Here is a 57671-nt window from a genome sequence, read left to right as displayed (position 1 = left end):
TTCCTTTATTACCAGTTTGCTCTCCACTGCCAAGGGCGATCGCCGCGGGGCCAGTACCATTACGCAGCAATTGGCAAAAAACCTGTTCGAAACCCGTAAACGTAAATCGCAGGGTTTTATCAAACACGTGCCATTCATCCGCACTATTGTATTCAAATGTAAAGAGTGGCTTACCGCCTTTAAAATAGAGCATGTTTACACCAAGCAGCAGATCCTTACTTTGTATCTTAATACAGTCCCGTTCGGCAATAACTCTTACGGCATTAAAACGGCTTCGTTAAAATACTTTAACAAACAGCCCGACCAGGTTAATCCTGCCGAATCAGCTTTGCTGATTGGGATGCTGAAGGCTACATCAAATTACAACCCCATCCGCAACCCCGAACGTGCTACCGAACGCCGTAATACGGTTTTAAGCCAGATGGAGAAATATGGCTACATCACCAAAGATCAATACAATACAAGTACCCAATCGCCTATCAAGCTTGATCTGAGCTATGTGGAGCAGGATTCGCATGGTGATTCATATATCCGCCGCGCGGTTGAAAAATGGCTGGATAAATGGTGTAAAGAAAATGGCTATGATCTTTATGAGGATGGCTTAAAAATTTATACTACCATTGATTCGCGCCTGCAACAATATGCCGAAGAAGCCGTTGCCGAAAAGATGAAGATGCTGCAAAAGCGTTTCAATAATCTTTGGGGGAATAAAAACCCCTGGCGTGATTCTAAAGGTGTCGAGATCAAGGATTTTATTCTGAAAAACGAACAACGGCTCCCTATTTATAACCTGCTGAATAAAAAGTACGGCGGCGATACGGTGAAGATTAATGAGTATTTTAAAACTAAAAAACGGATGACCGTTTTTACCTGGAAGGGCGAACAGGACACCACCTTTTCAACTATCGACTCTATTAAATACTATGCCAAGATATTAAATACCGGTATGATGACCCTGGAACCATCTACAGGTAAAATAAAGGTATGGATAGGCGGTGTCGACCATCGCTTTTTTAATTATGATCACGTTAACCAATCGCGCAGGCAGGCTGGCTCAACATTTAAGCCATTTGCCTACTTAACCGCTCTTGATAACGGCTTTACTCCCTGCGATAAATTTACCGATCAGCCGGTAACTATCAAATACAAGGATAACGGGAAAGACGAAATATGGCAGCCAAACAATGCCGATTTTCATTTCTCGTACCAGGAAATGTCATTACGCTGGGCCATGGGCAAATCTGTAAACTCCATTACCGCACAGCTTACCGAAAAGGTTGGCTGGGATAAAATTGTGCAGTATGCCCACAAATGCGGCATCGAAAGCCCGTTAAAATCGGTTCCATCGGTATCATTGGGTTCAAATGACGTTTCGGTTTATGAAATGGTAAGGGCCTACAGCACATTCCTTAACAAGGGTCAAAAGATCGATCCGTTGTTGGTTACCAAAATCACAGATCAGGATGGAAATGTGCTGGATGAATTTGAATTAAAAACAGAAAAAGTGTTGAGCGAAGAAACAGCCTGGCTAATGCTTTACATGTTCCGTGGTGGTATGGAAGAGCCGGGCGGCACTTCACAGGCCTTATGGGAATACCCTGGTTTGTGGAAAAAAGACAATAACCAGATAGGCGGCAAAACCGGCACATCATCTGATTATGTTGACGGCTGGTATATGGGTATCACAAAAGACCTGGTCACAGGTATTTGGGTTGGCGCTGATGACCGCAGTGTACACTTTACAACATCAGAAACAGGTGAAGGCTCACATACCGCGCTCCCTATTTTTGGGCGCTTTATGGAAAAGGTTTATGCCGACCCTAAATCGGGCTATACTTACGGTCCGTTCCCAAAACCATGGAGCAAAATCACCAAGAGCTATCAGTGCCCATCGCCGCATATTGTTGCCGATACCACAGAAACAGATAGCACAAGCAACCCTATTGATACCACTAACGTAATACCTCCACCAACTACTACTACACCAGAAAACCCTGAAACGACTCCTGTTAATCAAAAATAATGGGCCCCGGGGAAATGGTAGCGTATGTATAAGTTTTTTAATATTAATTGCATACTACAATAGCCTGCAATTAATATTTAAATTAGCCGTAATCTATTTAGTTAAATTATGAATAAAACCTACTCATTTTTAAATACAGCTAAAAAGTTCACCTTAATATTTATATGCCTGTTTAGTTTGCTGCTTATCAGTAACAGTGCAAAGGCGCAATATTTCGGTCAAAATAAAGTGAGGTATAAAAACCTAAAATTTAAAGTTTATAAAACCCCACATTTCGAAATCTACTATTATATAAAAAATGATAGCATGATCAAACGCTTTGCCCAAGAAAGCGAATTGTGGTATACCTTGCATCAGCAGGTTTTTAAGGATACGTTTAAAACTGCCAACCCTATAATTTTATATGCAAATCATCCCGATTTTCAGCAAACCACAGCTATTGATGGCGAAATTGGCGTAGGTACCGGTGGTATTACAGAAGGACTAAAAAACCGCGTGGTGATGCCGGTGATGGAAACCAACCAAATGACCCGTCACGTTATCGGGCACGAATTGGTTCACGCGTTTCAATACCATGCCTTGTTGGGAAGAGAAAATGAAACCTTTGAAAACATCAACAATATCCCCCTATGGATGATTGAGGGTATGGCGGAATACCTGTCGTTAGGTAAAAAAGATTCATACACGGCCATGTGGATGCGTGATGCCTACCTGAACCATGATATCCCTTCGGTACGCGACCTTACCGAAAGCAATAAGTATTTTCCTTATCGTTATGGCGAGGCTTTCTGGTCGTTTTTAGGGTCCACCTATGGCGATACCGTTATTGTACCTTTCTTTAAAAACACAGCACGGTACGGCCTGGCTTATGGTATCAGGCGCACTTTTGGATATGATGATAAAACGCTTTCCCGTCTGTGGAAAAACTCGATAGAAACAACATATAAGCCCTTTTTAAAAGATACCACACAAAAACCCGTAGGAATTAAACTGGTAGACAAAGAGAATGGCGGCGACCTGGTGGTTGCTCCCGCCGTAAGCCCCGATGGTAAATATGTGGCATTTTTATCGGCCAAAAGCTTGTTTAGCATTGATCTTTACCTTGCCGATGCCAAAACAGGTAAGATTTTACGAAAACTAACGAGCAAGGTATCAAACACACATATAGACGAATTTAACTTTATCGAATCGGCCGGTGCCTGGTCTCCTGATGGTAAGCGGTTTGCATTTAGCGTATTTAGCAAAGGCCGTAACCGGATGGAAGTAATTGATGTAAGCAGCGGGCGTACGCTTGATGATGTATCAATGGAAAAGGCTGAACAGTTTAGCAACCTTTCCTGGTCGCCAAATGGTAAGGATATAGTGTTTACAGGCCTTTCTGAAGGGCAGAGCGACCTGTACTCCTATAATTTCGATACCAAAAAAATCACCCAGCTCACCAATGATAAATACACCGATTACCAGCCTGCTTATTCCAGGGACGGTAAAAAAGTCATTTTCGCGAGTGACAGATCAACTTACGATCAATCATTAGAGCAGGCTATCACTTTTAACCTGGCCGAGCTTGACCTTGCCAGCGGAAAAGTAACCGATCTTAAAATATTTAACGGGGCTAATAATTTAAACCCACAGTATTCAGCAGATGGCACCCAAATCTATTTCCTGTCAAACAGGGATGGTTTCCGTAACCTGTATCGTTACACTATCAGCAGCGGCCAGGTTGAACAAATGACTAACCTGTTCACCGGCATCTGCGGCATCACAGAATTTTCGCCGGCGTTAAGTATATCCGCTAATGATGATGTGGTTTACTCCTATTACCGGGCCCAGAAATATGCGCTGTATAACGCTAAAGCTTCCGAATTTAAACCGGTTATTTTACAGGCGCAGGCTGTAGATTTTAGCGCAGCCATGCTGCCGCCGCCACAAGCTGTAGGTGTCGACCTGATTAATTCAAACCTGAACAATTTCCTGGCTTATAAGAAAATCCCTGCCGACTCGGTAAGGGAGATCCCCTATCGCCCTAAGTTTAAGCTTGATTATTTGGCGGGAAGCGGCGTTGGGGTTGGTGTAAGTAGTTTTTATGGCACAAGCCTGTCCAGTGGCATCCAGGGCGTATTCAGCGATATTTTGGGTCGTAACCAGATTTTTGCCGCAGCATCTGTAAACGGGCAGATTTATGATTCAGGAGCGGCTGTAACTTATGTAAATCAAACAGGCCGCTGGAACCTGGGTACAGGCATTTCTCACATCCCTTACCTGTTCGGTTTACAAACCCAAACTTTCCCTAAGCAAAATGTAGGTGGTAAAAACGTTACTGTACTATCACAAAATACCGATATCATCCGCAATTTTGAGGATGCGGCCAAGGTTTTCACCTCCTATCCTATTAACAAAACAACCCGTTTTGAAGTAAGCGGCGGCGCTTCATATAACTCCTATCGCGTTGATCGCTATAGCGATACTTATAAAATAGATACAATTACGGATGCACAAAATAACAAGTCCTTACAGTATACTTACATCAACTCTGATAAAAAGAAAGTACCAAACAGCGAAGAGAGCGCCCTGTTAAATTATAATTTAAAGTCATATGCACTTTTCCAGCTATCAACCGCATTGGTAGGCGATAACTCCTTTTTTGGAGTGACAGCGCCTTTAAATGGTTTCAGGTACAGGCTGGAGGCCGGGTATAATTTTGGTACCTACCGTTTCTTTTCACCAACTATCGACCTAAGGAAATATGTACGTGTAGAACCGGTAACATTTGCAGCCCGCTTTTTTGGATATGGCCGATTTGGCGATTCAAACGGTATATACCCGCTATTTATAGGTTATCCGTTTTACATAAGGGGGTACGAGGGGCAAACATTTTACAGCAACAATAAAAAGGCTACCAACGGATTCAATATCGATCAGTTATCGGGAAGCAGGATGGCTGTATTTAATTTCGAGACACGATTGCCATTTACCGGACCAGAAAAGCTGGCCCAGATTAAGTCAAAATTCCTGTTTACCGATCTGAACTTGTTTTTTGATGCAGGTTTAGCCTGGAATGCAGGCGATCATATTTATTTCCGTAAAAACCCACCTATATTAGGTCAAACTCCGGTGCTTGATGAAAACGGTAACCAAACAGTTGACGGCAGCGGCAACCCGGTATTTAATACAACTTATGGCCGCGTGCCTGCTTTAAGCGCGGGTATATCATTAAGGATAAACGTATTTGGGGCATTTGTATTAGAGCCATACCTGGCTGTTCCGTTTAACCGTACCGATGTAGCTAAGCCTGTATTTGGGTTAGGCTTTACGCCGGGATGGTAAAAACACATCAGAAATCAATATATTTGAGCGGCTCAATGCCGCTTTTTTAATTTTTAGTTAAATTATTAAAAACAGTTAAGTATTTGATTGTTATACATATAACATATAATCATCTGTCATGAAAAAACTATCGCTGCTTGTTGTGTCGTTTCTATATTCCGCTGTGCTGTTTGCGCAAGGTCCGATAGCTTCTATAAATCCCAGGGCTATAGGTCCGCTTAAAGTTATTGCCGGTGATGACATGCTGCCGGGCAATGATATTGTTAAAAATATCGCCTTGTCCAAAGATCTGTCCACGTTTTACGATTTGATGAGTAAAGCCAGCCTGCAAAGTACGCTTCAAAGCCGGGGGCCTATTACCATATTTGTACCCGTTAATAGTGCTTTTCTGAATTTACCTGATGGCAAGGTCGACTCCCTGATGAAGCCTGCACACGTTTGGGAGCTTACCAGCATCATTAGCTATCATGCTATTCCTGGACGGTTAAAAGCAAAAGATATTGCTAAGGAGATAAGCAAAAATAAGGGAACAGCTACATTCACCACCCTTGCCGGCGATAAACTAACCGCTAAAATTGATGCTAACCGTAATATTGTTTTAGTTGACGAGAATGGCGGTGAAAGTATCATTAACCGTTTTGATATTGAACAAAACAACGGCATGCTTCATGTAATAAATAAAGTATTATTACCCAAGGCCAGGGTTATATAATTGGACCCGCGGATGACAATCCACCCGAAATATTATTTCGTATTTTAAGTATAATAGGTTGTAAGGATAAGTTAAATTTTACGACTGATCCATATAATTCAAACAACAAAACTTAAAATGAATAAGGAATGAGAAAATTAATTTTTGCAATAGCTATAATAAGTATTATAACAGCTTTTGGCTGCCAAAACAGCAATGGGCAGGCAAAACGTAAACTAAGCAAACCAGCGGCGGAGTGGAAAAAAACACTTACGCCAAACCAATATTACATTATGGTTGAGAGTGGCACCGAGCCACCTTATAAAAACGATTACTGGAACAACCATGAAAAGGGTGTTTATGTAAGCGCTGCCACAGGCGAAGTATTATTCAGCTCTGAGGATAAATTTGATAGCGGTACAGGGTGGCCAAGCTTTGTAAAAGCAGTGGACCCCAAAAAAGTTGCCGTAGTTAGCGATAATAGTTACGGCATGAGCCGGGACGAGGTTATCGAAAAAAGTACAGGCTTGCACCTTGGTCACGTATTTGACGACGGTCCTGCCAACCGTGGCGGCAAAAGATATTGCATGAACTCGGGCGCTTTAAAATTTATTAAAAAGCAATAGTTCTCCTGTTAGCATTTACCGATGGGCGTAATTGTGGCCTTACACGAACCCCGCTCTCGAACTTTAAACCAATGGTCAGATCTACCCAGTCAGGGTTAACAGGTCTGATCATTTTTTCTTTTTGAGGCCTTGTAAAAGTACTTACTGTTTTAAAGCGCTCCATGGCCTGCTCCTCGGTATTTATTTCTTCAAAATACACTAAGCGATTAAGCTGCTGTGCGCTGTCAAAAAACAAAGTTGGCATATCGCTGTAAAACTGAAGTGTTTTTACCAGGTCAGAGCATAAGCCTACATGTAGATTTTTCCTGTTTCTGTCGGTGATGATATATACAAAACGTTTCATTTTTTGATAAAAATTTTGGTGAATGAATAAATATTACTAACTTTATGAGCATAAAATTACTAATAAATTTAGCAAATGCAAATTTTATGTCAATAATTTCACAAAATATTAAGTTCCTTCGCAAAAAGAAGGGAATTACCCAACAGCAATTTGCTGACGAAATGGGTATAAAACGTTCATTAGTAGGTGCTTATGAAGAAGAGCGTGCAGAGCCCAAATATGAGTTACTAAAAGCATTAGCAATATACTTTGACATTAGCATTGATGATTTTATTAACGAAACTATCAACGAAAAATGGGCTCCCAAGCCTAAAGGCAACCCTGCTAACCTGCGCGTACTGAGTATTTCTGTTGATAAAGAGGATAATGAAAATATTGAAATGGTACCGCTTAAAGCCAGCGCCGGCTATTTAAACGGTTACGCCGATCCGGAATATGTTGCCAAACTGCCCAAGTTTTATTTGCCCATGTTTAAACAGGGCACTTACCGGGCCTTTGAAATAAAAGGCGATTCGATGCTGCCTATTATATCAGGCGATATCATTATAGCCGAATACCTGGAAAACTGGGCAGATGTTAAACCAGGCGAAACCTACGTGGTAATATCAAAAGACGACGGTGTTGTATACAAGCGTATTGGTAACAAATTTAAAGACCATAAAAAATTAAAGCTAATATCAGATAACCCGGTTTACGAGCCTTACGAAATAAACGGCGAGGACGTATTGGAGATATGGAAAGCAAAAGGCTATATATCAACCCAGTTACCGCAGCCAACACCCGAGCCTACCATGGAAAGCCTGACCAATATGATGGCCCAGATGCAGCGTTCGATATCAAACTTACAGCAAAGCAACAATTAAGTTACATCAGCTTTTTTAAACCTTTACGATATATCTTTATCATACAATTAAAACGTAAATTAAATTTAAAAGGGCTATGAAAAAATTTCTGTTGATGTGCTGTTTCCTGATGGGGATTGCAGCAGTAAGCCATGCACAAGGTGGTGGTATGAGAAAGAGCCCCGAAGACAGGGCTAAAGATCTGCAAACACAATTAAAGCTAACTGACGATCAAACCGCAAAAGTAACGGCTGTTTATAAAGAGCAGGCAACTAAAATGGATAGTGTAAGAACTGCCGCCAATGGCGACAGGGAAGCCATGAGAAGCGCCATGATGCCAATGAGAAAAGCTACCAACGATAAAATTAAAGCCATTTTAACACCTGAACAGGCTACTGCCTTTGATAAAGTTCAAAAAGATATGATGGACAGGATGAGACAGGGCGGCGGCGGAGGAGGCGGCTCCCAAAATTAATCTGACAAAAGAAGCGGCGATGAGCCGCTTTTTTTATTTTTACACAAAAAATATACATTGACTTTAGCCAGCAAATACCTTCAAAACAAACTTGATGAACGGCGATCATCAGGGATGTACAGAACACTAAAGCCCGAAAATAGCCTTATTGATTTTTGCTCGAATGATTATTTAGGTTTTGCCCGGTCGGTAGTTTTAAAAGAACGGATTGAAGCAGAAGTTAAAAAACACCCCTTAAGTTTAAACGGATCCACAGGCTCAAGGCTGCTCTCGGGTAACCTTCAATATGCCGAAAGTCTTGAACAGGAAATAGCAACATTTCATGGCTGCAACGCAGGTTTATTATTCAACTCCGGCTACGATGCCAACCTCGGCCTGCTGTCGTCCCTGGCACAACACGGCGATACCATTATTCTTGACGATTTGATACATGCCTCTGCCATTGACGGAGCGCGCTTAAGCTATGCCAACAGGTATAGTTTCAGGCATAACGACACCGAAAGCCTGGAGGCCAAATTAAAGCTATCTAAAGGCAACTGTTATGTGATTGTAGAAAGTATTTATTCCATGAACGGCGATTCATCACCCTTAAAGGAGATCCTTGATATTACAGAAAAATACAATGCTCATTTAATTGTTGACGAAGCACATGCAGTTGGCTTATATAAAAAAGGTTTGGTGAATGCGCTGGGTCTGCAAAACAGGGTATTTGCCTCGGTAGTCACCTTTGGTAAAGCTTTGGGCTGCCACGGAGCCATTGTTTTGGGCAGTAACCTGCTCAGGGAATACCTTGTAAATTTCGCCAGGCCATTTATTTATAGCACCGCCCCTTCCTTCCATAATTTAGCATCGATAAAAATGGCTTATCAGCTGTTAAATTCTGCAGATGAGGAGATCCTCAGCCTAAAAAAAAATATCAGCATATTTAAAAAGCACATTGAACAATCAGGAGCTGCCCCCCTGCTTCAAAGTGACAGTGCCATTCAATGCATTATTTTAAAAAGCAATGATAAAGCACGTGAAATGGCGAATGCTTTACAATCGGCCGGTTTAGACGTAAGGCCTATCTTGAGCCCCACAGTAGCCGCGGGAACCGAGCGAATAAGGATATGCCTGCATAGCTTTAATACATTAAATGAATTAAATTTGCTTACCAATACTATAAACAACTTAATTAATGCCCGTTAAACAACCTATATTTATTACCGGCATTGGCACCGGGATAGGTAAAACCATCGTATCGGCAGTTATAACCGAAAAACTAATGGCCGACTACTGGAAGCCCATTCAATCGGGCGATCTGGACAACAGCGACACGTTAAAAGTTAAAAGCCTTATATCTAATAAAACTACCAGGTTTCATCCCGAAGCTTACCGTTTAACCCAGCCATTTTCGCCCCATAAATCGGCAGCTATAGATAAAATTACCATTGATATCCAAAACATCATTTTGCCCGAAACCGATAACCAATTGGTAATAGAAGGAGCCGGCGGGTTAATGGTTCCGCTGAATAATAATTTTTTAATGATCGACCTTATCAGGCAGCTCAACGCCAGAGTGATTGTAGTATCGCAAAACTACCTTGGCAGTATCAACCATACCTTGCTGTCATTACATGCCCTTAAAGTGTATAACATCCCGGTTATGGGTATAGTATTTAACGGCCCGAAGGATATTTATTCAAAAAGTTATATCCTTAATTACTCCGGCCTTACCGAGCTTGGGCAGTTACCGGTGTACGATCCCATCAATAAAAAATCGATCATTAAAGCAACGGCGCTTATCAATTTTTAACCCTGATTTATACTTGGCAAAGCAAATAATTTAGCCCAACTTAGCATTTATATAACCCGGTAAACGATGAAAAATATAACTGTTATTGGCTCCGGAACAATGGGTAACGGCATTGCCCACGTTTTTGCGCAACATGGTTTCGAGGTATCATTGGTTGATATTAACGCCCCTGCATTAGATAAAGCTATACAAACCATAACCAATAACCTCGATCGTCAATTAAAAAAAGGCAGTATTAACGAACAGGACAAAGCGAATACCTTAAGCAGGATAAAAACTTATACCGACATAGGAGAAGGTGCAGCCACTGCCAACCTGGTGATTGAAGCTGCAACCGAAAACCGCGAAATAAAACTTAAGTTATTTAAACAACTCAGCGATATTTGTGCCGATGAGGTGATCCTGGCCTCCAACACATCATCCATATCCATAACAGAAATTGCCGCCGTAACCAAAAATCCCGGCAATGTAATAGGTATGCACTTTATGAACCCTGTGCCGGTTATGAAACTGGTAGAGGTGATAAGGGGATATGCCACAACTGATGAGGTTACACAAACCATTATGCAATTGGCCAAAACACTGGATAAAGATCCGGTTGAGGTAAACGATTACCCTGGTTTTGTGGCCAATCGCATATTAATGCCGATGATTAACGAAGCCATTTATACCCTGTACGAGGGTGTAGCCGGTGTAGAAGAAATTGATACCGTAATGAAATTAGGCATGGCCCACCCGATGGGTCCGCTGCAATTAGCCGATTTTATTGGATTGGATGTTTGCCTGGCTATATTAAAAGTTTTGTATGATGGCTTCGGCAACCAAAAGTACGCCCCCTGCCCTTTGCTGGTAAATATGGTTATGGCCGGCCACCGGGGAATAAAAAGCGGCAGCGGTTTTTACAAGTATACAGCAGGCAGCAAAGATTATGTAGTTGCCGATAAATTCACCTAAACTTCATTAAACCAATAATTATTGCGATTGTCAAAAATGCTGTAAGTAATTTAATTATTAAACATTTTACAGATGAAAACAATTGCAAAATCAGGATTAGTGCTGGCCCTTACTGCTTCACTTTTTACATCATGCGCAGCTGATTACTATGTTGCCGATCGCCCTGCCGAACCTGTATACGTACGTCCGGTTGCTCCCTACCCCGGCGCTTACTGGGTACCCGGTGAATGGGCCTGGCGCAGCGGAAGATACGTTTACATAAATGGTTATTATGCAAGGCCCCGTGCAGGTCGTGTTTACGTACAAGGCTACTGGCATCCCGTTCGCCGGGGCTATGCATGGCATAGAGGTCATTGGAGGTAAGCCCCCCGGAAAGCTTTTTGGTATGCAAATTTCAGATGTGCAGCTATAGTATACAAAGAAGCCCGGCTCAAATGTCCCGGGCTTCTTTGTATATCGTTCTCCATTTAAACGTTACATCCGTTCCGGCACATCAATACCAAGCAGCGCCATCGCCTTGCTGATCACTTTGGCTGATGATGCCGATAGCTGCAAACGGAACTGCTTCAATACTTCATCCTCGGCCTGCAATATTGATTTTTCGTGGTAGAATTTATTGTACGCTTTAGCCAGCTCATAAACATAATTGGCAATAACTGCCGGGCTATAACCATTGGCAGCCTCTTTTATTACAGTTGGAAATTGGCTTAGCAAAACAATCAAATCGCGTTCAACGCCAGACAATTCTGTTATTTCGATATTTTTATTGGGCTGATATTCAACCCTGCTCAGTACCGACTTAATACGTGCATGAGTGTATTGGATGAATGGCCCTGTATGTCCCTGGAAATCTACCGATTCATTAGGATCAAACAGCAGCCTCTTTTTAGGGTCAACCTTCAGCAGGAAATATTTAAGCGCCCCCATGCCAATAGTATGGTATAAAGCCAGCTTATCCTCTTCTGTAAAAGCGTCAACCTTACCCATGGCCTCGGTTTGCTGTTTTGCAGTAGTTTCCATTTCTGCCATCAGGTCATCGGCATCTACTACCGTTCCCTCACGCGATTTCATTTTACCTGATGGAAGATCAACCATTCCGTATGATAAATGGAACAAGCCACCGGCACCGGCCTTACCCAGCTTATTCAGGATCAAAAACAACACTTTAAAATGATAATCCTGCTCGTTACCAACCACATAGATGGATCTATCCATGTGGAAGTCGTTGTACTTCAATTGAGCAGTACCCAAATCCTGGGTAATATAAACCGATGTACCATCGGAACGTAGAACCAGTTTCTCGTCCAGCCCGTCAGCAGTAAGGTCGATCCAGACAGAACCATCCGGTTTTTTAAAGAAAACCTCTTTTTGCAGACCTTCTTCAATAATATCCTTACCTAATAAATAGGTATTTGATTCGTAATAGTATTTGTCAAAATCAACACCAAGTTGTTTATACGTTTCAGTAAATCCTGCATAAACCCATTCGTTCATGGTTTTCCACAGGTTTATTACTTCGGCATCGCCTGCTTCCCATTTCTGGAGCATTTGCTGTGCTTCTTTTATAAACGGCGCGTTCTTCTTTGCTTCTTCTTCGGTTTGGCCTTCGGCTTTTAGCTCCTCTATCTGGGTTTTATAAGCTTTATCGAACAATACATAATACTTACCCACCAAATGATCACCTTTTAAACCAGATGACTCCGGGGTTTCGCCATTGCCAAACTTTTGCCAGGCCAGCATAGATTTACAGATGTGGATCCCCCTATCATTCACCAGGTTTACTTTAACAACATCGTAACCGGCGGCAGCTAATATTTGCGCTACCGAAAAACCTAAAAGATTATTGCGGATATGCCCCAAATGCAGTGGTTTATTGGTATTAGGCGATGAATACTCCACCATTACCTTTTGTCCGTTTGGTTTTGCTAATGCGAAATCATCCGGCAAAATCTTATTATAAAGTTGGTCTATCCAGTACTCGTCGCTTATGGAAATATTCAGAAAACCTTTAATCACATTGAAAGCAGATACTTCCTTCAATTCATTTTTAAGATACTCTCCTATTTCGGCGCCGGTTTGCTCGGGCCCTTTACGCGAGAATTTGGTGAACGGAAAAGTAACTATGGTGATTTGCCCCTCAAATTCTTTACGGGTTTCCTGTAAGCCTATTGCTGCCGGTGCCACATCTGTTTGGTATAGATGTTTAATTGCTTTAACGGCCGCATCAATAATAAAATCCATGCGGCAAAATTAATTAAATTGGGGATACTGGCTGTAATAAATTTAAGTGTAGTATAAAGACTTATAAAGCAGCAAGCTTTTTCTTTTTCCATTTAACAAATGCGGATAAATCTTTAAGCTCTAAAAGGCCTTGCTCCTCAAGATCACCGTGAGGCAATTCCTTAATTTCGATATAATCAATATCCATCGCGAATACCTTTTCACCCAACGCTATATCCAAAACTTTGTAAACTGCAGCTTTTAGCCATTTACTATTTTTCACTAATTCATAATTAGGTAAACATATTCTAAATCCTAAAGACTTTGGCTTGTTTTTATTATCTAACGGTAAAAACCACATCTCAAAAGGTTTGAGTTCTACGTCTTCAAAAACAGTGTTATTGCCTAAATCCCGTGCCGGCATAAAGGCTATGAACGACCACCCCTGTAGGTCAGGGGCGGCTTCAATTAACTCCTCTACTTTGTCAAAATAATCAACTTCACCATCAGCGGTTATAACAAGCTCCTGGCTTTCGCCATATAATCCGCCAATATCAAAATATAGCTTGTCGCAGTACTGATGTAATTGCTCCAATATACTGTCAAGCAATTCTTCCTGGTCATTCTCATTAAGGTTGGGATTGTTTATTTGAGCTAATTTATCCTGATTTTGTTTAAACCAGTTCCAAAATTGTGAGGTTGCTTGCGACATAGATATGCTTATACCCAAACCTAATAAATATTATTGCAAATTTAAATCATGGGCATTCAATTTTGCTATGCCACGCTATTTTCTTAGTTAATTTCTGATAGATTTGTGTTTGATTATCCTCGTTTATGACACTTAAGAATCAAGATTTTAAAATAGATGTAACATCAGAAATTGGCACACTGCGTACCCTGCTTATCCACAGTCCGGATAGCGGTTTGGGAAAAGTTGTACCTTCAAAAGCACAGGACTGGCTGTTTGAAGATATTGTACACCTGGATACCATGCGCCGCAACGAGTACGATTATTACGTAAAGCTATTACTCTATTTTTTAGATCCGGGTAAGATAAAGGGTAAACTACAACAGATTGAAAACGATTACGACCGCCTGTTTTTTAAACCCGATAATAAAAACTTCCACGCATCAAGCAAAGTCATCGAAATTCAGGCCCTGCTGGCCGATATTTTACAGCAGCCGGATATCCGCAAAAAACTGGTGGCATCTGTTTGCGCCATCGAGAGCTGCAACTACCGCCTGCAACAACAACTGATAGATACCGACCCTGTAGAGCTGGCCAAAATATTCATATCAGGATCATTAATTAACGAAGAGATGATCTTCGCCCCTATTCCAAACCTTATTTTTTCACGGGATTTGGGTATAGCGGTAAACAGTTTCATGTTGCTAAACAAGCCGGCCAAAAAAGCCCGCTTCCGCGAAACCTTACTGATGCGGTACATATTTTTCAATCACCCGCTCTTTGCCGATTATCAGAATAATATTTTAGAGATCCCGGAAACGGCCCAGCATTTTTTACGCCCCGGCGAAGATAGCCAGGGCAAAACTACTTTAGAGGGCGGGGATGTGATGATGGTTAGTCCGCAGCATTTGTTAATAGGCTGCAGTGAGCGCACCTCTGTCAGCGGGGCCAATGAAGCCATTAAGTTGTTGTTTGACAATGATGTGGTAAAAAAGGTAACTATTGTAAAAATTCCGCATAAGCGCGATTATATGCACATTGATACGGTGTTTACACAGGTTAAGCGCAACACCTGGGTGTTGCTGCGTTCCCTGGCCGTTGCCGAGGCGCCTTTGGAAGAACAAGAACCTATGTCATGGTTCGCCGATAAAAAATCAAAGGAAAAGCCAGAGATAGTCCAGTTTAGGAAAGGTAAAAAACCAAAAACAATTGCCTGCCTCGAAGATCTGCTATCAGACATCAGCGAAAAAGACCTGCAAAGCAGTGGAAAAACACAGTTTATCTATTCGGGTAATAACACCTTCCCTTTTGATGCCCGCGAACAATGGACCGACTCCTGCAACCTGCTGGCATTAAAAGAAGGTGTAGTTTTAGGCTATGACCGTAACGACAAAACTGTTGAAGCCTTTAAACAAAGCGGCTTTGAGGTAATACGGGTGAACGACCTGCTCCAAAAATTTGAATCCGGAGAGCTTGATCCACAAACTTTAACCGATACATTAATTTTAATGCCATCGGCAGAACTTTCAAGGGCCCGTGGTGGTTTCCATTGTATGAGTATGCCACTTTTAAGAGATAGGGTTGTCTGAACCGGAATTAAACGAATTTTATGAATGACCGGAATTTTAGCTGCATTTGAATTCGAAAAAAATTCTTAATTCGCTCAATTTCGGTTCAGAAAAACAAATGACTGATATGAATCAATCTACCAACAACATATTAATGATTCGCCCGGTAAACTTCGGGTTTAATGAAGAAACTGCCGAAAGCAATGCATTTCAGCAACGCAACACCGACCAGCAGGCTGTGCAGGATAAAGCTCTTGCCGAATTTGATCACTTTGTAAAAACATTGGAACATAACGGCGTAAGCGTTACCGTAGTGAACGATACGCCGCAGCCTTATACTCCCGATTCTATTTTCCCAAACAACTGGGTATCATTCCATAATGACGGCACCGTTTTCCTGTACCCCATGCAGGCAGAAAACCGAAGACTGGAACGGCGGGAAGATATTATAGCCACCCTTGAAGACAAATTTAAAGTTGCCCATGTAATAGATCTTAGTCGCTTTGAGGCAGATCACCGTTTTTTGGAAGGCACGGGCAGCATGGTGCTGGATAGGGAAAATAAAATCGCCTACGCCTGCTTGTCGCCGCGTACTGATAAACAGGTATTGGATTTGTTTTGTGAGCAGGCCGGCTACAAGGCCATCAGCTTTGACGCGGCCGACAAGCATGGTAAAGCCATTTACCATACCAATGTATTGATGTGCGTGGGCAGCCAATTTGCTGTAATATGTGCCGATAGTATTCCAAACCCGCATGAACGTATTACGGTTTTAGAATCACTCAAGTCATCCCAAAAAGAAGTGATTACTATCAGCTTTGAACAAATGAACCAGTTTGCGGGTAATATGCTGGAAGTGAAAAACAATAAAGGCGAAACGCTGATTGTAATGTCGAAAAACGCTTTTGATGCATTGGATGGAGATCAAAAATCTACACTGGAAAAATATGGCAGGTTGGTTTATGCTGATATCAACACTATTGAAACCAATGGAGGCGGCAGTGCCAGGTGCATGATGGCCGAGGTGCATTTGCCTGTTGGTTCAAATTGATTTTTAATTATTTTCATCATTAAATACACATAATGAAAGCTTTACTATTGAGTATAATTCTTTTCATTTGTTTAAATTCTGATGGACTTTGCCAAATAGCTACAGATGCTGCCAAGGTCAAATTAGATTATTCCCTAAGACTTAAATTAAAAGAAATTGATCAGTATGTGCACAGGGTGGATTCAATTAAACTTTTAATGGTTAATGATATGGTTGGTGAAATGACAAACGGCGGAACTATAGAAGAGTATGTCTTTTATGCTGATTCTTTAAGTAAAACAGTTATAAAACGGATATCTAAGATGATTAATGTGCCACATCCCGAAACATCAACTATGTATTACAGAAATAATCAAGTGATATATCTCAAAACCATATTTGACCAATTTAGCGCAAAGCCAAAATTTACGGAAAGCTATTATGACAGAGCCAAAATGATATACGCAAGTAAAAGACATCCCATATAAAAGCAGACAGTTATCTGCGTAGTAAACAAATTACATTCAAACTATAAATTTTATCCCAACAAATAGCGGTTTATTCCGTTTAAAAATCACATTTTTGCCCCAAATTTTTTAAGGATGCAGAGTTACCAGGAATTTCTTGATTTAAGTGTAGGTTTCCCCCAGGATGGTTTTGAGATCATCGACGATGAACTATACTTTCAGGACCTTAATTTGATGGAGATGATTGAAACGTACGGTACCCCCCTGCGCTTCACCTATCTGCCCATGATATCTAAAAAGATACAGCAGGCAAAGCTGTTATTCCAGCAGGCTATTATTAAAAATAATTACCGCGGCAGCTATAAATACTGTTATTGTACTAAAAGCTCGCACTTTAAACATATTGTTGAAGAGGCTCTTAAAAACGAGATCCACCTGGAAACATCATCAGCTTTTGATATGCCGATGATTGATGCTCTTGAAAAAAAGGGATCCGTGAACAAGGATGTAACGGTAATTTGCAATGGCTTTAAAACCTTCCAGTACAAAACCTATATTATTGATATGCTGCATGATGGCTTTAAAAACATCATCCCGGTATTGGATAATAAGGAAGAGTTTAACCTTTATGATGATGAAATTGAGATGGACACCCCTTGTAACCTGGGCATCCGTATAGCTGCTGAAGAGCAGCCCGACTCTCAATTTTACACTTCGCGTTTGGGGGTACGGATGGAGGATGTCATCGATTTTTATCATAATAAAATAGAGGACAACCCCAACTTCCAGGTGAAGTTGTTGCACTTCTTTATCAATTCAGGGATCTCTGATACGCCATATTACTGGAACGAGCTGGAAAAGTATGTAACACTTTATTGTAAATTTAAAAAAGTAAACCCGGCACTTGATACGCTTGATATTGGCGGCGGTATGCCGTTTAAAGATTCATTGGTTTTCGATTTTGATTATGAGTACATGATCAACGAAATTGTGAGCCGGATTAAAGAGATCTGTGCAGAGCACGATACCATGGAACCGGATATCATTACCGAGTTTGGTAAGTATACAGTTGCAGAAGCTTCKGGCATTTTATACAAAGTACTGGGCCGTAAACAACAAAACGACCGTGAGCGCTGGCTGATGCTTGATGGATCATTCATCACCAACCTGCCCGATGTTTGGGCTTTGAACCAGAAATATATCCTGTTGCCGGTTAACAACTGGGACAGCGAATATGAGCGCGTAAACCTTGGCGGCATTACTTGCGATGGCCAGGATTATTACAACCAGGAAGCGCACATGAACAGCGTATTTATGCCTAAAACCCGTAAGGTACAATACCTGGGCTTTTTCAACACAGGCGCTTACCAGGAAGTATTAAGTGGCTACGGTGGCATACACCACTGCCTGCTGCCATCACCCAAGCATGTGATCATCCGCCGCAACCGCGACGAAACATTCAACTTCGAGGTTTTCGGCGAGGAACAGAACAGCAAGCAGGTGTTAAAGATTCTGGGTTACACAACTTAAGCTGTTGCGGATGGCGGGTTGCCAGTGAAAATTATAGAATTATAGCGATGGGTTTGTACTCATCGCTTTTTTATTGCTTTTTTTCGTCTGAACCGGGATTAAACAGATTCATCGGATATTTTGGATTGAGTTTCAGATCAGAACATCAAAAAATCATCTGCACATCTGTAATCTGCATATTTGCACATCTAATAATCTCACTTCCCCGAAGCCACACCCCAGTAACAGCTGTTGCGGATTTGTTTCAACAATTCGGGGGTAATGCTTGATACAGCATGCTCCGGCCTGTTTTGGTTATTGATGACGTACATAGTACCCTCAGCATTATTATATACATATGAAAGAAGCATTTTGTCTTCACCCTCTTCTATTCTCTTTACGTCAACACGTATAGCATTAGTACTGTTACTGGTATCGGGCTTTAAAGCTGGATCTGATGCTTTCACCCAATTAACGGTATAATTTATATCCCTTGATGATAAACTGCCTGCATTATCTTTAAAGCTTTTACTTTCCTGTATTACCTGTAGCAGGCATTTTACGCAGGGATCGGGAACAGTTGCTGTACCATAGTTTTTTTGTGGATTATTAAACACGCTATCTTTTTTACCCGCTACCTGTATTGCAGTTTTTGAAATATCTTTTGAAACAGGCTGAGGTTTAGTTTTAGGCTGACCACMGGCGGTTATAATTGAGCCCGCTATCAACATAAAAAACCAGGCATTTAACTTAATTCGACTCATAATTGGTTTTACAATGGTAGATTAATTTATATACAACTTTTCAGCCTTTTTGTGTTAATTAATCATAAATACAGCTGTGGTAATTTGTACAAAAACCTGTCTGTTTAAATTTAAACATGGTTTATTGCAATTTTCGGACAGTTTAAAGCCTGTTTTGTCTAAAAAATCCTTAAAATTGTCCGATTTAATTTCCCCCTGCCGTAAATAAATCCGACAGGAGATTGTTAACATAACAATTTGGCAAAAATCAGGTTATAAACTGGTGTATTTAATTTCAAAATACCTGTTACAAGGTATCATAATAAGATGACTAATAACGAAAAAGTTTCGGGCACAACGGTTGATGTAGTTTTAATAGGCGCGGGCATTATGAGCGCCACACTGGGTGTAATGCTTAAAGAACTGCAACCAAATTTAACCATCGAAATTTTTGAACGCCTGGATGTCATCGCAGCAGAAAGTTCGGCCCCGATGAATAATGCAGGTACCGGGCACTCCGCCTTCTGCGAGCTGAATTATACGCCCGAACTCCCTGATGGTACAGTAGAAATTAAAAAGGCTATCAAAATTGCCGAGCAATTTGAGATCACCAAAGAATTCTGGACTTACCTCATCGATAAAAAATATATAGCATCGCCACAAAGCTTCATTCGCAAAGTACCGCACATGAGCTTTGTTTGGGGGCGCGATAATGTAAATTATCTTAAAAAACGCCAGCAAGCCCTTGTTAAACATCACTTTTTTAAGGGGATGGAATACTCTGAGGATAAGGCGCAGATAAAAAAATGGATTCCTTTGGTAATGGACGGCCGTGATGAGCATGAAGAGGTATCTGCTACTTTTATGGATATTGGTACCGATGTAAACTTTGGCAGCTTAACCAGTGGCTTAATAAATAACCTTAAACAAAAACCTGGCGTAAGTCTGCATCTAAACCACGATGTAAGCAACCTGAAACGCAATAAAGATGGTAGCTGGCTGGTTACCGTAAAAGATAAAACCAGCGGCCAAAAAAGAAAGCTGAACGCCAAATTTGTATTTGTTGGTGCGGGTGGCGGCGCTTTGCCCCTGCTGCAAAAATCGGGCATCCAGGAGAGCAAGGGTTTTGGCGGTTTCCCGGTAAGCGGGCAATGGCTGGTGTGTAATAACCCCGATGTTATTAAACGTCATGAAGCCAAGGTTTATGGCAAGGCATCGGTAGGTTCGCCGCCAATGTCGGTACCGCACCTGGATACCCGGATGATAGATGGCAAACGTGAGTTGCTATTCGGTCCGTATGCAGGTTTCTCTACCCGTTTTTTAAAAAAAGGTTCGCTACTTGATTTGTTCTGCACTATTAAACTAAATAATATACTCCCATTGCTTGCCGTAGGGCGCGATAACTGGCCTTTAACCAAATACTTAATTAGCCAGGTAATGCAATCGCCGGCCGACAGGCTTAAAGCCCTGCAGGAATACCTGCCAACTGCCAAAGCCGAAGACTGGACGTTGGACATAGCCGGCCAGCGCGTACAGGTAATTAAAAAAGACGCCAAACATACCGGCGTACTGGAATTTGGTACCGAAGTAGTAACATCGGCAGATGGCAGCATTTCGGCATTGTTGGGCGCTTCACCGGGCGCGTCAACATCTGTGCCTATTATGGTACACCTGATTGAGCGTTGTTTTAAAACACATGTAAAAACAGTCGCATGGCAGGAAAAACTGAAGCTGATGATCCCATCGTACGGGCTATCATTAGCCAATGATGAAGCGTTGAGTGTAGCCACGCGTAAACGGACGAGTAAGGTTTTAGGGTTGGATTAATCGGTGGATCAGTTATCATAAGCCAGCGTAAAACTTACTGGTATCGAGTAAACTATATCTGTTTTGACACCATACCTATATCCGGGCAGCCAATTTGGAGAGGTCTTCAAAGCATTTAATGCTTCGGCATCTAAGCTTGGCCAGAGGTTTCGTATAATTTCAATATTCGCTAATGAACCGTCCTTGTGAATAACAAAACGCAATATTACCCTGCCCTGTATCCTCTTTTCACGGGCATCCGGAGTATAGTGTAGCGTTTTGCCAAAATAGGCAGACAACTTTTCAACCCCGCCAGGAAATTCAGGTAAACTTAAAATTTCGGTAAAAGCGTATATTTTACCCGTAGTACTAATGCTTTTACCTTGCTTTAAGCTCCCCTTACTATATTTACAGGTATAATTAATTGTATCGTTGAGCTGTCCATGCCATTCGCCATCTTCAAAACCATTTTTCACTTCCCCCTCGGCAAATGGGTTTCTATAGTCGTTTTGGTACTCAATCCATTTTCCGCTGCCATTTTCGGCCAAAATTTTCCCGGTTGAATCCTGGCATTGCTTTAAAACAATCCTGTTTAAAGAATCCATAAAGTTATTATAACTCTTCATTTGAGTTTCGGTCTTGATCTGCCGAAAGATACCTTCGTAATTACTTCTATCAACCTCGGGAATAGTCTTTATGGTATTGAGTGCGCCATTAGGAAAATACGTAAGTATATCTCCTTTTTTTACACCTTTATCAAAGGTACAGATCCTTCTTTTGTGTCCATTTTTAAAAAATTCTACGCTTGTCCCCTCTAAACTTAAATCGTAACTTTTCCATTTTGACTTGCCGGTAAACTTTATTTTTCCATTTAAATAATAATCATATACGGTATAGAGGCTGTCTTCTACAAAATTTGGCGATATAATTGCCCTTATCAAAGTAGCATCATCTTTACCATCAGCCGGAACAGCATTTTCGGAATCATTTGAACTATTTACTCCTGATACGTTTTTCATATAATACAACGTGGTATCAGGCTTTGCTAAACCCGGATTAACGAAAGCAACTGAAATTATTAAAGCAAGTAAAATTTTCTTCATATTCAAATTAAAAAAAGCGCCGATATTAAATACCAGCGCCCTAAATATAAAAATATTGATGAAATAATTACTGAAATGACACAGCCGGCATATTACTATTCACGGCGGTTTCCTTAACCTTAAAATCGGCAGGGTGGCCCAGTACAACTGTTTTTATAATAAATGGCACCTTCACTCCTCCGTTTATACCTTCATAATCGCCCCATTCAATAATTGAATTTACCGGGCCATCCACCACCTGCTTAACTTTCAACCCGGTTTTTTGATCATAAAAATTCCTGATCACGGCGCCATCGGCGATATTTATGTCAATTTCATAAGCCATCTCATTATTTACAACCTTAAGGGTTGAATCAAGTACCATAGCATTGCCGTTATTTTGATAATCAAGTTCGGGGAATGGTTTACTTTTTTCTTTTACCAGTTTTTTGGCTACATCATCTAAAGGAACATCACGGTTTACCTGTTTTACGCTTATGTTATTATCATTCACCAAAATATGACTAAGCACCAGGTTACTGTATGATGGTACGGTGATTTGTTGAAAAAACATTCCCGGTGTGCGATATCTTGTAACCATTTGCACCTCAGAACCCTGTACACTTGCCGTTGATGATATTTGCAGGTCCTTTATATTTTTCAGTTTATCAGCACCGCCAATAGCATCAAGATAGTTTTTTATAACACTGGCCGCCGTTACTCCTTTTGGTATAGGTAAACCGCTAAACGAATTATTTTCGGTATTTACATCGGGCAACTTATGATCAGGATCAATGGTCGCAACAATTATCTTCGAAGTTGATTTATAAGGGAATGTCCATACTCCGCCGCGTTGCCATATTTCGGCAGGCAGCTTTACAATACCTGTTTTACCGTTTTCTTCTTTTATACTGATGGTAACCGGCAAGGCCATTTCTTCCAGGTTCTCAATGGTGATAAATGCTCCTTTAGAGGCATCCCCATCAGGATAATTAATGGCGCTTATGCCCTGGTCAAGCTTCCAGGTGGTAAAAAACCACTCGTTCCAAAACCAGCTCAGGTCTTCGCCTGCGGCATTATCCATGGTATGGAAAAAATCCCATGGTGTTGGATGCTTAAAGGCCCAGCGTTTAATATAGGTGCGAAAGGCATAATCAAATCGCTGTTCGCCCAGGATCTGTTCGCGCAAAATGGTTAAACCCAAAGCCGGTTTTTCATAGGCCGCCACACCTAAAAAATTCTCCTGTAAAACATCGGGGATATTCATAATCGGTTCTGCATCGGCGCTAAACAAACCAGAAGCTGCTTTTTGCTGATCTGTTACCTCATAATATTCGCCTTTATTAAAAACACGGGTATCCACGTTATTTAAAAAGGTATTAAAACCTTCGTCCATCCAAGCATATTTACGCTCATTTGAGCCTACTATCATCGGGAACCAGTTGTGCCCAAACTCGTGGTTAGTAACTTCCCATAAGCTCCCGGCTTTATTCTCCGATCCGCAGAAAACAATTCCAGGGTATTCCATACCGCCAACAGTACCGGCAACGTTAGTCGCCACGGGATAAGTATACTCAAACCACTGGTTTGAATATAGTTCAATGGCCGCTTTTACATATTCTGTTGAACGGCTCCAGGCATTGCTCCCTTTTGCCTCTGCAGGGTATACAGATTGCGCCAGCGCCTTTTTACCGCTGGGCAGATTAATACGGGCTGCATCCCATATAAATGCTTTTGAAGCTGCCCAGGCTATATCGCGGGCATTTTTGCAGGCAAAATGCCAGGTTAACGCCGGCTTTTTAGTATGATCGTTACCACGCAAAATATCAGTCTCATCCCTAATCATTACCGTTTTATCGCTATTGCGGGCAGCAGCAAGCCGGGTAATGGTTGATGGCGAATAAACCTCCGACGGATTAAGCAACTCGCCAGATCCTGTTATTATTAAACCGGCCGGCGCGGTAATGGTGTAATCAAAATTGCCATACTCCAGGTAAAACTCGCCTGCGCCAAGGTATGGCAAGGTATTCCATCCGCTTACGTCGTCATAAACCTCCATGCGCGGGTACCATTGCGCCAGCTGGTATATCCACCCGTTTTTGGTTTGCAGGCGGCCCATGCGGTCGGTACCATATTGTGGAATCTCAAAACCATATTCTATTTTTATCTGCAACTTGCCGCCGGTCGCTTTAAGTGAGTCTTTGAGTTTAATTTGCAGGCGCGTATCTGTCACCAGGTAATCGGCCTTTTCGGTTTTGCCGTTTTTGATAATATAGATAGCTTTTATTTCATCGCCCCGGGTGTAGCTTTTGTTAGCAAAGCGGCCACCGTTAAGACCACTCGCAGCTTCTGCCCTTGAATCCTCCCGGTAAATATTTTGATCGTCCTGCAGCCATAAAAATGTCAACGCATCCGGGCTGTTATTAGTATAGGTAATAACAGCAGTACCATCAATACGGTGCTTTGCCGTATCCAACGTAACATTGAGTTTATAATCGGCCCGGTTTTGCCAGTATTTTGAACCAGGCGCCCCGCCTGCGTTCCTGAATTCATTACCTTTTTGGGGATAAAATAAAGGGCTAAACACTTTATGCTGATCGTACTTTACACCCTGCTGATCGCCGTTTTGCGCATAGCTTAATACCGCATAAGTACACAAAAGCACAAATAGGATTGCTTTATTAAATTTCATAGGGGTTTTATTTATAGTGAAGGGCAAGTTATAAAAATATTTTCAAGTGCTTTTAACGTAATAGAGGAGTTACATAGTATAAAAAGCCTCACATAAATCCTCACTTTTGGAGTGGAGTTATGATTTGCAAGATTTAACAGTAATAAAGCCCTCTCCTTTGGAGAGAGTTGGGTGAGGCTATCTTTAGAAAGGATTTAGGAGAGGCAAAAATCAATGTACAAACCATTACCTATTTTTTATATTTTTGCGGATGATTGCGGGCAAACTTTATTTCAGCCCAACATTGCATCCCGACTAAATGGATATATCAGTTGTAGTACCGCTTTATGACGAAATAGAATCATTGCCCGAGCTTACCTCATGGATAAGCCGTGTGATGGATGATAACCGTTTTACTTACGAGATCATATTGATTGATGACGGCAGTAAGGATGGTTCCTGGGAAATGATCAGGAAGTTAAGCCTCAACAATCCCTTTATAAAAGGGATAAAATTCAGGCGTAATTATGGCAAATCGGCTGCTTTAAATAAGGGTTTTGAGGCTACCAGGGGCAATGTGGTGATCACTATGGATGCCGACCTGCAGGACAGCCCTGACGAGATTCCGGAGCTTTATCGCCGTATTGTTGAAGAAAAATACGACCTGGTATCTGGCTGGAAAGCAAAACGTTACGATCCGCTAAGCAAAACTATACCAACCCGGTTGTTTAACGCCGCCACCCGTAAAATGAGCGGAATTGATAACCTGCATGATTTTAACTGCGGTTTAAAAGCTTATCGCAGTGTGGTTGTTAAAAATATTGAAGTGTATGGCGAAATGCACCGATATATACCGGTATTGGCCAAATGGGCAGGTTTCACCAAAATTGGCGAACAGGTGGTTGAACACCGGGCCCGCAAATATGGCAAGACGAAGTTTGGCATGAGCCGCTTTGTTAACGGTTTCCTTGATCTGCTCTCCATATTTTTTGTAGGCAAGTTTGGCAAGCGCCCAATGCACTTTTTTGGCACCATGGGAACACTAAGCTTCTTTACGGGGCTTGCGATAGCTATTTGGATGATAAGTGATAAACTTTACCTGATAGCTCACGGCGAAAAGTATAGAGATGTAACCGACAGCCCAATGTTTTACATAGCGCTTGTAGCCATCATTTTAGGCTCCCAACTATTTTTAACCGGCTTTGTTGCCGAACTGGTTTCCCGTAATTCAAGCGAACGCAATCATTACCAGGTAGAGGAAGTTATTTAAACAGATATGAGACGTGAGATTTGAGATATGAGACAAAAAATAAGCAGTCTTGATCTCAAATCTCACATCTCATATCTCATATCTAAAAAAAAGGCATGTTTTTTTCCATCATCATTCCATTATATAACCGCCCGCAGGAGATTAAAGAGCTGCTGGATACCCTTGTACTGCAAACGTACCGGAATTTTGAGGTTTTGGTGATAGAAGATGGCTCTGTTAACGATGCCGAAGCTATTGTAAACAGCTTTGCCGATAAACTTGATGTTCGGTACTTTAAAAAAGCCAACGAGGGCCAGGGCTTTACCCGCAACTTTGGTTTTGAGCGGGCTAAGGGCGATTACTTTGTTATATTCGATTCGGATTGTTTAATCCCGGCTGATTACTTGCAGATAGTGAACAATTCTTTAGCCTCAAATTATTTAGATGCTTACGGTGGCCCGGATGGCGCACATGCTTCATTTACACCAACGCAAAAAGCTATCAGCTACTCCATGACCTCCCCTTTTACTACCGGCGGCATACGCGGTAATAAAAATGGGATCGGCCAGTTTCACCCGCGCAGCTTTAATATGGGGGTATCAAGACAGGTATGGGAAAAGGCCGGTGGTTTTATCATAACACGCCTCGGCGAGGATATTGAGTACAGCATCCGCATCCATTCTATGGGATTCAGGATCGGGCTGATACCGGATGCTATTGTTTTCCATAAAAGGCGGACCAATTTTATCCAGTTTTTTAAGCAACTGCATTTTTTTGGAAGAGCGCGCATCAACATTTATAAATTTTTCCCCAGGGAATTAAAGGCGGTGCATTTTTTTCCGGCAGCTTTTACGCTCTTCATTATTTTTACGTTAATTTTTAACCTGCTTGGCTGGCAAATAGCCGGGTTGGGGAACTTTATACTGGCAGTTATTATTTTGTTAATATTTTTTCACGCTTGGTGGAAAAACAAATCAGCAAAAATTGCATTTTTGAGCATTATTGCGGCCTTCACTCAACTTACAGCCTACGGGATAGGATTTATGCAGGATTTTTGGAAGCGGGTAATTTTAAACAGATCATAACCACCTATGTACCACACTTTTTCTGTTGCGGAAACCATTAAAACTGCATGGAATGTATTAAAGAAAAATTTTGCCCTTTTGGTAGTATACTCGGTTATTTCGTTGTTTATTAATGAGGGTGTAGATTTTATTAAAGCATTTATCCTGCTCGAAAATGATTTTTTAACCAAATTCATTTTCATATTTGTTCAACTTATAATACAATGCTATATAGGTTTAAGCTTTTATAAGCTGATACTAACCTTAATGGATAGGGAATACTATGAATTTGAGTTTAAAGACATCCTGCCTTCACTTAGGATGACCTTCAACTTTGTGATCATTGGTTTATTAACAGCCTTGCTGGTTGCGGTGTTATTTTTCTTTTATTTATTGGCCGAGCGTACTTTGGGTTTCGAAAGCATCTTTCAAACCATTGAACTGCTTTTGATCCTTTACATCAGCCTGCGGAGTATCTTTTGTATTTGTTTTATTGTGGATGATGACTCTTCACCAATAGAATCCCTTAGACAAAGCTTTGAAATAACTAAAGATAATTTTTTTAAAACGCTTGGCATATTTGCCATCATAATGGGCATATTGATTTTAGCGCTGATCCCGGTGTTCCTTATTATTAATCTAACCGGCTTAGATGAAAAAGGAGGGTTTATTTTCAGGCTGGCATTTTATTGCTGGTTCATTCTTACTTTTCCTTTTATACAGGTAATAATTATGGTTACTTACCGTAAATTAGTTTACAGCCACCTGGATGTAGATGACGACATTGCCGAAACCAATTAAACAATGGGTTTAAAATCTGTATTGAGCAAAGTATTTGCGGCCCTTGTAAACAGGGAGCTTAACTATATACGTACAAACGCGCCCGCATTGCAGCAAAAAACATTCAGCAACCTGGTATTCCAGGCAAAAGATACTGCTTTTGGCAAGGCGCACAATTTTTCGCAGATTAACAATTACGAAGATTTTAAAAGAAACGTACCTATCCATGATTATGAGGACCTGCGCCCTTACATAGATAGGGTTGTAAACGGCGAAGAAAACGTATTATGGCCGGGTAAACCAGCCTATCTTGCCAAAACATCGGGCACTACATCGGGTGTTAAATATATCCCGATATCAAAAGAAAGTATGCCACAGCATATCAAGGCTGCCCGCAATGCCCTGCTCAGCTACATTCACGAAACCGGCAATGCCGATTTTGTGGATGGTAAAATGATATTTTTACAGGGGAGCCCTGTACTGGCAGAAAAAAACGGTGTTTCAACCGGCAGGCTTTCGGGTATTGTAGCTCATCATGTGCCAGCCTACCTGCAAAAAAATCGCTTACCAGCTTATGATACCAATTGTATTGAGGATTGGGAGCAAAAAGTTGATGCCATTGTTGAAGAAACCTTTAACCAGGATATGCGCCTTATATCGGGCATCCCACCCTGGTGTCAGATGTATTTCGACAGGCTTTCGGCAAAATCCGGGGGCAAAAAGGTGAAAGAGATCTTTCCCAATTTTAAACTTTACGTTCATGGCGGAGTAAACTACGAGCCGTACAGAGCCCGGATGGAAGAAAGCATCGGATTTAAAATCGATTCCATCGAAACTTATCCTGCATCGGAAGGCTTCATTGCTTTCCAGGATTCGCAGAAAGAAAAAGGATTGCTGTTATTGGTCGATTCGGGGATATTTTACGAATTCATTCCATCCGAAGAATATTTTAATGAATACCCTACACGTATCAACATTAAAGATGTAGAACTGGAAAAAAATTACGCCCTTATCATGAATACAAGCGCCGGTTTGTGGGGCTACAGTTTGGGCGATACCATTAAATTCATTTCCAAAAACCCGTATAAGATCATCGTAACAGGCCGCATCAAACATTATATCTCGGCATTTGGCGAGCATGTGATTGGTGAAGAGGTTGAGCATGCCTTAATGAGCGTAGCTAAACAAGAAGGTGTTGATGTAATTGAGTTCACGGTAGCGCCACAGGTTAACCCGCCTGCAGGGCAGCTCCCCTATCATGAGTGGTTTGTGGAGTTTGGTACACCACCTTCCAATCTTCAGGCATTTGCCATAAAAGTAGATAAAGCCCTGCAAAAGAAAAATATTTACTATTTTGACCTGATGGAAGGTAACATTTTACAACCTTTGATCATCCAAAGCCTGCAAAAAGACGCGTTCATTAATTACATGCGTTCGGAAGGTAAACTTGGGGGACAGAATAAAGTGCCACGGCTATCAAATGACAGGAAGATAGCTGATGGATTAAAAGAGTATATTAGCAAATAAAAAATACCACCCGTCAGTGCGAGGAACGAAGCAAAGACGATTTTAAATATTAAAGCTTCATTGAGTAATCAGATAAAAAACATTGCCATACTTGGCTCAACAGGCAGTATAGGTACGCAAACCCTCCAGGTTATAAAGGGTAACAGTAACCTGTTCAGGGCTTTTTTACTTACCGCACATTCCAATGCCGATCTGCTCATTAGCCAGGCCATTGAATTTGAGCCTGAGTATGCTATAATATGCGATCAAAGTAAATACCTGCAGGTAAAAGAAGCACTGGCCCACCAGCCAACAAAGGTGCTTGCCGGACACCAGGCCATTATTGATACGGTTACCCATCCGGATATTGCTATAGTGCTTACTGCAATGGTTGGCTTTGCCGGGCTGGAGCCTACTATTGCCGCCATTAAATCGGGCAAGGATATTGCCCTTGCCAATAAAGAAACACTGGTTGTAGCCGGCGAAATTGTAACAGCCCTTGCCAAACAACATGGTGTAAAAATCCTTCCTGTTGATTCAGAACATTCGGCTATATTTCAATGCCTTGCCGGTGAAGAAGCTAATCCTATCGAAAAGTTGATCATCACCGCTTCTGGGGGGCCATTCCGGGGTCGTGGGGTTGATTTTTTGGCAGATGTAACCCGCGAGGACGCGCTTAAACACCCCAACTGGGTAATGGGCGCCAAAATCACTATCGATTCGGCATCGCTTATGAATAAGGGCCTCGAGGTAATAGAAGCCAAATGGCTTTTTGAYATAGACGCCGACCAGATAGATGTAATTGTTCATCCGCAGTCAATCATCCACTCGATGGTGCAGTTCAAAGACGGATCAATCAAAGCACAAATGGGTTTGCCGGATATGAAGTTGCCTATTCAATACGCGCTTACCTATCCCGACCGGATCCAAAACGATTTTAAACGCTTTAGCTTTACCGATTATCCTAATCTTACTTTTGAAAAACCAGACCTGGAAACTTTTCGTAATCTTAATTTAGCGTACCAGGCCTTAAAACAAGGTGGAAACATGCCTTGTATTATTAATGCAGCCAATGAAATAGCCGTGGCTGGTTTCCTCAACAATAGCATTGGTTTTTTAGCTATGAGCAACCTTATTGAGGAATGCATGCAGCATATAAAGCATATAGCGCAGCCCACCTTAACCGACTATTTGAATACTGACGAAGAAACACGCATCTTTGCGCAAAATTTTATACAAAAATTGCCGTTAAAGGCAATACACTATTAAATAGATAAATATAAATTAATGAGTATAGTGATAATGGTGGGCCAGCTTGTACTGGGCCTTTCAATTTTAATAATCCTGCATGAGTTGGGTCATTTTTTAGCGGCACGTGCCTTTGGGATTAAAGTAGAGAAGTTTTACCTGTTTTTTGATGCATGGAACATAAGCCTGTTTAAATTTACATATAAAGGTGTTGAATATGGTATTGGCTGGCTGCCTTTGGGTGGTTATGTTAAAATTGCCGGTATGATAGATGAATCAATGGATACCGACCAACTGGCCGGCCCGCCGCAACCCTGGGAGTTCCGTTCAAAACCGGCCTGGCAGCGTTTAATTGTAATGCTTGGTGGTGTTACCGTGAACGTTATCCTGGGTATCCTGATATTCTGGATTCTGACTATGCGTTTCGGCGAAAGTTATATACCAAACTCAAGTGCCAAATACGGTATTGTACCCGGTGTAGTTGGTAAAAAAATCGGTTTAATGGCTGGCGATAAGATCACCGCAGTTAACGGCAAAGCTGTTGTGCGTTTTGACGACCTTACCAGCCCTAAAGTATTACTTGAAAACACAGTTTTTACCGTTCTACGCGGTACTCAAACGTTAAGTGTAACTGTACCGCACACCATATTAAATGACCTGAGCGATAACGGCATTGAAGAGTTTATAAGCCGTGTGCCAAGGATGAAGTTTGTAGTTGATTCGTTATCTCCAAATGGAGCAGCACGAAAATCAGGATTGCTTAAAGGTGATAGCATTGTTGCCATTAATAACGTACCTATTGCTTTTTATGACCAGGTAAAACCTGAACTTCAAAAAAACAAAGGTAAGCTGGTTGATTTGACTATAAAACGTAATAGTAACCCTATGGTGATAAAAGCCCAGTTAGGCAATGACGGCACATTGGGTTTCTATCCATCTAAAAACGACCTCCCCGAGATAAGAACTATTAAATATGGTTTCTTCGCATCCTTACCAATAGGCGCATCAAGAGCAATAAGCACCTTTACCGATAACGCCAAAGGTTTAGGCAAAATTTTTAAGGGCGATGTAAAGTTTAACAAAGCAGTAAGCGGTCCGGTTGCAATTGCCAACCTGTTTGGCAGCACTATAGATTGGGTTCACTTCTGGAGCCTGGTAGGCTTTTTATCAATGGTATTAGCCCTAATGAACCTGTTGCCCATCCCGGCGCTGGATGGTGGCCATGCCGTATTTCTCATCGTGGAGATGATAAAGGGTAAGCCGTTAAGCGATAAGTTCCTGGAGCGCGCCCAGATAGTAGGTTTTGTGATACTGGTTACGCTGATGGTATTTGTTTTTGGCAATGATATTGTGAAACAGGTAATGAAGAAGTAAAAGCTTCTTACTACATATTAAACAGCCCGGGAGATTATCTTTCGGGCTGTTTTGTTTGCATCAATTCCCTCAGCATAGTTAACCCGGTATTTAAAATCCTTTCGCACCATTCACTGACTGTTTTTTATATTTTTTTTCTTTGTATACAAACTGACATCCTGGTTTCTCCCGAAGAATAATTTCCGGCTTTCTTTTACAAAAAAGAGTTTACATACCGACACAAAACTCTTATTATAAAATACTTAATTAAAAACAGGAGATTATAAAAGGTTATTTAAAAGTACATAAACAAGTATTACTAAGGTGATCTAAAGGTGCACGTAAGGTATGTTAAAGGTGTACCAACGGTGGGGTATTTTCAAGGCATTTTACATAAAAATCATTGATATAAAAAAGGCCCTGTCTTATCAGAAAGGGCCTAAAATATTGTAAGATCATTTTATATTAAACAGCAGGGTCTGCTGCCGGTTGCGAATCAGCATAACCGGCTACATCAAGTGGTGAACGTTCTTTTTTAAATATAGCCGCACCAATAAGGGCTATAACAACTCCCATAATTGCCGAAATAAAAACAGCCCCTACAGCGCCAAAAACCGCAAAATATTTGCGGGTTATGTTCATAGCTGAATCTATTTGATCCTGGGACATATTTTTTGCTTCCAGTTGTGCTTGTGTACCTGCAATCGTTTTTTCAACCATTTCGGGGCTTAGGATTGCATAGTACAGGTAAGTAAATATGGCCGATAATACGCCTGTGAAAACAGCATATAAAAAGCCCGATAAAAAACCTTCACCAAAGGTCATAAAACCACCAAGATTGTCACGGTACTCCTTTTGTGTTAAAAACAGAAAAGCAATAAAAGGCAGCAAACTGAGGTATTTAACAGAAGAATTAGGATCGACATTAAGAAACTGAAAGGCGTAGGTAATTATAATTGATGTAACCAGGCCGATTAATGCCCATTTGATTGCGGGTTGTGATGGACTTGCTTTTTTTACTGTCATGATTTTAGGTTTTTTATTTAACTAAATTAACTAATATTTCATAAATCAGCTATACCTAAGGATGTTTATTTATGCCCCGCGTTTGGATAAAGCTTTTTTGCACCATTTTTATGAATAAAAACAGGCCCTTTCTTTTCAGAAAAGGCCCGCAATATGAGGTCAACAAACTTATAATGATGGGCTTATCAAGCGATGGACTGTGTTTGCTTCTCGTTCTTAAAAAAAGCAGCGAAGACGATTGATAAAACAAATAAAAATATAATACTGATTGCTAATGCCTGAATTTGCTGACCTATGGTGATACTTTTTTCACCCTCAAATGCCTTTTGCATCTCAGCTATTTTTGCATCTGCCTCTTTTTTACTTTCCGGGTTACTGGCTTTTAATTTATTAAGTGCATTGAGCATCGCGGCTTCCGTTTTATGAGCCATATCAGGTTCAATTATTTTTGCAAACACCTGGTCTTTTACTATATATACAACTAAGTACGATGCAAAAAACATTATAAAAATCCCGGTGGTGGCTTGTCTTAAGCTCCAAAAACCACCAATCTTTTTCCTAAGAGCATTGCAAAATAAAATTGATATACCAATTGGCAGGATATATGTAAACAACACCGAGCCAATAGTTATAGTAACAGCCGATTTTGCAATCAAAATCATAAAGTAAAAAAAAAGGACGCTCAGTACAGATAAAATACCTCCTAATAACAAACCCTTAATAAGTCCTTGTTTTTTTATCTTTCTATCAATCTCTTCATTCATATAACAATTAATTAATGGGTTTAAAGCCTATTGAAAATTAACCAATATCTCTAAAACAGCCATGTCAAAATCTTTTTCCAAAGCGTTTTCGGCTATTACCGCTTTTGCTTCGGGCGATGGATCGGTGTTCTGGAAAAAGCACATCATTGGGTAAAATAGTTCGACAAGTTCAGAGTCTTCCGGCAAGCTGTTAGCTACATTGGCTATTTCTTCAACCGGGCTTTCCATCAGGATCTGGTTGGCAATAACGGGTTCGTAAATACGGTATTCATCCTGAAACTCGTCCTCATCAACCAATAAAAACTCTTTAAGGTAGTCTTCAAGTTCTGGTTCAATATCTTCGTCTTCGCATTCGTTAAGGTACAATAGCAGGTTCAGCAGCTCGGTGCCACGATCAAGCGTTTGTTCTTCAATGTCTTCCCATTCAGGGGTATCCAGGTAATCCTCTTCCAGTTTCTTTACATCGGCACTGAAGAAATTGATCAGCAGTAAATCAAAAAATACCTCGCGAAGTACCTCAACCTGGGGATTATTATCAAACACTTCGTCCAAAGCATCCACTTTGGTTAAAAAATCTTCGTCTGATGCGAAAACATCACCGAAATCAGCGTTTAGTCCTGTAGCATCAAAGCTATTATATTTAGAAAATGCCTCTAAGGCAGCCTGGTAGGCCGTTTCTATTTTTGGATCGATCATAGTTTTTCTATTTAAGTATTTGTTGATTGTTATAGGTTAACAGCACTTTGCCCTTTAAGTTCTGCCCCACAAAGGGAGAATTTATCGACTTAGACAGGTTGCTTTTGCTGTTATATTCCCATGCTGCATTTATATCAAAAAGCACTATGTTGGCTTTTTCTCCTTCGGCTATTACCGGCACCTCCACCCCTAAAATTTCCCTGGGGTTGATGGAAAGTTTCTCAACCAATAACTCAACTGGCAAGCCTGATAGCAGGGCCAGCGCCAATGTTGTCTGGAAGCCGATTATACCATACTCAGCTACCTCAAACTCCACATCCTTAAACTCAATTTCGTGTGGGGTATGCTGCGATACAATGGCATCAATTGTGCCATCATTTAGGCCTTTTATAAGCGCTTTAACATCATCTTTGGTACGTAGCGGAGGCTTTACCTTATATTGACTATCAAAGCCCAGCAGGGCCTCATCCGTGAGGACAAGATGATGAGCAGCCACATCGCAGGTAACTTCCAGGCCTTTACGTTTAGCCTCGCGAATAAGCTCAACAGAGCGGGCGGTTGATATGGTGCTGAAATGTATTTTTGATACCGTGTATTCGGCCAGGTAAAGATCGCGGGCTATCATCAGTTCCTCAGCAAGCGAAGGAATTCCTTTCATACCCAGCAGCGTGCTGATCTCACCTTCGTTCACCTTTGCTTTACCTGCTATAGCGGTATCTTCGGGGTACGAGAAAACCAGCGCGTCAAATCCCTGGGCATATAACAACGCACGCTCCATAAGGCCGGCATCCTGTACGGGTCGGTTACCATCGGTAAAGGCCTTGGCCCCGCTTAAGTACATATCATACATTTCGGCCAGGTCCTTTCCTTCGCGCTTGTGCGATATGGTTCCTAAAGGATACACATCTACCAGGTTGCCCTTTGCACGGTTAAGCAGGTACTCAATTTCGGCTTTTGAATGTACAGGCGGCACGGTGTTTGGCATCATGGCCACACCGGTAAAACCGCCGGCGGCGGCTGCCCGGGTACCTGTACGCATATCCTCTTTGGTTTCCAAACCTAATTCGCCAATGTTGCAGTTAAGATCGAAAAAGCCGGGGGATACATATTTACCTTCGCCATCTACCAGGTCAGCATCGGCTTCAATATCTTCGGCAATGTGGGAGATAATCCCGTTTTTAATTAAAATATCGGCAACTTGTTGATGAAAAGGTGATCCGGGATCAAGAATAGTGGCAGATTTGATAAGCAAATTCATTAGCACTGCTTTAAGGATTTTTGTTGATTAAACTGGTTGCTTTGCAGCCTGCATATCGGGTTTAAAGTACCTGATGAGCAAAATTTCGGCAGCCAGAAAAATCAATGCCAAAATTATACAAAGTTTCCATAATTGTGTACCTAAATTTGTTTCGGTAACAATACCTTTTAAAGATGCATTACCACCTGTAATTAAGGCGGTTGTCTTAGGCATAAATTCTTTTAAAGCAGATGACGTAAGATAGCTCATGTCAGATTCGCTGCGGTTATCATTAAAGGCCAGCGCAGCCAGCGTACTATCCTGCTTTTTTAAAGTATAAATTCCGGGCTGATGCAACTGGTCTGATACATAAAGCAGCGTACTTCCCTCCTGCTGCCACACGTCTGGGATGCTGGTTTGTTCACCTTTGCATAGCTTAAGCAACTGCTTTTCGCTAATCTGTACAGGTGGTATTTCCAAAGCTTCATCCTGCCCCAGGGTGTAAAACAGTGGCAGATCGTGCCCGCTCAATAAAGCAATCCTGAACAATACAGGCACAAAAAGGGCATGCCGGGGCAGGTTGCTGAAATCCTCGTGAAGTGGCACTGCGGATACATAAACTTTGCCCCGCCCGCTGGCATAACCAGCCAAAAAAGGTTGACCGCTGGCTAAAGTCATCAGATTATCTGGAATACCGTGTGAAGTACTTAACTGGTAATATTTTTTAACCGTGGGCAGGTCGGGGTTTGCAGGAAAGCTTTCGAAAACGTTTTTAAATACAGGGCTTTGGCGGTTAAGGCCGGATACCTTGCTCGCTTCGGTTATTAGTTTTTCGGGATAGGCAGCATTCATAGCTTGCAGAAACAAGTGATAATTTGCCAGATCGATATCAACCGGGGGGAAAATAACCAGCGTGCCTCCTTTGGATACATAGGTTTTTAATTGCTGCGCCAGTCCCGAAGATACGGCTTTAATATCGCTTATGGCAATTAACGGGTAGCTATTTAATGCAGCGTAATCAACATTACCATCGGGTGTGCGTTGGATTTTAAAAAATGGATCGGCCCCGAAAACAGCCTTTAGATATGGATTGGGTATACCCCCATCTATCAACAAAACCGGCATCTGCTGTGCCACATTAAAGCTGAAATAAAACTTATTATCAAAGGTTACAGGATTATCCTGTAATTGCACCTCACCCTGTTGCCAGCCTGCCTGCAGGCCCATAAATGACAATGTATCGCTTTGTACCGACCGTGCAGCGAGGGTATAGCTGCCCAATGCTTTTTGCGCACCGTTTATTAATACTTTAAGTGGAATTTTCTCTGCCTTTTCGGCGGCATAATTATGCAGGCGAACAACCAGCTTTTCGCTTTCACCGGGGCGATGTATGGCACTTAACAGCCAAACAGAATCAACGGCAACATTGGGTAGGTTTCCCGCCTTAAGCTGTATTAAACTGATAGCTATGCCACTATCGGTTTTCAAAGGCTTACCGACCATGTTTTTTTGTAGATCGGATATGATGTAGACAGATCTGGCTGCGCCCGGCTGTGTCTCTAATAAACCCAGTTGCCTGCTGATGATCTGCTGCAGGGTACGGCTTTGGGGGCTGATCTTTACCTGGTCTACCTCGTCATTAAACTCATCTCGGCTCAGCAAGCGCTGGTGGCGGCCTTCAAAATCCTGCGTAAGCAATTGGAAACGGTCATTTATATTGTATGCCGATGCTATTTCTTTGGCCTTTTGTTTGGCATCATCCAGCAACGAACCCTCGCGGTTAAGGGTTTGCATAGAATATGAATTATCAACAAAAACACTTACAACATTCTGCCGGCCTGCGTTAGCCGTGTTTTGTGCAGGGATAAAAGGCCGGGCAAAGGCAAAAACCAGGAAAGCCAATGCCAGTAACCTTGATGCAAGAATCAATCTTTCCTTTAAATTTCTGCGGGATGATTGCTGCTCCTGGATCTCCTTTAAAAATTGAACATTGCTGAAATTTACCTTCTGAAACTTACGAAAGTTGAATAAATGGATAAGTACAGGAATGGCTAACGTAAGTAATGCAAATAAAAAAGCCGGATAGATGAAATGCATATGTGCGGATTTCAGATTTCAGATGTGCAAATATGCAGATTTCGGGAGCCAAATGTGCAGATTTCGGGAGGCAAATGTGCAGATTTCAAATTTCAGATGTGCAAATTGTTATAAAGGTTATAAAACAATAGCCTCAAATTTTTTAAAAAATGAGGCTATGTTTATTAACTGGTTAGCATTGATTACTCAAACGACATCTGCACATCTGTAATTTGCACATCTGCATATCTACTTCCAACGTCTTCACATCTTTAATTTGTACATCTGCATATCTACTTCGTTTCGTTATAAACCTCAAACTCCGCAATACTTGGGGCGTTATCATATGTTTGGCTAGACATACGCACCTTATCGCCTTTCACCTGGTTAAAGCGGTTCACTTTTACCCGACTAAGGTTTTCGCCTTCAAAAATCGTTTTCCAGGTAGCACCATCAAGATACTCCAGCTTGTATTTTTTTATGTTGGGCTTACTCTCAAAAACTACCACAGTATTAAATGGTGTACCAGGCTTTAAGGTTACCTCATACCAAGGGCTTTTTACCCTTGGGTTTGATTGCCATGATGATCCAAAATCATCGTCATTGGCAAAGTCCATAATATTCGAGTCGTCGCTCCAGCTTGAATTAGCTGCCGCATGTTTAGCCAGGTTATGTGATATGATAGGTGCACCGGTATCGCCTAACTTAGCCACCGGGCCTTCATTTTTCCATAGCTCCCCTATTTGCTTTAAGCCTGCAAGCGCATTATCATCCATTAAACCATCGGTGTTTGGGGCCACATTAAGGATAAAATTACAGCTGGCGTTATTAAGCGGTACCAATACATCGTTTACCAGCTTGCTTACATCATGTATCGGGGTTGTGGGGAAATCTGTTTTCCAAAACCAGCTGCTTTGTATCGGCAAGCAGGCCAGAGCCGGCATTTTGTTGGTTTCTTTTGATACACGCTGGCCAGCCCCCATTTCATAAGTTTTAATATCAGTATAATATAAACCTTCGGCCGGGTACTTGGCGCCGTTAAGGTCCATCAACAAGCAGTTTGGCTGTAGCGATTTTACCAGTTTGTAAATTTCCTCAAATGGAATATCGTCATAAGAGATCCTCGACCATGGCGCGTCCCATCCATCAATTATCAGGGCTTCTATCTGTCCATAGTTGGTAAGCAACTCCGTAATTTGCTTTTTAACCATATCAATATGCTTTGGCTGGATCATATTAGGGCGTAAGCGGTGATGCGTATCCAAAATTGAATAATACAACATCACCTTTAAACCCTGATCGCGGAATGCTTTGGTGTATTCCTTTACCACATCCCTCTTCAGCGGACTGTGCATCACGTTATAATCAGTTGTTTTGGTATCCCATATGCAGAAACCGCTGTGATGCTTTGTTGTAAGACAACCATAAGTCATATTGGCCGATTTTGCAGCCTTTGCCCACTGTACACAATCCAGTTTTGTTGGGTTAAATGCAGCAGCAGGTGTTTCTGGATCAGGCCAGTCGGCATCCTGGTATGTTGGAATATTAAAGTGAATGAACATACCAAATCTCAGATCGACAAATTTTTGCTGTAATTCTGAAAGCGGAATTGGCGTTTTTGATGTGTTTTGAGCAAGTGCATTTAATGTGCTTAAAATAACAGCACACATAAAAAAAGGTATCAGTTTCTTTTTCAAGGTGATAGTTTGTTTTGTAATAGGATTGTTCATCGTCAGTTTTACTGGTGTTATGGTAACTGGTTAAGTTTACGTAATATTTCGTAAAAATGACTATTCAAAAGACTATTTGAAATGGATTATCATTTACCGTAATGGACAAAAAGCTTATTTTACTGTAAAACATTGTTTAATGTGCATACAATAATTTACGTAGCGGGTTAATTTGTTTGTTTAGCAGCCGTACCCCAGGTGTAGATTCTTTTTTATTGCCTGATTTTTTTTATTTACGACCAGATCGGTTATTTTGGGTTGATTCAGGTTTACAGCTTCAGGATGCTTAAGCGATGCCAGGTTGATACCGCCCTGTCATAATCGCCCGACAGCGAAAGCACATAACCAAATATGCAGGCCAATACTGCCGATATAAACCCGATGAGGAGTGTTACAAATACAGCAGGCTTTAAATTCTCCTACTCCTTTTTGTAGGATAAAATATTAAAAACAGCCGCAAGCAAAATAAATCCGATAGGCAGATGTACGATAAGCGGATGCAGGTGGCCGGCAAAAGTAAAAATGTTTGCTAATATCATACACGGGTTAATTTTACCGGGGCCGTATGGTAAGCGTTCCACTGGCATACGTAAACATTTTTATCCTCATCAATACAAACATCATGGCCATGCTGAAAAACGGGGTTCGCCGCCTGTAAAGTTGGCTGCAAAACACCATTTTTATAGACAGGCGCAGTGCCACCAGGATTCGAGATAACTTTATTGTTTCCATCAAGCACCGTCACAAAGCCCGAATAATCAAAGCGCTGACCGCTGCTATTTTTTGACCAGCAAACTCCTGCGTAAATATTCTGTTCATTAATCACTGCACGGCATACGTACATACCCGGCATATCAATACGTTTAATGAACTTGCCATCCATGGTAAATACTTTAAAGCAATTTTCCTCGCGGGAGGTACAGATCAGCGTAGGATTATTTTTATCGCGGGTATCAACAGTGATACCATGCGCGTTTACCAGGTTGTGCTCTTTATTTGCGTTGTTATGCCCGCCGAAATGACGAATATACTGTCCTTTATTATCGTAATGGATAATATAATCAGATCCATAACCATCGGCCACATAAATATCACCGTTGGGGGCTACAGCAGTCTCGGTTGGTTTAAAGGGCTCATTATCTTTATAAACGCCAATGGTGCGTGGGTGACCAATGGCAAATATCAATTTACCATCAACCGTGGTTTTCAATACCTGGCCCGATTGCCCGTAAGAATTACCGGTTTTATCAACTGCCCAGCCGCAATCGGTAAGTAAAAGAAAATCTTCGCCCCCTTCTTTGCTTATGGTTAAGCCATGACCGCCCGGCAAGGCAGTTCCCCAGTAATCCAGCAGTTTGCCCGATTTATCAAATATCAGGATGTTATTTTGGGTATGATCGCCCAGCATAATCAAACGGCCCTTACTATCTTGTACCATTTCATGACAGTTGGCCAGCGGGTGACTATTTACGCTGATTTTGGCCCACCCTTTATCAGCTTTGTATATAAAACCGCCCTGACCAACGGTTTGATCATCTGGTTTTAAATCCTTATGTAAAATAGCAAAGCTGTTTACAGGTGAAGCGGCAACCAATGCCGATGCAATGGCCGTTTTTTTTATAAAATCTCTTCTTGAGTTCCCCATGGCATTTTATAATATCAAGTAGGTGGTCTCATTTATCAAGCCAACTTCTTAACGCAGCTGGCTTCTCAATGACGTTTAATTGGTTAAAACAGGTTCTAAATATCCGGTTTCTTATTTGTATGTACAAATACTTTTTAGTAATTAGTATCGAGCTGCAAGTTTAAAAGCATTACAGCACAAACACCTGGTATATGCAAAAAAAACAGCCCGGTAATGTAACAGAAATGAGCCTACGCAGTCCATATGTTTATAAAAATTCTGTTTAGTGCAAATAAAATATTAGTTTTAAATTGTTTGGTTTATTATCCATCCTTATACCGGTGATATTTATATTATATGAACTTTGCATTTGAACCTGTTATTGCAATTATAGTAGCCAGCCAGCTGCGCAAAAAGATAAAAGAGGACAATGTCCGACCTGATCTTGCCCAATATATGATGTATGCCATATATGCTGCTATTGCATTAATTTGCCTTGGGCTAAGCGATTTTCTTAACGACGTTGTGGTGCTCGCCCTTAATAATTTGCTTGTCTTTGGGCTTATTGCATTGCCATACACAATTGAGGAGTTTAAAAGTAGCCGGTCGTTAAGCAACGCCGTGGCGCCGTATGCTGTTGCTACTTTTATATCAGACGTGTTCGAAACTGTATTTCCCAAGTTTTTCGAGAATCACAATGCCGTTTTTGGAAGCGCAAAAACTTTCGCGTTTTTATGGGCATGTGCTATGTGGCTCATGTACCGGAGGCAAAACAAAGCCCTCGAGCTTGAGCGCAAAAGGCGACGTGATGAGGAAGAGCAAAACAGAATGATGGCCGCCATGAAGGTAAATCTGGAAAGCCAGGTACGTGAGCGAACTGCCGAGCTTACCAACCAGAAAGAGGAATTACAAACTACCCTCGCCGAACTTAAAAGCACCCAGGCACAACTGGTACAGCAGGAAAAAATGGCTTCATTAGGTGAGCTTACCGCCGGTATAGCCCACGAAATTCAAAACCCTTTAAATTTTGTAAATAATTTTAGCGAGGTAAGTATTGAATTATTGGATGAGTTAAAGGATGAGGTATTTAGCAAATTGCCCGATGACGTTAAGCAGGAAGCTGATGACATCATAAGCGATATCACCCAAAACCTTACCAAAATAAACCAGCATGGCAAGCGTGCCGATGCTATTGTAAAAGGTATGCTGCAACACTCGCGCACCACTACCGGTAAAAAAGAACCTACCGATGTAAATGCCCTTGCCGATGAATACCTGCGTTTAAGCTACCACGGTTTGCGGGCTAAAGACAAGACGTTTAACGCCGGCATGAAAACCAGCTTTGATGAAAGCATTGGTAAAATTGAGGCCATTCCGCAGGATCTGGGCAGGGTGTTGCTCAATCTTTTTAATAATTCTTTTTATTCTGTTGCCGAAAAGAAAAAGCAGAACATTGCCGGTTATGAACCTACCGTAAGCGTAGTTACCAAAAAGGTTAAAAATCCGACGGGCTTAAGCGCGGTTGAAATAACGGTAAGCGATAATGGTACCGGCATACCGCAAAAGGTATTGGATAAAATATACCAGCCTTTTTTTACCACCAAACCAACCGGGCAGGGAACGGGGCTAGGCCTGTCTATGAGTTATGACATCATCACCAAAGGTCATGGCGGCGACTTGAAAGTGGAAACAGCGGAGGGTGAATTTGCCAGGTTTATCATTACCATTCCTGATATAAAAGCTAATTAATAGTATTTAGCATACAAGCTGACAAAAATTATGCTTTAACTATCTTTAATAAATAAACACAAAATTTAACTTTGGATTATATTTACATATGAAGATACTTGTTGTTGATGACGAGGCTGATGTACAACCACTGTTTTTGCAACGTTTTCGCAAAGAGATAAAAAGCGGGGAAACTGAGTTTAATTTCGCGCTATCAGGCGAGGAAGCGATGGCATTTCTGGCAGTTAATCATTCTGAAGTGGTGCTGATCTTATCAGACATTAACATGCCCGGGATGACTGGCCTGGAGCTTCTTGATAAAATAAGGCATACTTATGAAAAACCGCCACCGGTTGTGATGATGATTACCGCTTATGGCGATGATGAGAATTATAAGCGGTCGATGGAATTGGGCGCCGACGATTTTTTAACCAAACCGCTTGATTTTAATAATTTAAAAGAAAAACTAAAACACATAGAACAATAAATAATGGCCAAGATACTGGTGGTTGATGACGAATTAGACCTGGAATTACTCATAAAACAAAAATTCAGGAAAAAGATCCGCGAAAAGGTGTATGATTTTGTATTCGCCCACAATGGTTTTGAAGCATTAATCAAACTTGCCGAGGAACCTGATATTGATATGGTATTGAGCGACATCAATATGCCCGAAATGGATGGCCTTACCCTGCTTACCAAACTGCCAGAATGCAACCCTATCCTAAAAGCGGTAATGGTATCGGCCTACAGCGATATGGATAACATCCGTACCGCCATGAACCGTGGCGCCTTTGATTTTGTTTGTAAGCCGGTAAACTTTGACGACCTGGATATCACCATTGAAAAAACTTTATTGCATGTTGTAGAACTGAAGAAAACCATGCAGGCCATTAAGGAGAATAACATCCTTAAAATGTATGTAGATGAGAATGTGCTCAACTTTATGACTACCAAAGAGTTTGAGAACAGCCTGCTGAGTAACGAAACGATAGATGCCACCGTATTATTTATTGATGTGTGCAGCTTTACGGCTATATCCGAGCATGTACCTGCTAATACCGTAGTAAACCTGCTGAACAAGCTGTTTGACGCGATGGTTAAAGAAATTATTGCCCAAAACGGCCATATTGATAAATTTATGGGCGACGCAGTAATGGCTATATTTCGCGGAGAATACCACCTTGACCGCGCCATAGATGCCGCCCTTGCCGTACGCGAAAAAATGCATGCAACCGAAGCAATTAAATATGGTAATAAAACCTTTAAGCCCGAAGTATCCATCGGCATTAATTCGGGCGAGATGATCTCGGGCAATATTGGTTCGGCTTCGCTAAAACGCCTGGATTATACTGTAATTGGCGACGCGGTAAACCTGGCCCAGCGCCTGCAGGGTGTAGCCCAGGCCAACCAGATCATTGTAACCGAAGAGGTGTACCACAAAGCCAAAGAATCATTCGAATTAAAAAAGATTGGCGAAGTAAGTCTGAAAAACAAGGCGAAAGCGGTGGAAATTTATGAAGTAGTGAGTTAGTGAATGGTGAGTGGTGAATTGTGAGTAGTGAGTAGTGAGTAGTTGCATGTTTAAGCATATTGAATTAACTACTCACTATTCACCACTCACAACTCACTTCAAATTAATGTTCCCTTACCCTTTTCTTTAGCACCCCGCCTGCTGCTTCCTTAATGCTATTTGTAAATACAAAAGCCTTGGGATCTATACTGTGGACCAGGTTTTTTAAGCGGCGTACCTCAAAACGGGTTATTACGGTGAAAATGATGTCAACCGGTTGATGTACATCAAAGCTATCTTTTAAAAAACCACGCTCGCCTTTGTAAACAGTGATACCGCGGCCAAGCTCCATAACCAGTTTTTCTTTAATGATCTCGCTTTGGCCGGATATGATATTAACGGCGGTATACTCTTCCAATCCATCAATTACAAAACTGATAGTACGCGAAGCGGTATAGTAGGTTAATATAGAATACAATGCCGTTGGAAGCCCGAGTTCAAAGGCGGCGATTAAAAAGATAATGATATTGATGCCTAAAATGATCTCGCTGATGGTAAAGCTGCTGCGTTTAAGTGTGTAAAGAGCCAAAATTTCGATACCATCAAGCGCGCAGCCCCCCCGAATGGAAAGCCCTACACCCAGGCCCATAAATACCCCGCCGAATATAGATACCAGCAACTTATCGGATGTGATAACCGGGTAAGGCACATAATGCAGGCAAATGCCCAATGCAACAACGCAGGCAAAGGTTTTAAATGCGAACGCCCGGTTTACCTGGAACATCCCCATGATGATAAAGGGGATATTAGCTATTACAATAACAAATGCAATGTTGATGTGGTAAAGCTCATGAATGAGCAGGGAAATACCGGTTACTCCGCCATCAAAAAATTTGTTGGGGACCAGGAATCCCTTTAAGGCAAAGCCGCAAAATAAGATCCCTATAATTACGGTAACTACATCCTTAATTATTTCAGGTAAACTATGCTCCGGTTTAGACATGTATAGTGTTTTAAATTAACGTTTTAATTATTTCCTGCAGGTGTTTTTCCTTGGTAGCCGCCCTTAAACCGACAGCTGTTTTGGTAAAGTAATGATGACTTTTTAGAAAGCTTACCTGTTGTTTATCCCACTCCTGTTTATTTTCCAGTTTTTGGGTTATTACAAGTTCCGAAAATAACCTTTTACTAAGTATAAAAAAATCATTCCGGCCTAAATAATCCAAATCAGCATCACAAATAATTTCGCCCAGTTTATTTTTCGGGTCATGGGGCAGCTTAGTGGCCATAATGATATCACAGATCTGATCTGTCTCTTCAGTTGAATAACCAAACCCCGGCAGGTATTCACGTGCAATTATACAGGAGTTGATTTCATGATCTTCCTGCCCATGTACCAGAAAACCAGCATCATGAAACAGGGCGGCTGTTAACAACAAGGCTGTGTCCTCCCCGCTTATCCCCTCCGTTAATGCAATTTGTTTCGCCGCTGCGTAAACATCTTCGGCATGTATGGCATTGTGGTAATAAAAATGAGCCGGGAGTTCCCGGTTTATTTTATCCAGTATAAATTCCCCGGCCTTATCAATCTGCATTTATATAAAAATTGGCTGCTAATATAACAAATTGCCATACGCGAGAGGCAAATATGTGATTCTGCATTTTGTTTTTTGACAGTGCCACACCACATATGCCCTATATTATTATATTAGCTAAATGAATAGTTGGTTTAAGAGTTATAAAGGCATCATATTCCTGATAGGCGGCATTATAGCCGGCAGTATTGCCGGTATATTTTTGGGTGATAAGGTTAACATCATCAAACCCATAGGGGATATTTTCCTTAACCTGCTGTTCACTGCGGTTGTTCCGCTGGTTTTCTTCGCTATCGCGTCAGCCATTGCGGGGTTGGATAGCTCTAATAAACTGGGCAAATTATTGGGTATTACTTCGCTTGTATTTGTAGGCACCGTACTTGTTGCAGCCATAATAACCATTATCGCCATCTGGATCTTCCCTATACACCAGCATTTGGTGGCCAGTCCCATCACCGAGGCCATTGTTAAAAAACCACTTGGCGATCAATTAACCAATCTGTTCACTACAAGTGAATTTTATCAGCTGCTTTCCCGTAAAAGCATGATGGCCATGATCATATTTTCGGTGCTGATAGGTTTTGCCACACTACGCTCGGGCGAAAAAGGCGCTGCCTTCGCACGTTTTTTGCATAGCGGTAACGAGGTGTTTAAAAATATCTTTATCCTTATCATGAAACTGGGCCCAATTGGTTTGGGGGCCTATTTTGCCTACCAGGTTGGTGTATTCGGTCCGCAGCTATTTGGTGGATACGCCCGCTCAATGGCTTTGTACTATGGTGTGGGTGTATTTTATTTTGTGGTGATATTTAGTCTTTACGCGTTTATAGCAGGGGGCGTAACTGCAGTAAAAAGATACTGGCGTAATAATATTATCCCATCGGCAACAGCAGTAGGTACCTGCAGCAGCATTGCCACCATACCGGCAAACCTTGATGCGGCAAAAAAAATGGGCATCTCAGATGTTATTGCCAACGTCACCATCCCGCTGGGTGGTACGCTGCATAAAGATGGTTCAAGCATCTCATCCATTGTAAAAATGGCTGTGGTGTTTGCCTTGTTTGGTAAAAGTTTTAACAGTGCCGATACCATAGCTATTGCCCTGGCCATGACGGTTTTGGTTAGTTTGGTAGAAGGCGGCATCCCCAATGGTGGCTATATTGGCGAATTGCTGTTCATATCAGCTTACGGGTTCCCGCCCGAGGCCCTACCCCCGGCCATGATCATAGGGACATTAGTTGATCCTATGGCTACTTTGCTAAATGCCACAGGCGATACTGTAGCCGCGATGCTGGTTTCCCGGTTTGTAGATGGGAAAAACTGGTTGTCACCAGCCCCCCGCCAACTGGAAGAGGAATAGTAATCAGTATTTGCCGTATTTATAGTTCGGCGGCAGGCAGATGGGCGATGTGTGTTTTTTCTGATCTATGCCAAATAATTATATTTGTTAAACAAGCCTTAATACATCATCCATGCTGCACATTTTATACATCATAGCTATTATTGCCGAAGCCATGACTGCTGCCTTATCTGCCGGGCGAAGGGACATGGATTGGGTAGGCGTTTGTATTATAGCATGGGTTACCGCATTGGGAGGCGGTACTGTGCGTAATATTTTGTTTAACCATTACCCCATGAGCTGGGTTGAGCACCCCGAGTACCTGTTGATAACCGCCGGGGCCGCTATACTGGCTGCAGTAATAGCCAGGCTCATGACCAAAATGAAAACGCTTTTCCTGTATCTTGATGCTTTGGGTTTGGTGGTGTTTACCATTATAGGTTGCCAGATAGCCCAGGAAATAAACCTGCCTGCAACCATCATTCTATTAAGCGGGATGATAACAGGTTGCGCCGGTGGTGTACTGCGCGATGTATTGTGTAACGAAGTGCCGCTGTTGTTCCGCAAAGAAATTTACGCCAGCGCAGCTATAGTTACAGGGGCAGCGTACCTGGGTTTGGAATATTTGGGCGTACCTGCAGGTGTGGCAATTGTTATAGCCTGCACCATTGGCCTTGGGCTGCGTTTGCTATCCATCAAATACAATTGGCAAATGCCCAAATTTGTTTATCGCGAGGAATGGCATTAGGCAAATGACACTTCTTTTTATTCTTATTTATAAAATCTAAGAGCTAAACTATCATAGTTCAAGATTATGCTCTCGTTATAACTAAACTTACGAAGTTTTGAAAACTGTAAGTTTCTATACTATCAAATTGTTTACCGCGAGGAATGGCATTAGGCTATTTTAGCGTCTTTTTATTCCTGTCATTTAAAAAATTGCCCAGTTTTTCTACTTTGTCTGTGCCTATCACATCAACGCCTAAGCCTATTAAGGCACGCCATGCGGTTTTGTTATCCGGCGTTTCCCAAAAGCGGATCATTTTACCGGCATTGTGTACGCTATCAATTACGCCAAGCAATTTGGCAGTCTCAACTTTGGAGATCTTACCCCTACCCTTCCACTGGCTGTATTTGGTAAAATTATAGCTCAGCAAACTTATGCGCTGCCATTGCTGCGGGGTAAATCCGGTTATGTGATCAACATCAAAGGTGAGCCAGGTTGGGTAATTAGCAAGCTCGGCCGCTGGCGGTACCCCGCCGGTTATTGTTATTTTCAATCTACCAGGCAATCCGTTAATCACAGCATAATCCATCAGCGGCCCCAGTTCTTTTATAATCAAAGGCATCAGGATATGGTAATCTATCTTTAAATCAATCAGGAGCCTTATCTGCCTCGCGGTATCCACCTTGAGTTTTTTTACCAGGGGATCGATATACATTTTTTTCAACGTACGTTCTGCCATGATCTCTTTTTCGGAATGGGCAACCATTAGTTTACCATTAACGGCGAACACATCTGCCTCTATAGAACCAAAACCTTTATCATAGGCCCCGTAAAACGGGTTCCTATTTACATAATCGTTATGCGCATGGGCGTCGGCCACTGTATAGATTTGCTTTTTTTGCGCAAAAACAACATTGGCAGCGTTAAGAAACGCCGCCAATGTGATTGTTATTTTTAGTAGTTTGTTCATGAGCCCCCTAACCCCCTAAAGGGGGAATTAAATGGTCAATTATTTTATTCATTAAAAGTTAAACCCACCCTAGTTCCCCCTTTAGGGGGTTAGGAGGCATCTATTTCTCATTCGATAACGAATATGGCACATCGCTATCCTTTACCCCCCTTGTTTTATTAGGTTGCGGCGCCATGTTAAAATTGATAGTAGCACCTTTTAATAATTCCTTATGGCTCAACCAGGTAAGATCATAAGGCTTATCATTAAAGTTCACGGTATTAACGTACCGGTTGGCATAGCTGTTATTAGCTGCGTTTATAGCAACCGTTTTACCATTTTCGAGCTTAAGGGTAATTTTCTTAAACAGGGGCGCTCCCAATACATACTGATCGCTTGCAGGAGTAACCGGGTAAAAACCCATTGCCGAGAACACGTACCAGGCCGACGTTTGCCCGTTATCCTCATCGCCGCAATAGCCATCTGGTGTTGCTTTGTATAACTTGTTCATTACATCGCGCACATGCAATTGGGTTTTCCAGGGCTCACCTGCGTAGTTGTAGAGGTAAATCATGTGCTGAATGGGCTGGTTACCATGTGCATACTGGCCCATATTTACAATCTGCATCTCGCGGATCTCATGAATAGTTTCGCCGTAATAGCTGTCATCAAAAATTGGCGGCAGGGTAAATACAGAATCAAGCTTGGTTATAAACTGCTTTTTTCCGCCCATAAGGTTAATCAAGCCCTGGATATCATGAAAAACACTCCAGCTATAATGCCAGCTGTTACCCTCGGTAAAGGCATCGCCCCATTTTAGCGGGCTAAACGGTGTTTCAAATGAACCATCTTTATTTTTACCGCGCATTAACCCGGTAGTGGGGTCAAAAAGGTTACGGTAGTTCATGCTGCGCTTTTTATAAACATCAGTCTCAGCTGCCGGCTTACCTAAGGCTTTGCCTAATTTATAAATAGTAAAATCGTCATAGGCATACTCCAATGTACGGGCGGCATTTTCGTTGATCTTTACATCGTAGGGCACATATCCCAGTGTGTTATAATACTCCACACCCTCGCGGCCTGTGGCTGCGGGGCCTTTGTTGTTAGCGCCATGGATCAAAGCCTCGTATAATGTATTGATATCATAGCCCTTGCCACCTTTTAAATAAGCTTCGGATACTACCGAGGCAGAGTTATTACCGATCATTACAGCAGAGTATCCGGGGCTCGACCACTCGGGCAGCCATCCTCCTTCTTTATAATCGTTAATCAAGCCTTCCTGCATCTCTTTATTGATAGATGGATAAACCAGGTTCAGGAAAGGATATAAAGCCCTGAAGGTATCCCAAAAGCCTGTACCGGCAAATTTATATCCCGGGAACACTTTACCTGTTGACGCGCTGTAATGCACAATTTTATTATCAGCATCTATCTCATATAATTTATTAGGGAAGAAAACCATGCGGTAAAGGCACGAGTAAAAGGTTCGCGTTTGATCGATAGTGCCACCCTCAACGGTTAAGCGGCTAAGGGTTTTGTTCCAAACGGTTTTTGCTTTTTGCTCGGTAACATCAAAACTATCGTTACCAACTTCTCTTTTTAAATTTAGTTCGGCTTGTTCTATACTAATAAATGATGAAGCCACCTTTAAATGCACCTTCTCGCCATGAGCTGTTTTAAAGCCGATCAACGCGCTTGCATGTTCGGCCTTCAGTTCAAGCCCGTCGCTTAATGTGGTATCACTGTAGGTTTGTGCCAGGGTTATTGCCTTATCTACATAAATAACAAAATAGTTTTTGAAATTTTTTAAAGGCCCGCGAGCATATTTGGTAGAGTAACCTACTATCTTTTTCTCACCGGGGATGATCTTTACATAGGAACCTTTATTTAGCGCGTCGATCACAATAAATGAGCTGTCGGTTTTAGGATAGGTGAACCTAAACTGGGCCGCCCTTTCGGTTGGGGTGATCTCGGTAGTTACATCATGATCGGCAAGATACACGCTGTAGTAGTATGGCTTGGCAATCTCGGCCTTATGCGAAAACCAGCTTGCCCTGCCGTTTTGCGATACTTTTAAATGTTTAGTAACCGGCATTATGGCAAACTGCCCGTAATCGTTCATCCAGGGTGATGGCTGGTGAGTTTGTTTAAAGCCGCGTATTTTATGAGCATCATAGGTGTAAGCCCATCCATCGCCCATTGCACCGGTTTGCGGAGTCCAGAAATTCATTCCCCATGGTAGGGCAATGGTCGGATAGGTGTTACCGTTTGACAGGTCGTAATGCGAGTCGGTACCCATTAAAGGGTTAATATACTCAACAGGGTCGGTTACTTTATTTACCTGTTGTGCCAATGCAGATGTGACAGCTATAAAAAATGAACCAATAAGTATAAATTTTTTCTTCATGCTTAGCTATTAAACGTTTTTCAATTTTAACTGTAAATATAAAAGACCAGCTTTAATGGCCGGTCTTTTATATTGTATTATATTTATTACCACCCGGTATTTTGGGTAAGCTTACTATTGGTGCTGATCTCGCGTTGCGGGATAGGCCATAAGTAATACTGGGCCTTCATGGTAACACCTTGCTCGTTAGCTGTAGATGTTGCGTCGCCAAATGTATTATTGGTTACATCATAAATCATGTGGGTACGCTGAATATCAAAATAGGCCTTATTTTCATAAGCCAACTCGTGGTAGCGCTCTTTCCAAACCTCAGCACGGAAAGCAGCCTGGCTTAGTGCGCCTATAGGGGCCAGTTGCGCACGGGCCCTTATTTTATTAAGTTGTGCTATAGCTAAAGTATTGGGTGCACCTTCTGCTTCGTTGCTTGCTTCTGCATAAATCAGCATAGCTTCCGGCAAGCGCAAAAAGGTCCAGTTTTCATCACTCTGGCCATTACCTAAAGCACTCTCTACGTGAAAATATTTATAAAGCGCGTGCTCGCCAAAGGTTATAATGCTTCCATCCTTAAATGATGGATAGCTTGAAAAATAAAACTGTCTTTCCTGGGCACGTAAATCGCCCGCCGCATAGCTGTTAAAGAACCCATTAGTAGGGATCATAGCTCCAAGGTGATCGCCATATGCACCAACCAGCAAGTTAAAAGGCAATGTTAACTGCGGAATTGCATTTGTAGATACACCAACCAGGTAATTGGCTTGAAATATAAGTTCGCCCTGGTTTTTGTGTGCATTGTCATGCAAATAATCGTACTTGTCAAACAGGGTGTAAGCAGTACCATTTATAACCGGTAAAATTTCTGCAGCCGCTAAAGCGTAGTTTTCGGTCTTTTTAAGCGGGAAGCCTGCAGTGGTTAAATAAACGCTGGCTAATAAAGTACGCACTGCGCCTAACGATACCCTGCCGGTTTTATCTGATTCGGGTAAGCCTGATGCCTCGGCGGCTTTAAGGTCACTGATGATCTGATCATAAACCGCAGCAGTAGCCGCACGTGCCGGATAAAGATCTGGACTACTAATAGTTACCGGAGCAGTAATCAAAGGCACATCGCCGTATAACCTTACCAGGTGATAATAAAAGAATGCCCTTAAAAAATAAGCCTCGCCCAATAACTTCTTTTTATCAGCATCGGCAAATGGGGTAATTGCCGGAATATTGGCAAGTGCTATATTAGCATTCGAAATAGCATTATAACTATTTGACCATACATCCTCAAAACCCGGGTTAACCGCATCTGTACGGTTATTTATAACATTATTGTTGTTCACACTTTGGCCAAGTGATGTGGTATGACCGGCAAAAAGCTCAATTGTTATAAAAGGGCTTTCGCCATAAGCGTCCCCGTTTTGAAACAGGTAAAGTTTTTGGTAAATACCATTAACAAAAGTTTGTGCCTGGCTTGCTGTAGTAAAATAACTACTCTTCACAAAACCACCCTTATTTTGTTCGATAAGGTCTTTTTTGCAACTGCTTATTAATATGGTAAGAATCAGTAACGAATAACCGATCCGGTATTTTTTTAAATTAAACTTCATAATAGTATGTTTTAACGTTTAAATTAGAAACTAGCATTTAATCCAAACAAGAAAGTTCTTGGTTTTGGATAATCATAAAACTGAATGCCTTGAGTGAAGTTACTGGTGTTATTCTGACCCTGGGTACCTTGCGTGTATGAGGTATTGTTGTTATAGGTAGAAACTTCAGGATCGTATCCGGTATATTTTGTGATCACAAACAGGTTTTGTCCCTGCAGATATAATCTTAACCTGCTCAATTTCAATTTAGATGTAATTGATTCAGGGAAATTATACCCCAGCGTTACCGCACGGCCGCGTATAAAACTGCCGCTTTCAACTTTTGTTGAATATATCTCTGTTTGGTAATAAACATAAGCTGGTCTGTCTTCTGCTATACTGGTATTTTGATTGGTTGGCGTCCAGGCGTTTAATACAGTGGCGTAGCTGTTGGCCTGCCCTGTACGATCCTGACCTGAGTGACGGGTTAAGTTCATGATCTGATTACCATAATTAAATTGCAGATCTACACCCAAATCAACCGCTTTGTAACGGAAAGTGTTACTAAAAGTGCCATAACCATCAGGTAAAGATTTACCCAAAATCACCTTATCGGCAGATGTAACTTTACCATCGCCATTTGTATCCTGAATTTTCAGGTCGCCCGGTAATTTGTTAAATACCGCAGCTTGCGAAGCTTCGGCAGTTCCCCATGTACCTAACACTTTGTAACCATAAAAGCTACCGGCAGGTAAACCTACGCGCATCAGGTTAAATTGCGAAAGGAAAGTTGGACGCAGAAATATATCATCATTTGATGCTCCTAATTGCAATACCTTGTTACTTAGGAATGATATATTAAAGCTTGAATTCCAGCTAAAGTTATCTGTTTTTACGTTAACGGTATTAATGGTTAACTCAATACCTTTGTTTTGTAACTTGCCTATATTTTTATACACACTGTTAAAACCACTTGTTTCTGGCAGCGGAGCATTAAGCAATAGCGCCTTGGTTCTTTTCAGATATGCATCGGCATCAACAGTAATACGGTTGTTGAACAGGCCGAATGAAACACCTAAATCATATTCAGATGTTTTTTCCCATGACAAATTTTCATTACCAATAGTAGTTTGCTGGGTACCTATTGCCTGTGCATTGTTAAATACATAGTTAGTAGTATTTATTTGGGCTTGCGACTGGTACGAACCTATTTCGGAGTTACCTGTTAAGCCGTAACTTACTCTGAATTTTAAATCAGAGATAGTTTTATTATCCTTCAGAAAATCTTCCTGTGAAGCTCTCCAGGCCACTGCCGCCGATGGGAAAAATCCGTTTTTTACGTTTGTACCAAAACGGGACGAGCCATCTCTTCTGCCTGTTACTGTTAACAGATACTTATTATCGTACCCATAATTTAGACGGCCGAAAATTGATTCAAACTGATATGCAAGATAATTTGAGCGCGGTATAGCAGGGATTGAGCCGGCACTCAGGTTATAATACTGGTAATAGTTATCGGCCAGGTTACTGGTTGATGCATACACCCCTGTTTGCTGGAAACTTGTTTTTTCATAACCTGCAACTACATTTAATGAATGTACTTTATTAAATATTTTATTGTACGTTGCATAGTTGTCCCATTGCCAGTAAGTATTATTAGCCTCGTCTATTGATGCTGAACTATATGTTTGGCTTGCCGATGGCCCACCTACCAAACCACTTTGAAAATGCGGGTTATAATTGGCCGATGTTGTTGCACCAAATACACTACGAAAATCGAGCCCTGGCAAAATACTAATATTAGCATAACCATTACCGCTAAAAACGCGTGTTTTATATAACGATTCTATTTCATTTGCCTGTGCTACCGGGTTATCTCCGCCTTCTAAGTTCGGATAATCGGTACGCTTTCCATAAGTCCCGTTAGGATATTTAATTGGAATAAACGGAACCATTTCAATTAACATACGGGGGATATTGTTACCTCCGGTACCGTCATCGGCTGTGCGTTTATCCTGATTGTTGTAGTTTAATGTAGCCCCAACTTTTAACCATGGTTTAATTTGATTATCAAAAGTTAAACGTACATTATAACGCTTAAGGTAACTGTTTAAAATAATACCTTCGTCATCAGCATAATTAAGGAACAAGCCGTAGTTAATATTATCAGAACCACCCGTAAAGGCAAGGTTATGATTTTGACTAACAGAAGTACGGGTTGTTGCTTTTTGCCAATCTACATCATATAATGGCTTCAGGTTTGAGTCAAATAATTTACCGATAAGCGGGGTGCGTAATTTTACAGGATCCTGGTCGGCATATTTACCTGCTGCCCAGCCTGTGGGATCATATTTTTTAATATTGGCATACGATAGATCTTCAATTGCCATATACTGAGCAGAGTTTAATACCGGCAGTTCTTTAGCCATATGATTTATAGCAACGTACGAATCATAACTAACTGTGCCCCCTTTTTTGCCTCTTTTTGTAGTTACCAATATTACACCATTTGCACCGCGTGTACCATAAATAGCTGTTGATGATGCATCCTTTAAAACGTCTATTGTTTCAATATCGTTAGGGTTAATGGAGTTACCTCCTTCTGTCCAAACAACGCCATCAACCACATACAGAGGATCGGTATTGGTGTTAATTGAGCTATAACCGCGTATACGTATTTTGGTAGCGCCACCTGGTGCTCCAGAGTTTGTTGATACATTTACACCGGCAATTTTACCAGATAATTCCTGCTCGAGATTAGTTTGCGGCCTATCCTGCAATTGTTTGCCGCTAACACTACCAACAGAGCCCGTTAAATCGACACGTTTTTGGGTACCATAACCTACAACAACCACTTCGCTTAAGGCTTTTGGCGATTCTGCCATCAAAACGTTTAAAGTAGTTTTTCCGCCCACAGGAACTTCCTGACTTGTATAACCAACAAAGCTAAATACCAACGTTCCGTTTTCGGGAACATTTAAAGTGTACTTACCATTTACGTCGGTTTGTACGCCAACATTAGATCCTTTGATCTTAACGGTTACGCCCGGTAACGGCCCTTTGGCGTCGGATACAGTACCGGATACTTTTATATCAGCAACCGCAGCGATAACCATATCCTTCTTTTTAACCACGATGGTTTCGTCGAATATTTTGTAAGTCAAAGGCTGATCTTTAAAAGCCATATCAAGCGCCTGCTCAAGAGATACACCCGAGACTTCGATATTAATGGATGTGGCTTTGGAAACATCCTGCTTATCATACATAAAATGATAACCGGTTTGTTTTTCTATTGATCTCAGGACTTTTTCGACCGTTGCATTTTTTTGATGCAGGGTAACCACCTGGCTGTAGGTTTTGGCACTCACATTGGTAAGTACCGCTACCATAATAATAACCGTTAGCTTCATAGCTAAAATTATTTTGGATAATTGGGGCCATACCAAAGGCGTGGCCTTAGAATTAAAATTCATAAGTTTGTAGAGTTTGGGTTAAACATTTACTTTCGATTCGTGGATTGTATTTTTTTGGGACCCAGATCTTTAGCCGGGTAAGTACTGCGAATACTTCCCGGTTTCTTTTTGGCAAGATTTTCGGCGTCGTCAACTTGCGTGTTACAACATTTGATAAACCGTTTTACCAATGGGTCCCTCCCTGGGCTAACTTATTTTTTGTATTTCTTCCATCATAGGGTTGTTTAAAGTGAACAATTGGTTGTTTATTATTTAGATTTTATTTGGGCGGTGTATGCTAAGGCAATACCGTAATGTGCCTGTCTTCTATTTTAAAATTGATGCCCATATATTTAAGCATCCCCATTAATTCTGATGCTTTTACATTGCGCGAGATCCTCCCGGTAAATTCTTTGGAGGGCAATTTGCCGGCAAAGCTTACCTGTACATCGTACCAGCGGGCAGCCTGCCTCATAACAGCTTCAATTCCGGCATCCCTAAACTGAAAGATCCCCTCTTTCCAGGCAATAGCGTCATCGGAATCGGGGTTATCAATTACTTTTATAGGCCCGTTTTGATTTAGCTGGGCCTGCTGACCAGGCTTTAGCATACTGGTATTTTGGTTATTGCTTATTTTAACCGAACCTTCTAACAAAGTAGTTTTCATTACGGCCTCATCGTTGTAGGCCATTATATTAAAATGGGTACCTAAAACTTCAACTACTGTATTGTTAACCTTCACCCTAAATGGCATATGGGCATTTTTAGCTACTTCAAAATAAGCTTCGCCGGTAATTTCAACTTCTCTTGTTTTGCCTTTGAACACAGCCGGAAAACTTAGTGAAGATGCCGAATTTAACCATACCTTACTTCCATCGTTTAATACCAGCTGATACTGCCCCCCTCTTGGGGTTGATACCGTGTTCATATCAGCAAAAGGGCCATCATCGTCATTACCGGTTTGGTATACCAATTGACCATCGCGCGTTTTACGGATATGCGCAGACCCTTCTTTAGCTAAAAGTCCATTTTTGGCACTATCAAGTGTAATGGTTTTACCATTGGCCAGGGTTAAAACGGCCTTATTACCACCCGGCAAAACATCATGTGCAGGTTTTGCTTTAGCTATATTTTTTTTAGCAACCGTATTTTTGTCTTGCTTCAAGAATATATATGC

At 41.5% G+C, this 57671-nt stretch carries 46 protein-coding genes (1 of these 46 running past the window's edge); 26 read left to right on the top strand and 20 right to left on the bottom strand.

What is annotated here, in order from left to right; genetic code table 11:
* The 4 genes from AC1DQW_RS10295 to msrB form a co-directional block, all read left to right on the top strand.
* Positions 1-2023 carry the 3' portion of a penicillin-binding protein 1A gene (locus tag AC1DQW_RS10295; RefSeq protein WP_477454000.1) on the top strand. Its footprint begins 311 nt before the window's first position, so 2023 of the gene's 2334 nt are visible here — the last part of the coding sequence; its start codon lies beyond the left edge, outside the window; the stop codon is at positions 2021-2023.
* Positions 2024-2131: 108 nt separating this feature from the next.
* A complete protein-coding gene (locus tag AC1DQW_RS10290; RefSeq protein WP_477453998.1) occupies positions 2132-5347 on the top strand; it encodes a TolB family protein in 3216 nt (1071 codons plus the stop codon).
* Positions 5348-5465: 118 nt separating this feature from the next.
* Positions 5466-6059 carry a fasciclin domain-containing protein gene (locus tag AC1DQW_RS10285; RefSeq protein ID WP_477453997.1) on the top strand — a complete coding sequence of 198 codons (594 nt, stop codon included), beginning with the start codon at positions 5466-5468 and terminating at the stop codon, positions 6057-6059.
* A 128-nt stretch (positions 6060-6187) separates the two neighbouring features.
* The gene (msrB, locus tag AC1DQW_RS10280) at positions 6188-6664 is read left to right on the top strand and encodes a peptide-methionine (R)-S-oxide reductase MsrB (RefSeq protein WP_477453996.1); all 477 of its coding nucleotides are present in this window, start codon (positions 6188-6190) and stop codon (positions 6662-6664) included.
* On the opposite strand, the gene AC1DQW_RS10275 is transcribed toward msrB, so the two are convergent.
* The gene (locus AC1DQW_RS10275; protein WP_477402228.1) at positions 6651-7007 is read right to left on the bottom strand and encodes a GIY-YIG nuclease family protein; all 357 of its coding nucleotides are present in this window, start codon (positions 7005-7007) and stop codon (positions 6651-6653) included. The genes msrB and AC1DQW_RS10275 overlap by 14 nt on opposite strands.
* Positions 7008-7093: 86 nt before the next feature.
* On the opposite strand from AC1DQW_RS10275, the gene AC1DQW_RS10270 reads away from it, so the two are divergent.
* The 6 genes from AC1DQW_RS10270 to AC1DQW_RS10245 all read left to right on the top strand — a co-directional run bounded on the left by AC1DQW_RS10270 (position 7094) and on the right by AC1DQW_RS10245 (position 11436).
* A complete protein-coding gene (locus AC1DQW_RS10270; protein WP_477402227.1) occupies positions 7094-7870 on the top strand; it encodes an XRE family transcriptional regulator in 777 nt (258 codons plus the stop codon).
* A gap of 76 nt (positions 7871-7946) precedes the next feature.
* Positions 7947-8324 (top strand): hypothetical protein, encoded by a 378-nt coding sequence (locus tag AC1DQW_RS10265; protein ID WP_477453995.1) that lies wholly within the window; start codon positions 7947-7949, stop codon positions 8322-8324.
* Between the two features lie 57 nt (positions 8325-8381).
* Positions 8382-9512 carry an aminotransferase class I/II-fold pyridoxal phosphate-dependent enzyme gene (locus AC1DQW_RS10260; protein WP_477453994.1) on the top strand — a complete coding sequence of 377 codons (1131 nt, stop codon included), beginning with the start codon at positions 8382-8384 and terminating at the stop codon, positions 9510-9512.
* Positions 9502-10119, top strand: coding sequence for a dethiobiotin synthase (bioD, locus tag AC1DQW_RS10255; RefSeq protein ID WP_477453993.1), 618 nt, complete (start codon positions 9502-9504; stop codon positions 10117-10119). The genes AC1DQW_RS10260 and bioD overlap by 11 nt, the downstream gene beginning before the upstream one ends.
* A gap of 66 nt (positions 10120-10185) precedes the next feature.
* Positions 10186-11073 carry a 3-hydroxyacyl-CoA dehydrogenase family protein gene (locus AC1DQW_RS10250; RefSeq protein ID WP_477453992.1) on the top strand — a complete coding sequence of 296 codons (888 nt, stop codon included), beginning with the start codon at positions 10186-10188 and terminating at the stop codon, positions 11071-11073.
* 72 nt (positions 11074-11145) lie between these two features.
* A complete protein-coding gene (locus tag AC1DQW_RS10245; RefSeq protein ID WP_477402219.1) occupies positions 11146-11436 on the top strand; it encodes a hypothetical protein in 291 nt (96 codons plus the stop codon).
* A 111-nt stretch (positions 11437-11547) separates the two neighbouring features.
* Here the strand turns inward: AC1DQW_RS10245 and argS are convergent, their stop codons facing one another.
* Both argS and AC1DQW_RS10235 read right to left on the bottom strand, forming a co-directional pair.
* Complete coding sequence (argS, locus tag AC1DQW_RS10240) at positions 11548-13314, bottom strand: arginine--tRNA ligase (protein WP_477453991.1); 1767 nt, start codon at positions 13312-13314, stop codon at positions 11548-11550.
* Positions 13315-13375: 61 nt separating this feature from the next.
* Positions 13376-14005 carry a hypothetical protein gene (locus tag AC1DQW_RS10235; RefSeq protein WP_477453990.1) on the bottom strand — a complete coding sequence of 210 codons (630 nt, stop codon included), beginning with the start codon at positions 14003-14005 and terminating at the stop codon, positions 13376-13378.
* A gap of 125 nt (positions 14006-14130) precedes the next feature.
* On the opposite strand from AC1DQW_RS10235, the gene AC1DQW_RS10230 reads away from it, so the two are divergent.
* The 4 genes from AC1DQW_RS10230 to AC1DQW_RS10215 all read left to right on the top strand — a co-directional run bounded on the left by AC1DQW_RS10230 (position 14131) and on the right by AC1DQW_RS10215 (position 18579).
* On the top strand, positions 14131-15573 hold the full coding sequence (locus AC1DQW_RS10230; protein ID WP_477453989.1) for an arginine deiminase family protein: 1443 nt from the start codon (positions 14131-14133) through the stop codon (positions 15571-15573).
* Between the two features lie 106 nt (positions 15574-15679).
* Positions 15680-16603, top strand: a complete 924-nt coding sequence (ctlX, locus tag AC1DQW_RS10225) for a citrulline utilization hydrolase CtlX (protein ID WP_477453988.1) — start codon at positions 15680-15682, stop codon at positions 16601-16603.
* 32 nt (positions 16604-16635) lie between these two features.
* A complete protein-coding gene (locus AC1DQW_RS10220; protein ID WP_477453987.1) occupies positions 16636-17070 on the top strand; it encodes a hypothetical protein in 435 nt (144 codons plus the stop codon).
* 114 nt (positions 17071-17184) lie between these two features.
* A complete protein-coding gene (locus tag AC1DQW_RS10215; RefSeq protein ID WP_477406730.1) occupies positions 17185-18579 on the top strand; it encodes an arginine decarboxylase in 1395 nt (464 codons plus the stop codon).
* Positions 18580-18776: 197 nt separating this feature from the next.
* On the opposite strand, the gene AC1DQW_RS10210 is transcribed toward AC1DQW_RS10215, so the two are convergent.
* Entirely contained in the window at positions 18777-19322 is a 546-nt protein-coding gene (locus tag AC1DQW_RS10210; RefSeq protein ID WP_477453986.1) for a hypothetical protein, read from the bottom strand.
* A 306-nt stretch (positions 19323-19628) separates the two neighbouring features.
* Between AC1DQW_RS10210 and AC1DQW_RS10205 the strand changes: the two genes are divergently transcribed.
* Entirely contained in the window at positions 19629-21128 is a 1500-nt protein-coding gene (locus AC1DQW_RS10205; protein WP_477453985.1) for a malate:quinone oxidoreductase, read from the top strand.
* An 8-nt stretch (positions 21129-21136) separates the two neighbouring features.
* Here the strand turns inward: AC1DQW_RS10205 and AC1DQW_RS10200 are convergent, their stop codons facing one another.
* Together AC1DQW_RS10200 and AC1DQW_RS10195 are read right to left on the bottom strand one after the other, a co-directional pair.
* Complete coding sequence (locus AC1DQW_RS10200) at positions 21137-22210, bottom strand: energy transducer TonB (RefSeq protein ID WP_477453984.1); 1074 nt, start codon at positions 22208-22210, stop codon at positions 21137-21139.
* Between the two features lie 67 nt (positions 22211-22277).
* Positions 22278-24881 carry a M1 family metallopeptidase gene (locus tag AC1DQW_RS10195; RefSeq protein WP_477453983.1) on the bottom strand — a complete coding sequence of 868 codons (2604 nt, stop codon included), beginning with the start codon at positions 24879-24881 and terminating at the stop codon, positions 22278-22280.
* A 298-nt stretch (positions 24882-25179) separates the two neighbouring features.
* Here AC1DQW_RS10195 and AC1DQW_RS10190 point away from each other — a divergent pair, with 298 nt between their 5' ends.
* The 6 genes from AC1DQW_RS10190 (at position 25180) to rseP (ending at position 32081) form a co-directional block, all read left to right on the top strand.
* Positions 25180-26130: a glycosyltransferase family 2 protein gene (locus AC1DQW_RS10190; RefSeq protein WP_477453982.1), complete on the top strand. Its 951-nt coding sequence runs from the start codon at positions 25180-25182 to the stop codon at positions 26128-26130.
* A 95-nt stretch (positions 26131-26225) separates the two neighbouring features.
* Positions 26226-27194 carry a glycosyltransferase family 2 protein gene (locus AC1DQW_RS10185; RefSeq protein ID WP_477453981.1) on the top strand — a complete coding sequence of 323 codons (969 nt, stop codon included), beginning with the start codon at positions 26226-26228 and terminating at the stop codon, positions 27192-27194.
* Between the two features lie 6 nt (positions 27195-27200).
* Positions 27201-27974, top strand: a complete 774-nt coding sequence (locus AC1DQW_RS10180; protein WP_477403120.1) for a glycerophosphoryl diester phosphodiesterase membrane domain-containing protein — start codon at positions 27201-27203, stop codon at positions 27972-27974.
* A 3-nt stretch (positions 27975-27977) separates the two neighbouring features.
* Entirely contained in the window at positions 27978-29480 is a 1503-nt protein-coding gene (locus AC1DQW_RS10175) for a GH3 auxin-responsive promoter family protein (RefSeq protein WP_477453980.1), read from the top strand.
* A 60-nt stretch (positions 29481-29540) separates the two neighbouring features.
* Positions 29541-30728, top strand: coding sequence for a 1-deoxy-D-xylulose-5-phosphate reductoisomerase (locus AC1DQW_RS10170; RefSeq protein ID WP_477453979.1), 1188 nt, complete (start codon positions 29541-29543; stop codon positions 30726-30728).
* 18 nt (positions 30729-30746) lie between these two features.
* Entirely contained in the window at positions 30747-32081 is a 1335-nt protein-coding gene (rseP, locus tag AC1DQW_RS10165) for an RIP metalloprotease RseP (RefSeq protein WP_477453978.1), read from the top strand.
* 444 nt (positions 32082-32525) lie between these two features.
* Here rseP and AC1DQW_RS10160 read toward each other — a convergent pair whose 3' ends face one another.
* The 7 genes from AC1DQW_RS10160 to AC1DQW_RS10130 all read right to left on the bottom strand — a co-directional run bounded on the left by AC1DQW_RS10160 (position 32526) and on the right by AC1DQW_RS10130 (position 41234).
* Positions 32526-33086 (bottom strand): DUF4199 domain-containing protein, encoded by a 561-nt coding sequence (locus AC1DQW_RS10160; protein ID WP_477453977.1) that lies wholly within the window; start codon positions 33084-33086, stop codon positions 32526-32528.
* 185 nt (positions 33087-33271) lie between these two features.
* Entirely contained in the window at positions 33272-33850 is a 579-nt protein-coding gene (locus AC1DQW_RS10155) for a DUF4199 domain-containing protein (RefSeq protein WP_477453976.1), read from the bottom strand.
* A gap of 27 nt (positions 33851-33877) precedes the next feature.
* A complete protein-coding gene (locus AC1DQW_RS10150; RefSeq protein WP_477416595.1) occupies positions 33878-34546 on the bottom strand; it encodes a hypothetical protein in 669 nt (222 codons plus the stop codon).
* A gap of 7 nt (positions 34547-34553) precedes the next feature.
* Positions 34554-35804, bottom strand: a complete 1251-nt coding sequence (locus AC1DQW_RS10145; RefSeq protein WP_477453975.1) for a dihydroorotase — start codon at positions 35802-35804, stop codon at positions 34554-34556.
* A 27-nt stretch (positions 35805-35831) separates the two neighbouring features.
* Complete coding sequence (locus AC1DQW_RS10140) at positions 35832-37880, bottom strand: BatA domain-containing protein (RefSeq protein ID WP_477453974.1); 2049 nt, start codon at positions 37878-37880, stop codon at positions 35832-35834.
* Between the two features lie 272 nt (positions 37881-38152).
* The gene (locus AC1DQW_RS10135) at positions 38153-39589 is read right to left on the bottom strand and encodes an alpha-L-fucosidase (RefSeq protein WP_477453973.1); all 1437 of its coding nucleotides are present in this window, start codon (positions 39587-39589) and stop codon (positions 38153-38155) included.
* A gap of 535 nt (positions 39590-40124) precedes the next feature.
* A complete protein-coding gene (locus tag AC1DQW_RS10130) occupies positions 40125-41234 on the bottom strand; it encodes a twin-arginine translocation signal domain-containing protein (protein ID WP_477453972.1) in 1110 nt (369 codons plus the stop codon).
* A 336-nt stretch (positions 41235-41570) separates the two neighbouring features.
* On the opposite strand from AC1DQW_RS10130, the gene AC1DQW_RS10125 reads away from it, so the two are divergent.
* The 3 genes from AC1DQW_RS10125 to AC1DQW_RS10115 all read left to right on the top strand — a co-directional run bounded on the left by AC1DQW_RS10125 (position 41571) and on the right by AC1DQW_RS10115 (position 44475).
* Positions 41571-42962, top strand: a complete 1392-nt coding sequence (locus tag AC1DQW_RS10125) for a sensor histidine kinase (protein WP_477453971.1) — start codon at positions 41571-41573, stop codon at positions 42960-42962.
* Positions 42963-43050: 88 nt separating this feature from the next.
* Positions 43051-43428 carry a response regulator gene (locus AC1DQW_RS10120; RefSeq protein WP_477408579.1) on the top strand — a complete coding sequence of 126 codons (378 nt, stop codon included), beginning with the start codon at positions 43051-43053 and terminating at the stop codon, positions 43426-43428.
* A gap of 3 nt (positions 43429-43431) precedes the next feature.
* Positions 43432-44475 carry an adenylate/guanylate cyclase domain-containing protein gene (locus tag AC1DQW_RS10115; protein WP_477408577.1) on the top strand — a complete coding sequence of 348 codons (1044 nt, stop codon included), beginning with the start codon at positions 43432-43434 and terminating at the stop codon, positions 44473-44475.
* A 103-nt stretch (positions 44476-44578) separates the two neighbouring features.
* Here the strand turns inward: AC1DQW_RS10115 and AC1DQW_RS10110 are convergent, their stop codons facing one another.
* Positions 44579-45457, bottom strand: coding sequence for a YitT family protein (locus AC1DQW_RS10110; protein ID WP_477453970.1), 879 nt, complete (start codon positions 45455-45457; stop codon positions 44579-44581).
* 10 nt (positions 45458-45467) lie between these two features.
* Complete coding sequence (locus AC1DQW_RS10105) at positions 45468-46049, bottom strand: HD domain-containing protein (RefSeq protein WP_477453969.1); 582 nt, start codon at positions 46047-46049, stop codon at positions 45468-45470.
* A gap of 121 nt (positions 46050-46170) precedes the next feature.
* Here AC1DQW_RS10105 and AC1DQW_RS10100 point away from each other — a divergent pair, with 121 nt between their 5' ends.
* Together AC1DQW_RS10100 and AC1DQW_RS10095 are read left to right on the top strand one after the other, a co-directional pair.
* Positions 46171-47409: a dicarboxylate/amino acid:cation symporter gene (locus AC1DQW_RS10100; RefSeq protein WP_477453968.1), complete on the top strand. Its 1239-nt coding sequence runs from the start codon at positions 46171-46173 to the stop codon at positions 47407-47409.
* Positions 47410-47521: 112 nt separating this feature from the next.
* Positions 47522-48136, top strand: a complete 615-nt coding sequence (locus tag AC1DQW_RS10095; RefSeq protein WP_477453967.1) for a trimeric intracellular cation channel family protein — start codon at positions 47522-47524, stop codon at positions 48134-48136.
* Positions 48137-48290: 154 nt separating this feature from the next.
* Here the strand turns inward: AC1DQW_RS10095 and AC1DQW_RS10090 are convergent, their stop codons facing one another.
* From AC1DQW_RS10090 to AC1DQW_RS10070, 5 genes are all read right to left on the bottom strand, one after another.
* Positions 48291-49085, bottom strand: coding sequence for a PI-PLC domain-containing protein (locus AC1DQW_RS10090; protein WP_477453966.1), 795 nt, complete (start codon positions 49083-49085; stop codon positions 48291-48293).
* A gap of 100 nt (positions 49086-49185) precedes the next feature.
* The gene (locus AC1DQW_RS10085) at positions 49186-51471 is read right to left on the bottom strand and encodes a GH92 family glycosyl hydrolase (RefSeq protein ID WP_477453965.1); all 2286 of its coding nucleotides are present in this window, start codon (positions 51469-51471) and stop codon (positions 49186-49188) included.
* An 86-nt stretch (positions 51472-51557) separates the two neighbouring features.
* On the bottom strand, positions 51558-53063 hold the full coding sequence (locus tag AC1DQW_RS10080) for a RagB/SusD family nutrient uptake outer membrane protein (protein WP_477453964.1): 1506 nt from the start codon (positions 53061-53063) through the stop codon (positions 51558-51560).
* A 23-nt stretch (positions 53064-53086) separates the two neighbouring features.
* Positions 53087-56515 (bottom strand): TonB-dependent receptor, encoded by a 3429-nt coding sequence (locus AC1DQW_RS10075; RefSeq protein WP_477453963.1) that lies wholly within the window; start codon positions 56513-56515, stop codon positions 53087-53089.
* Between the two features lie 277 nt (positions 56516-56792).
* Positions 56793-57671: FecR family protein (locus AC1DQW_RS10070; RefSeq protein WP_477453962.1), on the bottom strand; the 879-nt coding region annotated here is incomplete at its 5' end.

Source organism: Mucilaginibacter sp. P5_A4, from assembly GCF_056400605.1.
This window is presented reverse-complemented; position numbering and strand designations above follow the sequence as displayed.

Excerpts from the sequence above, each read along its gene's own strand:
- AC1DQW_RS10290 (WP_477453998.1), top strand. The coding sequence starts at position 2,132 with ATGAATAAAACCTACTCATTTTTAAATACAGCTAAAAAGTTCACCTTA.
- AC1DQW_RS10285 (WP_477453997.1), top strand. The coding sequence starts at position 5,466 with ATGAAAAAACTATCGCTGCTTGTTGTGTCGTTTCTATATTCCGCTGTG.
- msrB (WP_477453996.1), top strand. The coding sequence starts at position 6,188 with ATGAGAAAATTAATTTTTGCAATAGCTATAATAAGTATTATAACAGCT.
- AC1DQW_RS10275 (WP_477402228.1), bottom strand. The coding sequence starts at position 7,007 with ATGAAACGTTTTGTATATATCATCACCGACAGAAACAGGAAAAATCTA.
- AC1DQW_RS10270 (WP_477402227.1), top strand. The coding sequence starts at position 7,094 with ATGTCAATAATTTCACAAAATATTAAGTTCCTTCGCAAAAAGAAGGGA.
- AC1DQW_RS10265 (WP_477453995.1), top strand. The coding sequence starts at position 7,947 with ATGAAAAAATTTCTGTTGATGTGCTGTTTCCTGATGGGGATTGCAGCA.
- bioD (WP_477453993.1), top strand. The coding sequence starts at position 9,502 with ATGCCCGTTAAACAACCTATATTTATTACCGGCATTGGCACCGGGATA.
- AC1DQW_RS10250 (WP_477453992.1), top strand. The coding sequence starts at position 10,186 with ATGAAAAATATAACTGTTATTGGCTCCGGAACAATGGGTAACGGCATT.
- AC1DQW_RS10245 (WP_477402219.1), top strand. The coding sequence starts at position 11,146 with ATGAAAACAATTGCAAAATCAGGATTAGTGCTGGCCCTTACTGCTTCA.
- argS (WP_477453991.1), bottom strand. The coding sequence starts at position 13,314 with ATGGATTTTATTATTGATGCGGCCGTTAAAGCAATTAAACATCTATAC.
- AC1DQW_RS10235 (WP_477453990.1), bottom strand. The coding sequence starts at position 14,005 with ATGTCGCAAGCAACCTCACAATTTTGGAACTGGTTTAAACAAAATCAG.
- AC1DQW_RS10230 (WP_477453989.1), top strand. The coding sequence starts at position 14,131 with ATGACACTTAAGAATCAAGATTTTAAAATAGATGTAACATCAGAAATT.
- ctlX (WP_477453988.1), top strand. The coding sequence starts at position 15,680 with ATGAATCAATCTACCAACAACATATTAATGATTCGCCCGGTAAACTTC.
- AC1DQW_RS10220 (WP_477453987.1), top strand. The coding sequence starts at position 16,636 with ATGAAAGCTTTACTATTGAGTATAATTCTTTTCATTTGTTTAAATTCT.
- AC1DQW_RS10205 (WP_477453985.1), top strand. The coding sequence starts at position 19,629 with ATGACTAATAACGAAAAAGTTTCGGGCACAACGGTTGATGTAGTTTTA.
- AC1DQW_RS10200 (WP_477453984.1), bottom strand. The coding sequence starts at position 22,210 with ATGAAGAAAATTTTACTTGCTTTAATAATTTCAGTTGCTTTCGTTAAT.
- AC1DQW_RS10195 (WP_477453983.1), bottom strand. The coding sequence starts at position 24,881 with ATGAAATTTAATAAAGCAATCCTATTTGTGCTTTTGTGTACTTATGCG.
- AC1DQW_RS10190 (WP_477453982.1), top strand. The coding sequence starts at position 25,180 with ATGGATATATCAGTTGTAGTACCGCTTTATGACGAAATAGAATCATTG.
- AC1DQW_RS10185 (WP_477453981.1), top strand. The coding sequence starts at position 26,226 with ATGTTTTTTTCCATCATCATTCCATTATATAACCGCCCGCAGGAGATT.
- AC1DQW_RS10180 (WP_477403120.1), top strand. The coding sequence starts at position 27,201 with ATGTACCACACTTTTTCTGTTGCGGAAACCATTAAAACTGCATGGAAT.
- AC1DQW_RS10175 (WP_477453980.1), top strand. The coding sequence starts at position 27,978 with ATGGGTTTAAAATCTGTATTGAGCAAAGTATTTGCGGCCCTTGTAAAC.
- rseP (WP_477453978.1), top strand. The coding sequence starts at position 30,747 with ATGAGTATAGTGATAATGGTGGGCCAGCTTGTACTGGGCCTTTCAATT.
- AC1DQW_RS10160 (WP_477453977.1), bottom strand. The coding sequence starts at position 33,086 with ATGACAGTAAAAAAAGCAAGTCCATCACAACCCGCAATCAAATGGGCA.
- AC1DQW_RS10155 (WP_477453976.1), bottom strand. The coding sequence starts at position 33,850 with ATGAATGAAGAGATTGATAGAAAGATAAAAAAACAAGGACTTATTAAG.
- AC1DQW_RS10150 (WP_477416595.1), bottom strand. The coding sequence starts at position 34,546 with ATGATCGATCCAAAAATAGAAACGGCCTACCAGGCTGCCTTAGAGGCA.
- AC1DQW_RS10145 (WP_477453975.1), bottom strand. The coding sequence starts at position 35,804 with ATGAATTTGCTTATCAAATCTGCCACTATTCTTGATCCCGGATCACCT.
- AC1DQW_RS10140 (WP_477453974.1), bottom strand. The coding sequence starts at position 37,880 with ATGCATTTCATCTATCCGGCTTTTTTATTTGCATTACTTACGTTAGCC.
- AC1DQW_RS10135 (WP_477453973.1), bottom strand. The coding sequence starts at position 39,589 with ATGAACAATCCTATTACAAAACAAACTATCACCTTGAAAAAGAAACTG.
- AC1DQW_RS10130 (WP_477453972.1), bottom strand. The coding sequence starts at position 41,234 with ATGGGGAACTCAAGAAGAGATTTTATAAAAAAAACGGCCATTGCATCG.
- AC1DQW_RS10125 (WP_477453971.1), top strand. The coding sequence starts at position 41,571 with ATGAACTTTGCATTTGAACCTGTTATTGCAATTATAGTAGCCAGCCAG.
- AC1DQW_RS10120 (WP_477408579.1), top strand. The coding sequence starts at position 43,051 with ATGAAGATACTTGTTGTTGATGACGAGGCTGATGTACAACCACTGTTT.
- AC1DQW_RS10115 (WP_477408577.1), top strand. The coding sequence starts at position 43,432 with ATGGCCAAGATACTGGTGGTTGATGACGAATTAGACCTGGAATTACTC.
- AC1DQW_RS10110 (WP_477453970.1), bottom strand. The coding sequence starts at position 45,457 with ATGTCTAAACCGGAGCATAGTTTACCTGAAATAATTAAGGATGTAGTT.
- AC1DQW_RS10105 (WP_477453969.1), bottom strand. The coding sequence starts at position 46,049 with ATGCAGATTGATAAGGCCGGGGAATTTATACTGGATAAAATAAACCGG.
- AC1DQW_RS10100 (WP_477453968.1), top strand. The coding sequence starts at position 46,171 with ATGAATAGTTGGTTTAAGAGTTATAAAGGCATCATATTCCTGATAGGC.
- AC1DQW_RS10095 (WP_477453967.1), top strand. The coding sequence starts at position 47,522 with ATGCTGCACATTTTATACATCATAGCTATTATTGCCGAAGCCATGACT.
- AC1DQW_RS10090 (WP_477453966.1), bottom strand. The coding sequence starts at position 49,085 with ATGAACAAACTACTAAAAATAACAATCACATTGGCGGCGTTTCTTAAC.
- AC1DQW_RS10085 (WP_477453965.1), bottom strand. The coding sequence starts at position 51,471 with ATGAAGAAAAAATTTATACTTATTGGTTCATTTTTTATAGCTGTCACA.
- AC1DQW_RS10080 (WP_477453964.1), bottom strand. The coding sequence starts at position 53,063 with ATGAAGTTTAATTTAAAAAAATACCGGATCGGTTATTCGTTACTGATT.
- AC1DQW_RS10075 (WP_477453963.1), bottom strand. The coding sequence starts at position 56,515 with ATGAATTTTAATTCTAAGGCCACGCCTTTGGTATGGCCCCAATTATCC.